This window comes from Marinobacter nitratireducens (genome assembly GCF_000708045.1).
Classification (GTDB): domain Bacteria; phylum Pseudomonadota; class Gammaproteobacteria; order Pseudomonadales; family Oleiphilaceae; genus Marinobacter; species Marinobacter nitratireducens.
Genome location: NZ_ANIE01000009.1, coordinates 461,371 through 518,496, shown reverse-complemented (window position 1 = coordinate 518,496; position 57,126 = coordinate 461,371). Strand labels below are relative to the sequence as shown.

Sequence of the window (57,126 nt, the reverse complement as noted above, 5' to 3'; positions counted from 1 at the left end):
CCGGGAGGGATTGGCATGTTATACTCACCGACTTTTCACATCACCAGAAACCGAAGCCCAGGCTTCGGACACTCATCACAGAAAGCAGGAATCATTATGCGACCCAGCGGCAGAACGCCTGAACAACCAAGAGACGTTCGAATCACCCGGAATTACACCCGCCACGCCGAAGGCTCCGTCCTCGTGGAGTTCGGCGACACCAAAGTGATCTGCACCGCCTCCGTCGAAAACAAAGTCCCGCCGTTCCTGCGCGGTGAAGGGCGCGGCTGGATCACCGCCGAATACGGCATGCTCCCCCGCTCCACCGGCAGCCGCATGGGCCGCGAAGCCGCTCGCGGAAAACAAGGCGGACGCACCGTTGAGATTCAGCGACTGATTGGCCGCTCACTGCGCGCAGCCGTTGATCTGGAAGCTCTGGGCGAACACACCATCACCATCGACTGCGACGTCATCCAGGCCGACGGCGGTACCCGCACTGCAGCTATCACCGGCGGCTGCGTTGCCCTGGTGGACGCACTGAATTACCTGGTGGCCGAAAAACGGATCAAGAAGAGCCCGTTGAAGCAAATGGTCGCCGCCCTCTCGGTTGGCGTTTACAAAGGCACGCCAGTGGCTGATCTGGACTACCCGGAAGACTCCGAAGCCGAAACCGACATGAACGTCATCATGACTGACCAGGGCGGCTTTATCGAAATCCAGGGCACCGCTGAAGGCGCACCGTTCGAAAAGACCGAACTGGACAGCATGCTGGATCTGGCCAAGCAGGGAATTGAGAAGCTGTTTGAAATTCAGAAAGAAGCTTTAGCAGGATAAATCAGGGCTTGGGGAGCCGTTGCGGCACCAATCCCCCAGAATGTTGAAGGCCATGGATGGCCGGAAACAAGCGTACACGGATGTACTTGCAGCGGTTCTGGGGGATTGGTGCCGCAATGGCGACCTCCCCCAAATCCCAAATCCTTAAAAACCAATCTCGATGTCGTAGTCCATGATCACCGGCGCATGGTCCGAAAACCGCACCGAATCATCGATCCAGCCATCCTCAATGGTTTTGCGAATCCCCGGCGTCAACAGCTGGTAGTCCACGCGAATACCCGCATTCCGGCGAGCACCACCCGCCTGCTCAGGCCACCAGGTAAACTGATTGCTCTGCTTGTTGATCTCGCGGAAGGCATCAATACAGCCCATCTCATCAAACAGACGATCCAGCCAGGCCCGCTCGTGAGGAAGGAAACCCGAGAAATCGGACTTGTGATACAGCGGACTCGCATCCGTTACATGGTGCGCTGTCTGGAGGTTGGCGCAGAAAATAAACTGGCGACGCTTGCGCAGGGTTTTCTGCATATGCAACCCAAAGCCGTCCATGAACTCATCTTTGTGGTCCAGCACGGTGAGATCATCCTCACCTGTCACCTCTTCCTCGCGCCCAAGGGCGCAGGGGGCCAGAACGCAAGCGACCGACACCTTGTCAAAATCGGCCTGAATGAAACGCCCTTCGCGATCAGCCTGCTCGTTGGCAAAACCGTACATGATCGCCTTGGGGAAATGACGGGTATAGATACCGACCCCGCCGTCTTCATTGTGCTCACCATCAATGAAGTAGGCTTCATAGCCTTCGGGAATCAGGTTGTAATCCTCGATCTCATAGGCGCGCATGCGGTGGTCCTGGACACAGACAACGTCGGCATCCTGGTCGGCCAGCCAGTCAAAAAACCCTTTGTCGACGGCCTGTGCCAGACCATTGACGCTGATTGTTACTACCCGCATACGTGTTCCCTGATTCGGTTTGTGTGTATGATACCGGTTTTAAGCGTTAATTAAAGATCCACACCCGCCAGAAGCCTTGTCATGCACGACTATCAGCAGAATTTCATCGAATTTGCCATCCGCCGGAACGTACTTCGCTTTGGCGAATTCACTTTGAAGTCGGGCCGAACCAGCCCCTACTTTTTCAATGCCGGGCTATTCAATACTGGAGAAGACCTGCTCCAGCTAAGCAAAGCCTATGCCGCAGCCATTGAACGCAGTGGCCTGAATTATGACATCATTTTCGGACCTGCCTATAAGGGCATTCCGCTGGCAACCGTCACCGCCATGGCCCTGGCTACAGACGGTAACAGCAAACCATTTGCCTTTAACCGCAAGGAAAAGAAAGATCATGGAGAGGGCGGCAACATTGTTGGCGCACCATTAAAAGGCAAAATCCTGATTATTGACGATGTCATCACAGCCGGAACTGCTATTCGCGAATCCATCGACCTGATCCGCGCAGCCGGCGCAGAACCTGCGGGGGTTCTTATCGCCCTCGACAGGCAGGAGAAAGGCAACGGAGAGCTGTCCGCAATCCAGGAAGTCGAGCAGGAATTTGGCATCCCCGTGGTCAGCATCATCCGCCTGGAACAGGTGCTGGATTACCTGAAGGCCAACCCGGACTTTTCGGGCCATGCGACGAGTGTGGCCGCTTATCGGGATCGTTACGGAGTCTGAATAATGACCGACCGTTCAACTACACGCACCATCGTTTCAGCCATGACCCTGGTTCTTGGCATTGTGGCTACGGCCGATGCGGGTATGTATCGTTATAAGGACGAAAACGGTCGCCTGGTTATTAGCAACACCATCCCCCAGGAAGCCACCAAGCGTGGATATGAGATCCTGGGCCCCAACGGCCGCGTGGTCGACACAATCGCCCCGGCACCCACCAAGGAAGAAATCGCCGCAAGAGAAGCAGAAAAGCAGCGCCAGAAAGAGCTGGAAACCCAACGGGAGAACGATCGCCTGCTACTGAAGCGTTTCAGCCATCCCGATGAGGCCGTCCAGGCCATGCATCGAAAAATCGGCGAGCTCGAGAGCCTGATCCAGCTCAAACGCGGCAACATATCGGTCATTTCCAGCCAACTGGATAATGAGCAAAGCCGAGCTGCCGATATGGAGCGGGCCGGCCGCAAGATCCCGGAAGCCAGCCTCAATAAAATACGGCGACTGGAATCACAAATTCGCGACATAGAAGAAGAAATCCGTGCCCAGAGTCAGGATATCGAGGCACTGAAAGAGGGCTTCGTCCACGATATCAAACGCCTGGAAGAGATAACCGGAGAGAGCCGGACACTCCCTCTGAACCCCCAGACAGCAGAAGCGCCAGGCGACTAGGGCTGCCGCAAACAGATAGACACAAACACAAAAAAAGGAGGCCAGCTGGCCTCCTTTTTTTGACTAAGCGAGCGCCTTAGTCGGTGCCCGCTCACCCGACTCAGGCTGATGCCGTTGTCTTCTTCGCCGCAGCTGTGCTCTTACGGGCAGGCGCCTTGCGAGCAGCCGGCTTCTTCGCAGCAACAGACTTCTTGGCAGTCTGAGCGGCTTCAGAAACTTCTTCAGCAGCTTCCGATACGGCGTCCGCGCCTTCAGCAGCTTCCTTCTCCAGCTTTGCTACCAGCTCGGCAGCAAAGTTGCCAAAACGGCTGTTCAGGCTGCGCAGCTGCTCGAAAAGGTTATCGCTGTATCCGTTGTAACGGTCGCGCAGAGTCTTGACGCTGTATTCACGCACTTCGCTCTCCAGCTTTTCTGCGTACTCGAAAGGCTTGGCAGACAGCTTCTTCTGCTGCTCTTCTGCAGCGTTGATACCCTTCTCGACGATGTCCTGAATCTGTTCCTGATAGCTCTTGAGTTTACCCATGTCACATCTCCTTGATTGCTGAAAGTTCTCAGGCCTTGGGCTGATTGAGCCTCACTCGGGCCTTTCTTCAAATTTCAACTACAAAGTTACGGACAAAAATTAGAATGTTCATACTAAAACCGGACAAGCTGCCCATAGGTAGTTTTACAGATTCTTCACTTGATCCTGAGAGAACCTCCGGCATAATGCTCAACGGTTTTATTTGAAGCCGGTCTCCCCGTTTTATTCAGGCTCCATACGATCCTTTGTAAAAAGAAAAGAAGGGCGCAACGTAAGTTCGTGAATGCGCCCACGTGCGAGTGAGCCATGACTATTTTCACATCAGGACGCTGGAAGCAGCGCAGCCAGGCCTGTTTATTGTCCGCGATTATCCTCTCGCTGGCCGGCCTGTTCAGCGGCTGCCAGGAGGATGACAGAGCATCCCACACCTCAACATCCCAGGCATCTGAACTGGCACAGAATCGTCTGGATGATGCGACCGGCGGTTTGATGGATGCACTTGGTCAAACCGATGGAGATCCGGATCAGACCCAAGCGCAGGAAACAGACCAACCAAAGACCTTGTCCTGGACCCCACCATTAACACGGGAAGACGGCAGCGCACTGACTCACAGCCAGATCGCAGGCTTTCGAATCTATTTCCGGCTGAGACACCAGCAGAGTTTCGACACCATCCTGATTGAAGACCCCTCAACAACCAGCTATGTCTTGGACAACTTCCCGGCCGGCGCGTACGAGTTTGCCATCACAACCGTGGATTTGAATGGTCTGGAGAGCCAGCGCTCAGACCCGGTCCTGGCGGACCTGATCTGACGCTGGGACAGAAGGGAAATTACCAGCGGAACAGGACCCAACTGGGAACCAGCATGTCGGAATCGGTCTCCCGGATCCAACCTCCGCCATCGGCAGGGACCAGGTAATACTCAGGACCGGCCTCAGGCACAACTTTTATTTCCATCAGCTGTCCGTTCACCCGATATTCATAAAACACCTCGTTGTCGCCTGGCCGGATGACAATCTGCGGCCCCTCAGAGTTGCTCTGGTAATCCGAGATCACGACCGGCTCATCGGGGGTTTCAACAATCGTCTCGTCCAGAGCGCCCTCATCCTGAGCCAGCGCGGAAGCAGACACCAACGCGAGGACCGGGACCATGCGGGTGATTCGTTTCATTTTCGTGGTACCCTTTCGTGCATCCAAAGTTGACTACAGAGTTGCACAAGCCAACCCACGCTTCAATCAGAATCCGGACCTGTTTTGACATGACTGAGCAAAAGACCCCACCCGTGGTTCTTGTGGACGGATCGTCCTATCTTTTCCGTGCCTACCATGCACTTCCACCCCTGACCACCAGCAAGAATCACCCGACCGGTGCAATAAAAGGCGTGATCAGCATGCTCCGACGCCTGGAACAGGATTTCCCTGGATCCAAAGTGGTTGTGGTGTTCGACGCCAAGGGCAAGACGTTTCGCCACGAGATGTATGAGGAGTACAAGGCAAATCGCCCTCCGATGCCGGAAGATCTCGCCATGCAGATTGAGCCGATTCACGAGATCGTCCGCGCCATGGGGCTGCCCCTGCTGATTGTTCCCGAGGTCGAGGCGGATGACGTGATCGGCACCCTCGCTCATGAAGCCACCAGCAAGGGCATCGACGTGGTGATTTCCACCGGCGACAAGGACATGGCTCAGCTGGTCAGTGACCACGTCATCCTGAACAACACCATGACCGACACCACCATGGACCGCGACGGAGTGATCGAAAAGTTCGGCGTGACGCCGGAACAGATTATCGACTACCTCGCACTCGTTGGCGACAAGGTGGACAACATTCCCGGCGTGAACAAATGCGGCCCCAAAACCGCCGTGAAGTGGCTAAACAGCTATAAAAATCTGGACAACGTGATTGATCACTCCAGCGAGATTAAGGGCAAGATTGGCGAATACCTGCGGGAAGCCACTGACATCCTGCCGCTGAGTCGGGAGCTGGCGACCATAAGAACGGACGTGGATCTGGAATTCGGCCTGGAAGACCTCGGTTACCCGACACAGGATGACACTGCTCTGCTGGCGCTGTTTAAGGAATACGAGTTCAAAAGCTGGGTCGCCGAACTGGAGAGGGGCGAAGACAAAACCAAAGAAAAATCCGCATCGAACGACACCCCCAAACCCGTTGAGAAGACCTACACCATCGTCACAGACCAGGCAACACTGGATAGCTGGATAAAACGTCTGGCTGACGCCGACCTGTTTGCTTTTGATACCGAAACGACCAGCCTTCGTTACATGGACGCCGAGGTGGTCGGCGTTTCCTTCGCCATTACTCCCGGAGAAGCGGCCTACGTCCCCCTTGCCCACGATTACATGGGAGCGCCGGAACAGCTGGACCGGGACCAGGTACTGGCGCAGCTCAAGCCTCTGCTGGAAAACCCCAAGCAGGCCAAGGTTGGTCAGAACCTGAAGTACGACAAAAATGTACTGGCCAACCACGACATCAATCTTGAGGGTATCGCGGAAGACACGATGCTTGAGTCCTATGTGCTGAACTCAGTCCTCACAAGGCACGACATGGACAGCCTGGCGCAACAGTATCTCGGAGAGAAGACCATTTCCTTTGAGTCCATCGCCGGCAAAGGCGCCAAGCAGCTCACCTTTAACCAGATCGAACTGGAACAAGCCGGCCCCTATGCCGCAGAAGATGCCGATATCACCTTGCGGCTGCACCAGACCCTGAGCCCCATGCTGGCGGAAACCGGCAAGCTTGCAGCCGTGTACCGGGACATCGACCTCCCCCTGGTGCCGGTACTCTCCCGAATGGAACAGCGGGGCACCCTGATCAACGCCAGCACTCTCAAACAACACAGTCAGGAACTGGCCGAGCGAATGGCCGAGCTGGAAAAAGAAGCCCACGACGTCGCCGGAGAAGCCTTCAACCTGGGCTCACCCAAGCAGCTGCAGGTGATCTTTTACGAGAAAATGGGGCTCCCGGTCATCAAGAAAACACCGAAGGGCGCGCCATCCACCGCGGAGCCGGTACTTCAGGAACTGGCCCACGAACACGAACTGCCGCGTCTGATCCTGGAACACCGGAGCCTGAGCAAACTCAAGTCCACCTACACGGACACCTTGCCGGAACTGATCAACCATCGCACCGGCCGTATCCACACGTCGTACCATCAGGCGGTTACCGCAACCGGGAGGCTGTCCTCATCGGAGCCCAATCTGCAGAACATTCCGATTCGCACCGAACAGGGACGCCGGATTCGTCAGGCGTTTATCGCGCCGGAGGGCTACAAGCTCATCGCAGCCGACTACTCGCAAATCGAGCTGCGCATAATGGCGCATCTGTCCGGAGACAAAGGCCTGCTGACCGCCTTTGAGCACGGTGAAGATATTCACAGAGCGACTGCTGCCGAAGTGTTCGGAGTGCCGGTTGGCGACGTCTCGGGAGAGCAGCGTCGCAGCGCCAAGGCGATCAACTTCGGGCTGATCTACGGAATGTCCGCCTTCGGGCTGTCCCGCCAACTGGATGTGGAGCGCAAGGTTGCCCAGGAATACATCGATCGCTATTTCGAGCGCTATCCCGGGGTGCTGAAATACATGGACAACATCCGCAAACAGGCTCACGAAGACGGCTTTGTCGAGACCCACTTCGGCCGCCGGCTTTATTTGCCGGAGATCAATGCCCGCAACAAACAACTGCAACAGGCCGCGGAGCGCACAGCCATCAATGCGCCGATGCAGGGTACCGCTGCCGACATCATCAAGCGGGCCATGATCGACGTGGAAAACTGGCTCCTGAGCGAACACCCTGCCGATGCCAGGATGACCATGCAGGTCCACGACGAACTGATTCTTGAGGTCAGAGAATCGGCCGTGGACACGATTCAGAAGGGGCTGATCAAACGCATGTCTGCCGCAGCCGATCTGGATGTCCCTCTGATCGTTGAAGCTGGCGTCGGCGATAACTGGGACCAGGCCCACTAGCAGGCCAGGCGACGTTGGGCCGGAGCCCGAACTCCGGCCCAAGCCACCCCAAAATCGGGCAAGGCATTCAATAGCGCACTGAAATATGGCAACTTTTCGGGAGCAAAAGTAGCCATCACACCCCTCAACCCCTGCCATAGCGCCGCCGGCCAGCAGACGACGCAACCGGCACGAATCTCGCTTGTAACAGATGTCGGCTATATGCCTCCGAACCCGTCGGCAGGCTGCGCCATGTTGTGACACATCACTCCGAGGTTAAAACATGACTTCTCTGGCGTCTGAACGAAGCTGGCTTCTGGATCCCGGCCTGCTCAAGCTGGTGCACCAGTGCCGCCGCCTGATTCACACCGAGTTCGGCGTAAAGCTCCATCTCACCGAAGAGCATCTGGAAAAACAGTTGGCAAGCTATGCGAGCAAGACCCGCTCAAGCCATCTGGTTCGTACCTGGGAGTCCCTCAAAGAGCAGGTCCCACAGCTGAAGTTGGAAGAAGAGACGACCGAAGGCGAAGTGGAAGACACCCCAAAGCGGATGTATCGGGGACAGGTTATTGCGGAGAGCGAGCCGGAAACGAAAGCCGCTGCCCCGACCCCGGAAGAGCTGGCGCGGAAGAAAAAGGTCATCTACCGCGGCCAGGTGATTGGCTGATCAGAGTGCTCTGATCAGCCAAATCCCGCAAGGTCCTCAGAACGCCTTGCTGACCTGGAAGGATGCGCTCCAGGCGCTCAGCTCATAGGTCCCTTTGTAGTTCGAAGCACCTGAGGCCGGATCAACCGTATCGGGTGCGTCATGCAGGTAGGAGTATTCATCCACCTTCGCATCATCCGCAAATATCAAAGTGCCGATGGCTGCATCGACGGTCCAGCCAGACTGCGCGTCCTGCCATTGTGTGCCGAGCGTCAGCCAATGGCGATCTTCTGACGGGATACGGGCGGTCACATATTGGTCCACCGGCGACTCATCCCAGGCATAGCCTGCCTTGAATGCCCATTCAGGCGTCGCCTGCCAGATGCCACCCGCATTGAATTGCCAGGTATTCTTCCACTGTTCAGTGATATGGGTAATGGGAGTGTCACCCGTACGCCCGATCACCGTTGAAACTTCACCGCCAGCACCTTCAGTGCTGTTGATGTCCAGTTCCTCAAAGCGGCTCCAACGCGAGTAGGTGGCGCCCGCCAGCAACGTCACCTTATCCGTTAGCTGGTGGCGGATACCGAATGTCGCGCTTTCGGGAATCGCGAGCGGTACCCTGACCTGTTCGGTCAGCGTGGTCGGCGACAGACCAATCGGTGAGTTGGCATCCGCAACCGGATACCCGCTGATCTTGATGTCGCCATCGAGATTAAACTCGGTTCCGGTTTGGGCCGTCAGCCCCAACTGCGTCTTGTCAGACAGCTCGTACAGGAAGCCTACCCGGAAATTGACAGCGACATCGTCGCCCTCAATATCCGCATAGGGGGCACCAAAGGTCGCCTCATAGGCATCCCCCAGCTGCGATGCCTGCTGGGCTGTGGCCGCCCCCGCAGGCGCGCCGCCAAGAACAAGATTTTGGTAGATTCCACCACGGACATCCTGGAGCTTGGAGAGACGTCCCTCCGCGTACATGATGTTCATGGTCACGCCCATGGAAAGGCCTTCGCCATTATTCACAGACACCGAGGGAGAAAACGAAATCGCCGTCAACTCGGTCTTGTCGGCAAAATATCGGCCAGTAAAATCATTTTCGTAATCAGCGGCCAAGCCATAGGGAGCGTGAATCCCAAAACCAACATCGATGGCCTCACTGACCTCATGGGTCAAATAGACATTTGGCAGAACCGCAGGGTCGGCAATGTCGCCACCGGTACTACCGTTTACGGTCCCACCCAGCTGATTGGTCGCTGACGTCGTACCGTCCTTCGCCTCTGCGTCAATATCAAGGACTGCGGCACCAAAAGAAATATTGGTACCGGACAACTGGCTCATGCCCGCCGGGTTGAATAGCACGGTGGTTGCATTTTCAGGGTTGGCGGCGGCACCGGCATTTGCGGTGCCCATGGCGCTGGCGCTCTGCTCGTTCAGGGAGAAGCCACCTGCGGCCACCGTTGCAGGTGTGACGATGGCGGCCAACGAAGCCAGGCGAACAGCGCGTGTAAGATTGTTGAGTCGGTTGTGCATGGTATCTCCTATTTTTCTCGGCGCGGAGTATACGCAGCACAGGCCAAAGGCCTCAAATGCCAAAACTACTGGTTTGAAAGCCTACTGATTTACGACGTTGGTCTAATCATCCTGAATGGACAGTTTATCGACCGTTGAAGACAACTGGTCCGCTCCCTGGGCATCCGCACCGAGCTTGATCATCAGGCGCAGATCGTTGGCGGAATCCGCATGAGCCAATGCGTCCTCGTAGGTAATTGAGCCCTCGGCATAAAGCCTGTACAGGGCCTGATCGAAGGTCTGCATACCGGATTCGTTGGACTTCGCCATCAACTCTTTGAGCTTGTGCACTTCCGCCTTACGAATCAGGTCCGCCACCAGCGGGGTATTGATCAGCACTTCGATAACCGCCTTCCGGCCTTTGCCATCCGGCGTCGGCACCAGTTGCTGTGCCACGATGGCCTTGAGGTTCAGCGACAGATCCATCCAGACCTGGTTGTGCTGCTCGGGCGGGAAGAACTGGATAATCCGGTCCAATGCCTGGTTGGCGTTGTTGGCATGCAACGTTGCCAAACACAAATGACCGGTCTCGGCAAACTGCACAGAGTATTCCATGGTCTGGCGGGTCCGGACCTCACCGATGAGAATCACGTCCGGAGCCTGACGCAGGGTATTCTTCAGTGCCACTTCGAAACTTTCGGTGTCGATTCCCACCTCACGCTGGGTCACGATACAACCCTGGTGCTGGTGCACGAATTCGATCGGATCCTCAATGGAAATAATGTGGCCACGACTATTGCGGTTCCGATGCCCCAGCATGGCGGCCAGGGACGTAGACTTACCGGTACCGGTTGCGCCCACGAACATGATCAGCCCGCGCTTGGTCATTGCCAGGTCCTTGATGATCTCAGGCAGGGCCAGATCATCAATCTGCGGAATCTTGACCTCAATGCGACGCAGCACCATACCGCACAGGTTGCGCTGGAAGAAGGCACTGACCCGGAATCGGCCGACACCGCGGGCGCTGATCGCAAAGTTACACTCGTGACTTTCCTCGAACTCGGCGCGCTGCTTATCATTCATCGCACCGTAAACCAGTTCCCGCGTCTGTTCCGGTGTCAGGGCATTCTTGGTGACCGGAAGCACCTTGCCGTTCACTTTCATGCTCGGGGGAACGCCTGCCGTGATAAACAGGTCAGAACCACCCTTCTCCACCATCAGCCGAAGCAGCTTTTCGAATTCCATTGTTGTTACCTATCCTGTTTATCCAGCCCGATCAGAAGTTATCCGGCATCTTGGCCTTGGCCTTGGCCGCTTCCCGGGAAATCAGACCTTTCTGAAGCAGGCGTTCCAGACACTGATCGAGCGTTTGCATACCGATGGAACCGCCGGTCTGTATCGCCGAGTACATCTGCGCGATCTTGTCTTCACGGATCAGGTTCCGGATCGCTGAGGTGCCAATCATGATCTCGTGAGCCGCAATCCGGCCGCCGCCCATCTTCTTCATCAGGGTCTGGGAAATAACCGCCTGCAGGGATTCCGACAGCATGGAGCGAACCATGGATTTCTCTTCGGCCGGGAACACATCGACCACACGGTCAATGGTCTTGGCCGCGGAGGTGGTGTGCAGTGTGCCGAAAACCAGGTGACCGGTTTCTGCTGCCGTCAGTGCCAGACGAATGGTTTCCAAGTCCCGGAGCTCGCCCACCAGGATAATATCGGGGTCTTCCCGCAATGCCGATCGCAGCGCTTCATTGAAGCCAAGGGTATCGCGGTGGACTTCCCGCTGGTTGACCAGGCATTTCTTGGAGTCGTGCACGAATTCGATGGGATCCTCAATGGTGAGGATATGCTCGTAGCGGGAATCGTTAATGTAATCCATCATCGCCGCCAGGGTGGTGGATTTACCAGAACCTGTCGGCCCCGTGACCAGCACCAGCCCCCGGGGAACCGAGGAGATATCCTTGAAAACCTGGCCCATGCCCAGATCTTCCATAGTAAGAACCTTGGATGGGATGGTCCGGAACACTGCGCCCGCGCCACGGTTCTGGTTAAACGCGTTGACACGGAAACGGGCAACACCGGGAACTTCGAAGGAAAAGTCAGTCTCCAGGAACTCTTCAAAGTCCTTGCGCTGCTTGTCATTCATGATGTCGTAGATCAGCCCGTGAACCTCTTTATGTTCCATCGGCGGCAAATTGATCCGGCGAACATCACCATCAACACGAATCATTGGTGGCAGGCCAGCAGACAGGTGCAGGTCAGACGCACCCTGTTTGGCCGAGAAGGCAAGCAGTTCAGTAATATCCATAGGGGTCCTCGGAAGGCGTTCTTCTTTTATCCTGGCGCTTCAGCCCGGTGCTACTCCACTGTAGTTCACTTGGCATTTCAGTGACCTGCGGGTAACGTGTCACCGTACAAGTGACAGGACCGGACGTGGCAATCTCACACTATGAGCAGCATAGCAGACAACATCGGGAGCGTAACCCGACGCATACAAAAAGCAACATTGCAGGCCGGGCGCAAACCGGATTCTGTGCAGCTGTTGGCAGTGAGCAAGACCCGCAGCGCGGACGAACTCCGTGAGGCCGTGTTGGCAGGACAACGAGCCTTCGGAGAGAACTACCTGCAGGAAGCCCTGGACAAGATCGAAGCGCTGAACGACATTCTGGATATCGAATGGCATTTCATCGGCCCGATACAATCGAACAAGACCCGCCAAATCGCCAACAGTTTTGCCTGGGTCCATAGTGTCGATCGCCTGAAAATTGCCCGCCGGCTCAGCGAACAGCGAGATCCATCGCTTCCTCCGCTGAACATCTGTTTACAGGTCAACGTTAACGAAGAAGAGAGCAAATCCGGCTGCCGCCTGGACGAGCTGCCACAATTGATTGCCGACATCTCGGAGCTTCCGGGAATCAGACTCAGGGGTCTGATGACGATCCCCGACCCCAGCCAGAGCGAAACAGATCTGCGGAACAGCTTCCATATACTGGCGACGACACTGGCATCCCTGAAAGCTGGCCATCCCGATGCCGGCCCGCTGGACACTCTGTCCATGGGTATGTCCGGGGATCTTGAGCTTGCCATTGCCGAGGGCGCGACCTGGGTACGGGTAGGAACGGCCCTTTTTGGTGCGCGACCTGTGAAGAGCTGAATACCACGGTTCCTGCTATGATCAGGGCCGGACGTTTAACCGATCAACCGTTGGAGTGAACCTTGAGCACATCTCCCACTATTTCATTTATTGGCGCCGGCAACATGGCCAGCGCCATCATCGGCGGAATGCTGGAAAGCGGTCATCAGGCGGACGCCATTTGGGTGAGCGCACCGGATGACGGCCACCTCCAGAACCTCCGCAACAAGTTCGGTGTAAGCGTGACCACCGACAACCGCTACTGCGCACAGCAGGCTGATATGGTTGTGTTGGCGGTCAAACCGCAGGTCATGGCGGATGTCTGCCGGGATATTGCGCCGGTTGTGCAAAATACACGACCGCTGATGGTTTCCATCGCTGCCGGCCTGACGGCGCAAACCCTCGATGACTGGCTGGGAGGCGGCCTGCCACTCGTACGAGTCATGCCAAACACCCCGTCGCTGGTCGGCAAGGGTGCTGCCGGCCTGTTTGCCAACGAGCATGTAAAAGACGAGCAGAAGACGTTGGCAGAGTCCGTCTTCAAAAGCATCGGGTCCGCACTCTGGGTGGACGACGAAAATCTGCTGCACGGCGTAACCGCCCTCTCCGGCAGCGGCCCCGCCTACTTCTTCCTGATGCTGGAAGCGCTGGAAGCTGCGGCTACAGAGGCTGGCATCGCCGCGGACACTGCCCGCCAACTGGCAATACAGACCATGGCCGGCGCTGCGGAAATGGCTGCCCGCAGCGAGCACGACCCGGCGCAGCTCAAGCGCAACGTCATGTCACCGGGCGGCACAACCGAACAGGCCATCAATACGTTCGAAGAGGGCGGCATGCGCGAACTGGTCAGCAAAGCCTATAATGCGGCTTTCCGGCGTTCCGAAGAAATGGCCAAAGAACTCGCAGGCAAACAGTAACCGATAACGGAGACACGGCTTCATGCTGGCAGACATCCTGATTACCATCCTGCTGATCGCATCCACCTTTTACATGACGATTGTCCTGCTGCGTTTTCTGTTGCAGCTTGCCCGGGCCGACTTCTACAACCCGATCTCCCAGTTCGTAGTCAAGGCCACCAACCCGCTGCTTCGCCCCCTGCGCCGGTTCATCCCGGGTTGGGGCGGTATCGACGGTGCTTCGCTGGTGCTGGCCATCATCATCCAGGCGATCACCTTCTTTCTGATCCTGATTGCACTCAATGGTGGGATGCCTGCGATCAATCCCATCACGCTCCTGGTATGGGCCGTGCTGAACGTACTGGACCTGATCGTCAAGATCTATTTCTGGTCCGTTATCGCCGTCGTGGTCGTGAGCTGGATTGCTCCGGCAAGTGGCCACCCGGCGATCCAGCTGGTGGCGCAGATCACCGAGCCGGTCATGCGCCCCGTTAGAAACATCATGCCAGCCATGGGCGGTTTGGATTTGTCACCCATCATTGTGTTTCTGATCCTGAACGTGCTTTCTGTCGTGATTGAACACATGAAGCTGGCTGCAGGCCTGGGCGCCATCGGCCTGGGAATGTAAACCGGTTCTCACTGAAACACTTCGTAACACATTGCCACGAAAACAAATCTTGCACGCCTGGCAGATCAACCATTTGATTTGTCAGGCTTTTTAAAAAGCCTCACCCTCCCCAACCGCTCCATTTAACGCCCGGCCGCTAGCGCAAAGCTCCCAACAACAGGATAGTATTACTACTAATTAATCCGTCGCCCTTGCCAGATTCAGGATTACGGGCAGCCCGGAAGTCGCGCAGAAGGAAAATCCTATGAACCCGCAGGGAACTCTGTCGCAGCAGGTAGAGGCCTACCACAACTGGAAAAAAGAGCTGATCCGCCAGATCGGCCGCTACCGCTTGTGGTTGCAGGACAACAACCTGTTCTCGGAAGACGTCAGCACCAGAATTCGGCACGGGCTGGAATTACTGATTGAAGATGAGCTCACCATTGCCTTCGTGGGTGAGTACTCACGTGGCAAGACCGAACTGATTAACGCCCTGTTTTTCTCGGAGTATGGTCAACGCATGCTGCCGTCCCAGGCAGGCCGCACAACCATGTGCCCCACCGAACTGTTCTTCGATCGCACCGCCAACGAAAATTACCTGTTGTTGTTGCCCATAGAGACGCGAATCGGCGACCTGTCGCTCCAGCAACTGCGAAAAGAACCCGAGCGCTGGGTTAAGCACGAGCTGGACGAGCGCAACCCGGAGGTCATGCGTGACGTCCTGGCAGAAGTGGCCCGGGTCAAGAGCGTGCCCCCCGATGAAGCACGCAAACTCGGTTTTGACGAGTCCATGCTTGAGGCCGATCGCAACAATCCAGGCCACGTTCTGGTTCCAGCCTGGCGGAATGCCCAGATCAGCATCCGGCACCCACTGTTCGAACGCGGCCTGCGCATTCTGGACACTCCGGGCCTGAATGCACTTGGCTCCGAGCCTGAGCTCACCATCAGCATGCTGCCCCGCGCTCACGCCGTGATTTTTGTGCTCAGCGCAGACACCGGCGTAACCGCCAGCGACATGACCATCTGGAAAGAGCACATCGATACCGAACACGCGGATCATCGCGCAGGCCGGTTTGCCGTGCTCAACAAGATCGACATCCTATGGGACGATCTCCAGGGCGAAAGCCACACTCAGGAAGCCATTGAACGCGTCCGCAACTACACCGCGGACCACCTTGGCATGCACCAGAAAGATGTTATTCCTCTCTCAGCCAAGCAGGGACTGATTTCCAGGGTTCGGAAGGACGAGACTCTGTTTGATCGCTCCAACATCGGGCACCTGGAAGAGCTGATCATTCAACGCATCCTGATGCACAAGGAACAATTGATTACGCAAAGCCTGATCAATGACCTCCTTGGTATGCTACAGAACAGTCAGGCCGCCATGCAGACACGGCTTGAATCCCTGGAGGAGGAACTGCAGGCCTGTTCAGGCGCAACGCTGGACAAGGCCGCCCTCAAGCGACTGGCCGACCGGGCACAGCAGGACTATGACTTTTACTACAAGAAGCTCATCACCCTGCGATCCAGCCGTCGCCTGATGGACTCTCAGGGTGACCTTCTGAAGCAGCTGGTCAGCCAGGACCGGTTCGAAGGTCACGCCGAACGAATCCGCAAGAACATGTCCAAGAGCTGGACCACAGCCGGCATGAACCGCGCCATGGATCAGTTCTTCGAGCTACTGGAAAGCGATCTGACCAACCTCCTCAGCGAAGGGCATCTGGCCGAGAAAATGGTGGGCGCGATTTATCGCCGCTATAACGAAGACACTCGAGCCCGGCACCTGGAGCCTATCCCCCTCAGGGCCGGGCGACATGTCATTGCCATCCGCGAGCTGCGCAAGAAGGCCCGTCGGTTCCGGATCAGCCCGAAAAACCTGTTGACCGAGCAGTCCGTGCTGGTTCGCCGCTTTTTCAACGTGATGGTCGGCGAGGCCCGGACATTGCACGCCCGGGTACGCAGAGACGTCGAGCGCTGGCCCAACGAAGCCTTGCTGCCGATCATGCAATATTCCATGGAGCAAAAGCAGCTACTGGAACACCAGATTCGGCGCCTGCGGGACATGGTCCGCAATGACCGGGATGGGCGCGCCGAACGGGAGCGTCTCAACAACACCATCAGCGACCTCCGCCGTCAGCTGGAGCTGGCCGACACCATGCAACGCCAGATTCGCAAACCGGCCCCGACCATGATCCAGCAGAAAGTGGTGAATATCTCTGGGGTTCTGTGAGCCCCTGTCCGTGTGAGGCAGGCAGTTGCAGGCTTGGCAGCCCGGCTTTAAACTGCTGGGCTGGCAATGAGGATCTCGTTGCCGCATGACACCTATGGACCGGATCAGGAACCTGTCGCGCCAATGCCCGATTCCCTGCCTGCGGATTCTGTCGGGATCGTTACCCCGCAGACCTATCATTTCGATGAACCGATCGATCTCGCCTGCGGCCAGACGCTGCCAAGTTATGACCTGGTGGTCGAGACCTATGGTCAACTCAACGCCGATGCCAGCAACGCGGTACTGATCTGCCACGCCCTGAGCGGCCACCATCACGCCGCTGGCTACCACTCAAAGGAAGACCGGAAGCCTGGCTGGTGGGACAGCTGCATTGGCCCGGGCAAACCCATCGATACCAACCGTTTTTTCGTGGTCGCACTGAACAACCTGGGCGGCTGTCACGGCAGCACCGGTCCCAACAGCCTTAATCCCGCTACTGGGAAGCAGTATGGCCCGGACTTTCCTGTCGTCACGGTAAGTGACTGGGTCAAGAGTCAGGCCTTGCTGGCCGATCGCCTCGGCATCGACACCTGGGCGGCCGTAGTCGGCGGCTCACTCGGTGGCATGCAGGCATTGCAGTGGAGTCTCGACTACCCGGATCGGCTGAAGCACGCCGTAGTGATTGCCTCAACGCCTCGGCTAACCGCCCAGAACATCGCCTTCAACGAAGTGGCCCGGCAGTCCATCACCACGGACCGGGAGTTCCATGGTGGCCGCTACTACGACCACAACGTGGTTCCCCGTCGTGGCCTGATGCTGGCCCGGATGGTCGGCCACATCACCTACCTGTCGGACGCCTCCATGGGGGAGAAGTTTGGCCGGGAGCTCAGGAACCAGGCCTACACCTTTGGCTACGACGCCGAGTTCCAGGTTGAAAGTTACCTGCGCTATCAGGGTGAACGATTCTCCGAGACCTTTGACGCCAACACCTATTTGCTGATGACCCGGGCGCTGGACTACTTCGACCCGGCATACGATCACGGCGGCGATCTTTCCAAGGCGCTGGCGGAAGCCAGTTGCGAATTCCTCGTAGTGTCGTTCAGTACGGACTGGCGATTCGCCCCGGAACGTTCTGAAGAGCTGGTTAATGCTATGATCGGCGCTCGCCGCAAGGTCAGTTACGCGGAGATTGATGCGCCCTGGGGCCACGACGCGTTCCTGATCCCGACACCGAGGTATACCGACGTGTTTCATGCCTATATGGATCGTATTGCACGGGAGGTGGGCGCGTGAGACCGGACCTCGACATCATCCAACAGTGGATCCGTCCCGGCTACCATGTCCTCGACCTGGGCTGCGGCGATGGCACCCTGCTGGACTACCTGCAGCGTGAGAGGGGCGCCAGCGGCTTCGGCCTGGAAATCAATCCCGATCACATCACTACCTGTATGGGGCGCGGCGTTGCCGTCATCGAGCAAAACCTGGACACCCAGGGGCTGGGCAATTTCGATGATGGAAGTTTCGACGTGGTGCTGATGACCCAGGCGCTGCAAGCTGTCCGACGCCCGGACAAAGTGCTCGACGAAATGCTGCGGGTAGGCCGGGAGGGCATCGTCACCTTCCCCAACTTTGCTCACTGGCGACTGCGCTGGGGGCTGGCGTTAAGTGGTCGAATGCCCGAATCCGACGCGCTACCGTATAAATGGTATAACACCCCGAACATCCGGCTCTGCACGTTCAAGGATTTCGAAGCATTGTGCCGGCAAAAGGGTATCCGGATCACCAGTCGCCGGGTTGTCGACGGCCAGCACCAGAACAGCTGGCTGGCTCGTCTGTGGCCCAACTTGCTGGGTGAAATTGCCATCTACCGTATTACGAGGGAGAACGAACAATGACCAAGCTCATACCCATGACTCTCGTTCAATTGGCGCTGGCCGCTTTGCTGCTGGCTACGAGTCTGCAAACCCAGGCGGCGGGCAGCAAAGATTTCGGCGAGTATCAGGTTCACTGGAGCGTGTTGCCCAGCACCTTTCTCGCTCCGGAGGTCGCTCGCGCCAACAACCTGCAGCGCAGCAAAGGCATTGGCATCATCAACATCTCGATTATGGAAGAAGGTGACAACGGCCAGCTGGTGCCTGTCAGCGGGCAGGTAGAAGGAAAGGTCGCCAATGACATCCAGCAGGTCAAGTTCCTGGCGTTTCGGAGAATCCAGGAAGGCGACGCCGTATACTTCATCGCCGAATATCAGTATCTCTCCGGCGAGCTGATGACATTCAATGTGACTGCACGACCGACAGGACATCAGCAGGACCTGCCCGTGCGGTTTGCCCACACGCTGTTCAGCGACTGAGCCCGACATGACCCAACAACTGGTTATTGCCAGCAATAACAAAGGCAAAATTGCTGAATTGACGGATCTTCTGGCCCCCATGGGCATAAAACCGGTAGCTCAGGGCGAGCTAGGCGTTGGCGAAGCCGAGGAGCCGGCGGTCACTTTTGTCGAGAACGCGATCCTCAAGGCCCGGCACGCGGCCCTCGCAACCGGGCTGCCAGCCCTCGCTGATGACAGCGGACTGGCCGTCGATGCCCTGGGCGGGCGACCTGGCGTGCGCTCGGCGCGCTTCGCCGGCGCCGAGGCCAGCGACCAGGACAACGTTAACCACTTGCTTGCTGAAATGTCCGGCATCCCCGAACCGGAACGTACGGCTCAATTCCACTGTGTGCTGGTCTACCTGCGCCATGCCGATGACCCGACACCCGTGATCTGCCATGGGCGCTGGCCAGGATCGATCCTGGAACAACCCAGCGGCGAAGGCGGCTTTGGCTATGATCCGGTCTTTCTCGTTCCCGAGCACGGCTGCAGCGCGGCTGAACTCAGCCGCTCAGAGAAGAGCCGCATCAGCCATCGGGGCCGAGCCCTGAAAATGCTGATTGAGCAGCTCAGGGCCGGAGCCTGAGGCAGTGAACACATCCCCCGCAGCGGCGGTTCGCCCGCCGCTGAGTCTCTACATCCACGTGCCCTGGTGTGTTCGCAAGTGTCCCTACTGCGACTTCAACTCACACGCCCTCAAAAAACAGGACATCCCGGAAGATCGTTATCTCCAGGCCTTGCTTGAGGATCTGGATCAGGATCTGGCGCTGACGGCCGGGCGCTCCGTCAAGACTGTGTTTATCGGGGGCGGCACACCGTCGCTGATGTCCGGGCCATTCTACCAACGCCTGTTCAGCGAGCTTCGCGCCCGCCTCGAACTGGATCCCAATGCCGAGATCACCCTCGAAGCCAACCCTGGCACACTCGAACAGGGACGTTTTGAAAGCTTCCGCGAGGCCGGCATCAACCGGCTCTCAATTGGGGTTCAGAGCTTCAACCCCGAGCACCTGGTAGCGCTGGGGCGGATCCATGACCGGGACGCGGCACATCGTGCCATCGAGACGGCGCGAGAGGCCGGGTTCGATAACTTCAACATCGATCTGATGCACGGACTCCCGGGGCAAACCCCCGACGATGCCTTGGCTGACCTCGCCGCCGCTCTGGACCACCAGCCTCCCCACCTGTCGTGGTATCAGTTGACCCTGGAGCCCAACACTGAGTTTTATAGCCGCCCGCCGAGCCTGCCCGATGACGACCGCCTCTGGGAGATTTATCGACAGGGTTCAGATTTCCTCAGAAGCCACGGTTTTGGCGATTATGAAGTATCGGCCTGGTGCCGCCCGGGGCGGGAATCCCGACACAACCTGAATTACTGGACCTTCGGGGACTACCTCGCCCTCGGCGCCGGAGCCCATGGCAAGATCAGTTTACCGGACGGTAATGTGTCGCGTTACTGGAAAACCCGGCAGCCGGAGGCCTATCTGAACCGGATCGGTAGCCGCACCGCAGGTACTGAAATCATTGAGCTGGACGAACGGCCCCTTGAGTTCCTGATGAATGTTCTGAGGCTTTCCGGGGGCGTTGATGAAGCACTTTTCAGAGAGCGCACGGGTTTACCCCTGTCCACCATTGCGGTAAAACTTGAACAGTTGCGTAAGGAACAGCTTCTGGATAAGCACCGGATCCAGGCCACCGACCTGGGACACCGGTATCTCAACAGCCTGTTGGAGCGCTTTCTGTGATGGAACCGGAACATGGGCCAGCAGCATTGGCAACCAGCCTGAAAACCTGCCTGATCACAACCGGGGCGTTGCTCGGCCTGCTCTTGCTCATCAATCAACCCCTGACAACCAGTGCCGCGCCGCAGGGCATTATCAGCTTTCAACTGGCCGGCAGTTCCGACCAGGCTTTCGCGATCATTGAGGACTGGGGGGCAGACGGCAGCTTCTGGGCCAGAGTTTCGCTCTGGGTGGATTTCCTGTTCATCCCGGCTTATGTGCTGAGCATGATCCTGCTGACGCGCCATCTGACCAGGGACAGGCCCGGTGTCCGCGAGCGAATGGTTGCCCGCTGGATACGCGCCCTGTTTGTTGCTGCCGGGCTCGGCGACATGGCGGAAAACATTCTACTACTGAACAACTTTGATCCACCCACCGACTTGGTCAGCCTCAGTGCCACCATCTGCGCCCTGGCGAAATTCACCGGCCTCACCCTCGGCGCGGGTGGCCTGGTAATCATTCGGGCCGCTCGTCGGCACCCGCTGGCTCACGGCTAACAAGCGATGGCCAGGCCTGCAGCCTGGCCGTTACAGCATCTTAGTTCAGTTGGTACGGTTAAACAGCAGATCCCATACCCCATGACCGAGGCGCTCACCACGTTTTTCGAACTTGGTGATCGGACGGTCCTCCGGACGCGGCGAATAGCCTCCGTCGGATTGGGTATTGGCAAATCCCTCGGATTCGTTCATCACTTCCATCATATGCTCGGCGTAATTTTCCCAGTCAGTCGCCAGATGAAGAACGCCACCGACACGCAGTTTGTGACGGATACGCTGAACAAACTCATGCTGAATCAGGCGTCGCTTGTGATGCTTTTTCTTGTGCCACGGATCCGGGAAGAACACCATTACCCGATCGAGACAGGCATCCGGCAAACACAAATCAATCACGTCATTGCCGTCAATGTTGTAGACCCGGACGTTTTCCAGGCCACGATCCTCAACTTCCTTGAGTAATGAACCAACACCGGGCAGGTGTACCTCCACGCCGATGAAATCCTGCTCTGGCGCAGCTTCCGCCATGTCCGCCAGCGATTTCCCCATACCAAAACCGATTTCCAGGTTCAGCATGGCGTCCCGGCCAAAGACTTCCCGGGGATCAATCATCCCCTGCTCACGGGTCAGGCCGTACTTTGGCCAGCTTCTCTCATACGCCTTCTTCTGGCCTTCCGTCATGCGCCCCTGGCGCAACACAAAACTTCGAATGCCTCTGCGGGTGGTTACCGGCGAGCTCTCGGAGCGCTCTTTGGTATCTTGCGGTCCGTTCTGATCAGTCATCTGGGGTCCTCATCCGCAGCCTGCGGGAAGTGGTTAACGTCATTGCGCGACAGTTTACCAGAGACGGCCGTTTCAGGAGGATACCATCGGACTGTGGCCCTGCTTCCGATCCATCTGGCGATAACCCAGGGCCTCGACGAGATGCCGGGAATTCACCCGGTCACTCTGCCCCAGATCCGCCAACGTCCTCGCCACCCGCAGAACCCTGTGCAGAGCCCGTGCCGACAGCCCGAGCTTGTCCATTGATCCTGCCAACAGGCGCTCGCCCTCCGAGTCGACCTGACAGGCCGCGTACAGGTCCTTGCCGGCCAGCATCGCATTCAGCTGCCCACGGCTACGCTGGCGAGCCCGGGCTTCAGCAACACGCTCCCTGACCACGCCACTGGGCTCGCCGTCACCGTCGTTGTGCATTAATACGTCTCCGGTCTGCACAGGGACTTCAACATGCAGATCGAAGCGATCCAACAACGGCCCGGACACTCTTGACCGATAACGCATGACCTGTTGCGGGGTGCACTGGCACTCAATACTCGGATGACCACTGTATCCGCAGGGGCATGGGTTCATCGCACCAACGACCTGAAACCGCGCGGGAAAGCTCACCTGTCGGGCCGCTCGGCTGATGGCAATCTCCCCGGTTTCCATGGGTTCCCGGAGAACCTCCAGCACTCTTCGCTCAAACTCTGGTAGCTCGTCGAGAAACAGTACGCCGCAATGCGCCAGGGAGATTTCTCCCGGCCGTGGGCTGCTGCCGCCGCCGACCATGGCAACCGCCGATGCGGTGTGATGGGGGGAGCGGAAAGGGGGCTGACGCCACTGTCCGTCACGGATGTCCAGACCGGCGACCGAATGCACACTGGCCACTTCCATGGCGGCGGCATCCTCCAGCTCGGGCAGGATTCCGGGGAGCCGGCTGGCCAGCATGCTCTTCCCCGTTCCCGGCGGCCCAAAAAACAGCAGGTTATGATTTCCAGCCGCAGCCACTTCCAGCGCTCTCCGGGGTACCTGCTGCCCGCGAACATCTGACAAGTCCGGCCCGGAATCACGTTGAACGCCTTGGAATTCTGGCGATGAAGGCTCAATGGGAACCAACTTGCCCTGACCACCCAGGTGCTCACACACGGTCAGAAGGTGGCTGGCGGAAAAGACATCATCCCGACTGGCCAACGCGGCTTCCCGCGCATTGGCCTGGGGCACCAGCAGTTTACGCCCCTCGGATCGGGCGGCCAGAACTGCCGGGAGAATGCCGCGCAACGGGCGCAGTGCACCATCGAGGGACAATTCTCCGACAAATTCGCACTGGCTCAGACTTTCCGCCGGAATCTGGCCAGACGCGGCCAGGATTCCCAACGCAATAGGCAAATCAAAGCGCCCGCCTTCCTTGGGCAAATCCGCGGGGGCAAGATTGATGGTGATGCGTCGGGCGGGGAACTCGAAACCACTGTTCAGCAGCGCGCTGCGAACCCGCTCCCGGCTCTCGCGAACGCCGGTTTCCGGTAATCCGACAATGGACAGCGCGGGCAGACCGCCGGAGAGATGCACCTCCACGGTCACTGATGGTGCAGACACGCCAATACTGGCGCGGGAATGGACAATGGCAAGCATGACAACCTTCCATGGTTTTCAGACAATTATGGCCGGTCAAGCCACGGCATCCTGCCGGCTTGGCTATCATTCGGGATTAGCCCTGGAGTTTCTGCTCCAGCGCACGAACCCGCTGTTCAAGGGCTTCCACTTTTTCCCGGGTTTTCATCAGTACCGCCTGCTGGGCATCGAATTCTTCTCGGGTAACCAACTCCAGTTTGGACAGCACTGTCATCACGGTAGCACGGGCCTGGGTTTCAAAATCTTCCCGGGCGGCACGGGCCATATCCGGAACGAACTGGCCAAACTGGCCCTGCAACTGGGCAAAAATATCCTGCGGACCTTTCACGCATCACCTCACTGGCTCAAAAATTGGCCGGTTTAGACCAAAGACAGGGCCTGTCACCGGTTTGCGGGAGTGTATCACACCCAAGGCCCTGCCATACTGTAGGCGGTCGACAGTATAATGGTTGGCGCGTCCACCCAGTGTACCTGCTCCGGTTTGGATCACTATTGGACACACTGCCCCTTTTTGGTGCGCTTATTTGCGCCAATCTGGGACACAAAACAAATAACATATTGTTTTTGTTTTATTTTTTTGCGTTGGCACACCCGATGCTAAAGCCTACGTACGCAATCCGCACAATTGGTGTGCGAGGTAGCAGCATCCCGAACTCAACAACCGGCCGACGGGCCCTCACTGTTGGGACGGTTTTACCAAGGAGAAAGCAATGAAACTTGTGACAGCGATCATCAAGCCTTTCAAATTGGATGATGTCCGTGAGGCACTATCCGAGATTGGCGTCCAAGGCGTCACCGTCACTGAAGTCAAAGGCTTCGGTCGGCAGAAAGGCCATACAGAACTCTACCGTGGCGCAGAATATGTCGTGGACTTCCTGCCCAAGGTCAAGGTGGAAGTTGCCATCGGCGACAACCTGCTTGATCAGGTGATTGAGTCCATCACCAAAGCAGCCAACACCGGCAAGATCGGTGACGGCAAGATCTTCGTGACCGAGCTGGAACAGGCCATCCGTATCCGGACTGGCGAGACTGGCGAAGAAGCGGTTTGATCCGACACTGATTTACAACCAGCCAACGCAAAAAACTTTATAACCTGAAAAGCCTCGTGCGGAGGGCTTCAAATGGAAAGCAACATTTTTCACCTGCAGTATGCTATAGACACCTTTTATTTCCTGGTGTGTGGCGCATTAGTGATGTGGATGGCAGCGGGCTTCGCCATGCTGGAATCCGGCCTTGTGCGTGCCAAGAACACCACTGAAATCCTGACCAAGAACGTGGCGCTGTTCGCCATTTCCTGCATCATGTACCTGGTGTGCGGTTACGCCATCATGTACGGCGGAAACGTGTTCCTCTCCGGCATTGCTGACGTAGACGTTGCCAGCACGCTGGGTGACTTCGCCGGCCGTGAAGACGGCTTCGAGGGTGGTTCCATCTACTCCGGCGCATCTGACTTCTTCTTCCAGGTTGTCTTCGTTGCCACTGCGATGTCCATCGTTTCCGGTGCCGTCGCTGAGCGCATGAAGCTCTGGGCCTTCCTGATCTTCGCTGTGGCCATGACTGGCTTCATCTACCCAATGGAAGGCGCATGGACCTGGGGCGGTGCTTCCGTGTTCGGCATGTACACTCTTGGCGACCTCGGCTTCAGCGACTTTGCCGGCTCTGGCATCGTTCACATGGCGGGTGCCGCTGCGGCTCTGGCTGGTGTTCTTCTGCTGGGTGCACGTAAAGGCAAGTATGGCCCGAACGGTGAAATCCGTGCCTTCCCGGGCGCCAACCTGCCGCTGGCCACACTGGGTACCTTCATCCTGTGGATGGGCTGGTTCGGCTTCAACGGCGGTTCTGTCCTGAAACTGGGCGATATCGCCAGTGCCAACTCCGTAGCCATGGTCTTCCTGAACACCAACACCGCCGCGGCGGGTGGCGCAGTTGCCGCTCTGATCACCGCTCGCCTGATGTTCGGCAAGGCCGATCTGACCATGCTTCTCAACGGCGCACTGGCAGGCCTGGTCGTCATCACTGCTGAGCCGTCCACTCCGAGCGCTCTGACCTCCACCATTTTCGGTGCCTTCGGCGGTATCCTGGTCGTACTGAGCATCGTAACCATGGACAAGCTGCGCATCGACGATCCGGTCGGCGCCATCTCTGTTCACGGTGTCTGCGGTCTGCTGGGCCTCCTGCTGGTACCGGTTACCAACGACGGCGTCAGCTTCTCTGGCCAGATCATCGGCGCAATCACCATCTTCGTCTGGGTATTCGTTGCCAGCCTCATCGTCTGGGGCATCCTCAAGGCTGTTATGGGCCTGCGGGTCAGCGAAGAAGAAGAGTACGAAGGCGTGGATCTGTCCGAGTGTGGTATGGAAGCCTACCCGGAGTTTGTCAGCGGCAAGCAGTAATCGCCAGCTGATAGCACTGACAAAAAGGGCGCCGAATGGCGCCCTTTTTGTCTTTGCCTGATCAACTCACCTTGCCGAACAGGTGGTCTTCAACGTGACGGAGATACAAAAGCAATTCCATTTCCGCTTCGTGAATGCTATCAAACGGCCCTTCCATTGAACCCTCACGGGTCTGGAAGAACCACTGACCATTCACCACGGAAAAGCGATCACTGCGGAACCAGCTTTGGTCGGCCTCACCTTTGCGTACACCCATATCCCTATACCTCACAAAAAGCGAACTGCGGCTTGTTCATTTATTGAACACAACTTTTAGTGTAGTGCAGGATTACAGGTTGTCGAACTGACCGCCCAATCGGTCTTTTCTGACGACTCAGGCTTCGCCGGGAACCACAGGATCCTCCAGCGCATCCAGCATGAACTGCGGCATCGCCAGGGCACCATGGTGAATTCCAGTATTGTAGTAACGGGTAATGAACGGCCGGTTATTCACGTCGTCCTCACGGAAATAGCGGACCGGGTTTTCCTTGCTCGCCATGGTGCAACTCCACCACCCCGTCGGGTAAACCGGCTGCGGAAATGGCAGTGTCTGGACGTGCTCAAACCCTGCCTTCTTCATATCAACATGGATATCCCGGATGATGGTGTTGGTGTGCAGCAGTGGAGACTCGCTCTGTTGCACGATGATGCCCCCCTCCCGGAGCGCCAGCATGGCATCCCGGTAGAAATCCAGCGCAAACAGTCCCTCGGCGGGTCCGACCGGATCGGTGCTGTCGATGATGATAATATCGACACTTCCCGGCTCGATATCACGCATCCACTGGATACCATCACCAAAGAAAAAGTTGGCACGAGGATCGTTGTTGGATTCGCACAGTTCCGGAAAGTACTTTTCCGACATGCGAGTCACCCGCTCATCAATCTCCACCTGCCAGGCCTCTTCAACGCCCGGGTGCTTGAGTACCTCTTTGAGCGTACCGCAATCACCACCACCCACTATGACCACCTTCCGGGGATCCCGGTGGGTAAACAGGGCCGGATGAGTCATCATCTCGTGATACAGGAAGTTGTCGCGGGTTGTCAGCATGACACAGCCGTCGAGCACCATGAGGTTGCCGAAGGTTTCGGTCTCATATATTTCCAGCTTCTGAAACGGTGTCTGTTCTTCGTGCAGCTTCTGTTTCACCTGCAGAGAAAACGCCGTGCCCTGGTCCTGGAAGACCTCGGTAAACCACCCGTCGTTCAACGCTGTCATGTTTTGTCTCTCCGTATGCGCCATGGGCTATGTTAGAAAGGGCGTATTGTAGGACCCGGCGGCGATCAGAAGAAGCCTTTATCCCTGTGCGGATACAGGTATTTTCCGCATCCGGTTCTTTCCGCCAGCCAAGGTTGCACCTACAATGGCGCCCATGTTTCCGGCACCCGTCCGGCCCGGTTTCCTGACAGGATAGCAAGTATGAGTGAAGCCAGCGGAACCCCCGCTCACAAGGTCTACAACATTTCGCACTGGAGCGATGGCTACATCGGTGTCAACGACGCCGGTGAAGTACTGATTCGCCCGGACCGGGGCCACTCTCCTGCCCGGATTAATCTTCCTGACCTGTGCCGTTCCATTGCGGACTCCGGTATTCAGCTCCCCGTGCTGATCCGCTTTACCGATATCCTCCATGACCGGGTTAACACTCTGTGCAACGCCTTCAACAGGGTCGCTGACGATCAGGGCTACAAGGGGCGGTACACCGCCGTTTATCCCATCAAAGTCAACCAGCAACGCCGGGTCGTTGAGGAGCTACTGGCCACCGACCCCGCAGCCAGCAATGGCCAGGTAGGTCTCGAGGCCGGCAGCAAGCCGGAACTGATGGCCGTGCTTGCCATGTCCCGGCGCCCGGGTTCGGTCATTGTCTGCAATGGTTACAAAGACCGGGAATACATTCGCCTGGCGCTCATTGGCCAGAAGCTGGGACACCGCGTTTTTATCGTGGTGGAGAAGCAATCCGAGTTGCCGTTGATTCTGGAAGAGGCACAACGCCTGGACGTTGAGCCGCTGATCGGCATTCGCGCCCGCCTGGCAACGATAGGCAAAGGTAACTGGCAGAATACGGGGGGTGAGAAATCCAAATTTGGCCTTTCCGCCAGCCAGGTGCTGGATGTGGTCAATACCCTGCGTGAGTCAGATGCGTTATCGACACTGCAACTGCTCCACTTCCACCTGGGCTCCCAGATCGCCAATATCCGGGATATCCAGACAGGGCTGCGTGAGTGTGCCCGCTTCTATGGCGAACTCCGCCACCTCGGCGCTCCCATCGACACGGTGGATATCGGGGGCGGTCTGGGCGTGGACTACGAGGGCACCCGCTCCCGAAGCAGTTGTTCCATGAATTACAGTGTGGATGAATATGCCTATAACGTTGTTCACATACTTCAGTCCGAGTGCGACCAGCATGGCATTGCACACCCCAACCTGATCAGCGAGTCAGGACGTGCGCTCACCGCACATCATTCGGTACTGGTCACCAATGTTATCGACCGTGAAGCCCCGGCGAACACATACCCGCAAACTCCGGATGACAATGCATCTGCGCCACTCCAGGACCTCTGGCGCGATTTGAACAGCCTGGAGGATGCCGACACGCCAAGATCCCTGGCCGAGATCTATCATGACGTCATGCACGCCATGGCCGATGTCCACGCCCAGTTTGCCCATGGGCTGATCTCGCTCCCGGAACGCGCCAACGCCGAAACCATCTATACCCGCTGCTGTCGGCTGTTGCAGAACCAACTGGATGCGGCCAATCGTGCCCACCGGGAAATCCTTGATGAGCTGAATGAAAAGCTGGCCGAGAAACTGTTCGTGAACTTTTCCCTGTTCCAGTCCCTTCCTGACGTCTGGGGGATCGATCAGATTTTCCCGGTGATGCCCATCAATGGCCTGAACCGTCCATTGAACCGCCGCGTTGTGATTCAGGACATCACCTGCGATTCGGATGGTCGTATCGACCATTATGTGGATGGGCAAGGCACCGAGACGACGCTGCCCATGCCGGAAGATAAAGCCGGCGAACCGCTTCTGATGGGTTTCTTCATGACCGGCGCCTACCAGGAAATTCTGGGGGACATGCACAACCTGTTTGGTGACACCCACTCGGTGGATGTACGCCTGAGCAATGACGGAGATGTTTCCATCAGCCCCCCCATCACCGGTGACACCGTGGCAAAAGTTCTGCGCTACGTTAACTTTGAGCCTGAAGCCCTGCTGGATGCCTATTGCCGGAAGTTCGAACAAAGTGGCTTGCCCGGCCCGCTGCAGTCGGAGCTACTGGCGGAACTGTCGGCCGGGCTTGAGGGTTACACCTACCTTGAGGAGTGATCTTTCCGGGTGTGTTCGATACGCCAGTTGCTGGGCGCCATCCCCTCCCATTTCCGGAAGGCACGACCGAAGTTGGATGGATCGCTGTAGCCCAGCTGATCGGCGATCACATCGATCGGCAGATCCGGGCGCTGTAACAATTCCAGGGCACGCCGATGGCGGATCTGATCTTGTAACGCCTGGAACCGGACGCCCTCGGCGGACAGCTGTCGGCGCAGCGTTCGGGCCGACATTCTCAATTGGCCTGCAATTTCCTCCAACCCCGGCAACCGCCCGTCACGAACTGACTCCAGCAGCCGGGTCACCCGACCGGAAACCGAAGCCGCAGCCTCAATAGAACGCATCTCCTCCTCACACTGGGCTTCTGCCACCCTCCGGGTGACCGGGTTAGAGAGCGAAATGGGAAGATCCAGAGATGCCTTGGCAAACCGCAGCTGATTGACCCCGCTGTTGAATTCTACACGCTCACCGAACAACGCCTTGTAGCCAGAGAGCTTCTTCGGGGGCTCATAGTCCAGGCGCAGACGCCCCCCACGAATCAGCCGATCACCGAACAGCAGTACGTTCACATCCATCAGCGAGGCCATGACCACCTCGATATTGAAACGATAGAGGTCATCCAGACCGTGGTTCAGGTCCAACTGCAAGACGGCCTCATCACCCTCAATGAAGAACGACAGCTCCATATAGACAAACCGGATGCGAAAATACTTGATCAGCACCGACAGGGCTTCTTCCAGGTTATCGCAGCTGATCGCGGCCTGGGAGAGCGAACCATGGGTCGTAAATTTCAGGCGCCGGCCAAATTCCAGACCAAGGGTTTCTTCGCCACACCGCTCCAGCGCCTCACGGCACAGCCGGGTGAACTGATCCACGGTAATGAAGTTATCGGGATGTCCAAGCATGGATGGTCGGATACCGGCCGCAGCCATCAGGGCTGATCTCGGTACATCCATGTCCTCGCACAGCTCGCAGAGTATGTCTGCGTAGTGAGCCCTGATAACGGGTAGGCTGCCGTTAAAACCTGGGGCATTCATCGGTTTTTACTGCTCCGGATTCCATTCAATCTCAAGACTAGACCGCGCCGGCGATGACGGCAATCACTGACGAGACGCATACGCACCGGCATTCCTGTCACCAGCCAGCAATGACGAATAAATCTGCTTTAAACTGATCCACCGGCCCGGCCTCGTCGTAGAAAGTCAAACTGACAAACCCACGACGAGTGCATAGAATGATGTCTGTAATCCGCTCAAATCACGTGAATGTCAAGGAGCGTCCGGTGGCCACACTGGATAAGAAGCAAGCAAACTCCGAGGGTCCCAAGGATCCCTGGAGCCGTTTGCTCGAAAAAGTCGGCAAACACCAGGATCGCGAGGCGTTCCATGCTCTCTTTGAGCACTTTGGTCCGCAGATCAAATATTTTGCCATGGCCAACGGGCTTTCCAGCCACGCCGAAGAGCTGGTTCAGGAGGTATTCGTTTCCATCTGGAGACGGTCCTGCCTCTACGACTGGCGCAAAGCTGCTGCTTCCACCTGGATATTCACCATTGCCCGGAACCAGCGCATAGACATGCTCCGAAAGATGCAACGTACCAGCGCCGAGATGAACGTGGAGACTGAGGACCTGTGGCAGGTCCCAGGTGACAACGAGGATGAACCGGTCACCTCTCTGCATCGGCTGATGTCCGAGCGCAGAATCCGCGAATCCCTGGGACAGCTCTCCGAGGAACAGACCACCGTGATTGCAAAGGTGTACATGGAGAATAAGTCCCACCAGCGAGTTGCAGACGAGTTGAATATCCCTTTGGGGACGGTCAAGAGTCGGGTGCGCCTGGCTCTGAATAAACTGAAAGTGATTTTGCAGGATCAGAACGCATGACACGGCACCACCCGGACAACTTAAGCTTGCTTGAGTACAGCGCGGGCAACCTGAGCGAACCTCACGCGCTCTGCATCCGGCTACACCTCGACAAGTGTTCTCACTGTCGGAGCCGGGTGGATTCGCTCGAGGCACTCGGGGCCGTGATCATGGACCATCAGCCGAAGGTCAGCCTGTCCGAGGACATGTTCGACAGCATCCTGGCTAAGATCGATGAAGGCGTCGAGCCTGCGCCTCAACCGTCTCGAGAGAGCGTGCTCCATAAATTGCTTGGAGCCGACATTAATGATCTGCCCTGGAAGCGGCAGCTTGGGGATGTGAGCGTTCTTGATATTACCGACAAGTTTCCCGGCCAGTCCGAGCAGGTGGTGTTACAGAAGCTTGCAGCGGGTGGCAAGGCCCCGGCTCACACCCATCGCGGCGAGGAGACGACTATTGTCCTGCAAGGAGCTTTCGCCGACCAGAAAGGCGTCTTCAATCAATGGGACTTTGTGGTGTTGAACGATCAGGATGACCACAAGCCGGTTGCTGTTGGTTGCGAGGACTGTATTACCCTGTCGATTTTGAGTGCGCCCGTAAAACTAACCGGTCGCTTCACCCGACTACTCAACCCGTTTATCCGTTAGTTCGGCTCTTCATTGCAACTCGGGCCCTGTTAAGGGGCCCTTGGGCCTTCGACCTCACCAAGGCAGTTCAGCGCCATCCCAACTCAGAAATTTGCCATTATCCTGCTCCGACAGCGATGAGATCACCTTAACCAGATTAGTCGCCGTTTCCCTGGGCGAATGCACCGTCAGTTGCGCCAGGGACCGCTGAAAGGGTTCGCTAAGCGGTGTGGCTGTGGTTCCGGGATGCAAGGCAATACAGGCAACTGACCGGTTACGACGGCGAAGCTCGATCGACAGGTTACGTACAAACATGTTCAAGGCCGCCTTCGCGCCCCTGTAGGCATACCATCCGCCCATACCGTTGTCCGAGATCGAACCCACTTTCGCTGAGATTGCGACCACGCGCTTGAACTCACGATGAGTCAACCAGGGCACCAGCGCCTGGACAAGCCCCAGGAATCCGAAAGCATTTACCCTGAACGACCGCTCAATGTTCTGGCGCCCCACATCCTCCAGACGCTTTTCCGGCTGCATGGACTCCGAATGCAGCAAGCCGGCAGTGTAGATCACGGTGTCCAGCCCCTCTTTCGGAGAAAAAATGTCCTGCAGGCGGCGGACAACCTGGTCCAATGACGTTTCATCCCAGGCGTCCCAGGAAATCAGGTGCAAACGTTGAGTGTGCGCAACTTCCTCTCGCACCTCTTCCGGAACCCGGCAAAGGCCAACAATCGAACAATCGGGGTATTGATCCAGCAAGTGCTCAGTCAGGGCCCTCCCAATCGCGCCCGATACACCGGCAATAAGTATTCGTTTCATCATAATTCCCTGACCCGCAGTGTTACACCCTCTCAGCGCGAGGGACCGACACGTTCCCAAAGTCATACGATGATTCTCTGGATTTGATTCTCTGCCCAGTGAACCACGAAATTAAAACAACCGTATGAAATCGGTGATTGCACCAACCCAAGGGTTCGGGTGACTCCCGACCGATACTGAAGCACACTGAGGAGAGTACTCCATGCAATACCAGGCTCCAGCGAACGATTTACGATTCCTGTTGTTTGATGTTTTGGGGGCAGACCGACTCCATGAACTGGAGCAGTATGCCGATGCCACACCCGACCTGATGTCGGCTGTTATTGATGAAGCGGGCAAACTGGCTGCGGAAGTGATTCAACCCACGAACCAGGCGGGAGATCGCGAAGGCTGTCAGTACGACCCTGACACCCGCTCGGTTACCACCCCCACCGGCTTCAAGGAAGCCTACAAGAAGTTCGTGGAAGGCGGATGGACGGCCCTGGATGCGCCTCTTGAATACGGTGGCCAGGGGCTGCCCCACACCCTGAAGTTTGTGGTCGATGAAATGGTGTGTTCAACCAACCTGTCATTGGGCATGTACCCTGGACTGACCCACGGTGCGATCAGCGCCCTCCATGCCCATGGTTCAGATCAACTCAAGCAGACTTATCTGGAAAAGCTCATCTCCGGTGAGTGGACAGGCACCATGTGTCTCACAGAACCTCAGTGCGGTACCGATCTGGGCCTGATCCGGACCCGGGCGACGCCCAATGATGACGGCAGCTACGCCATCGAGGGGACCAAGATCTGGATCACGGGTGGCGAACACGACCTTGTGGACAACATCGTGCACCTGGTGCTGGCCAAACTCCCCGGAGCACCAGACACCACCAAAGGCATCTCGCTGTTCATCGTGCCCAAGTTCCTGCCCGACACCGGTGAGCGTAACCCGGCATTCTGCGGCGGCCTGGAACACAAGATGGGCATCAAGGGCTCAGCGACCTGTGTCATGAACTTCGAGGGAGCCAAAGGCTGGCTTGTCGGAGAAGCCAATGACGGAATGCGTGCCATGTTTACCATGATGAACGAAGCCCGCCTTATGGTCGGCATGCAGGGGCTTGGTTTGGCAGAGATGGCCTATCAGGAAAGCCTTGGCTTTGCCCGTGAGCGCTTGCAAAGCCGGTCTCTGAGCGGCCCCAAAAACCCGGATGGGCCGGCCGACCCGATCATTGTGCACCCGGACGTACGCCGCATGCTGATGCGTCAAAAGGTGTTGAATGAAGGTATGCGAGCCCTGGCCCTGTTTACGGGGCACCAACTGGATCTCTCAGTCGCCCACACGGACGAAACGGTCCGGGCGTCGGCGGATGATCTGGTGCAATTGCTAACCCCCGTGGTCAAGGCCTTCCTGACCGACGAGGGCTTCAATAACGCCAACACAGGCCTGCAGGTGCTGGGCGGCTCCGGCTTCACAACTGACTGGCCGCTGGAGCAGCTGGTCCGTGATGGCCGAATTGCCAGAATCTACGAGGGCACCAATGGCATCCAGGCCATGGATCTGGTGGGTCGGAAGCTTAGTCTGAAAGGAGGACAACTGGTGAGAACCCTCTTCGCCACACTGACCGGTTACCTGAAAGATAACCCCGAGGCGCCCTACCGAGATGAGTTGAAAGGTGCCGTCAAGGCGCTGGAGGAGGCAACCCTGTGGCTCGCCAGTAACGCGCCGAAGGATCCGGAACAGGCAGGAGCCGCAGCCAGCCCTTACTTGCGACTGATGGCGCTGACCACCATTGGTTATCTCTGGTCACGGATGGCCGGAGTCGCGTCGGCCAAACTCGACGCCGGCGACGGCAACACGCCTCTGCTGGAGGCCAAACAGGTTTCCGCTCGCTTTTACTTCGAAAAGCTATTGCCGGAGATCCACTGGCTGCTGGACGACATTAAAACCGGGAAGGAGAGCCTGATGGCCTTCGCCGATGACCATTGGGCGGCCTGATTGGCCAAAACGGTCACAGACTTGTCCAAGCTGACCGAAAATGACCGATCTTTGGCATCTTGTGACCTTCTTGAAGACACAAGACGGAGAGACAATAGGCACGTTGATTAGTGTCTCTGAACTAGTCCAGCCCAGCTCCCTGACAGGACTGGGTGCTTCCTTAAGGCCACGCTCTGCGTGGCTTTTTTTATGCCCGCTTTTTGTGACCCCAAAACACTGGGTTACAATGTCGCCCTTTGACTCCAGCGCCCCCCGCTGGCCGGCAATGACGGAGCCCGCAATGAACACCGATGACTACGCCTTCCGCTTTGGTGGTATCGAGCGCCTGTATGGTCGCAGAGCCCTTGGTGCGTTTCGCGACGCCCATATCGCCATTGTCGGGCTTGGTGGCGTTGGATCCTGGGCCGCCGAATCCCTGGCACGGAGTGGCATCGGCACCCTCACCCTGATCGATATGGACGATATCTGCGTCTCCAACACCAACCGCCAGCTTCATGCTCTCGAAGGCCAGTATGGACGGACCAAAACCGATGCCATGGCCGAACGCTTGCGAGCGATCAATCCCCAGGCGGACATTCGCGTCCATTTCGGGTTCCTGACACCCAAGAACGTCGCCGAGCTTATTTCTGACGAGATCTCCGGCGTCATCGATGCCATCGACAGCGTCAAGGCCAAGGCTGCCCTGATTGCCCATTGCCAGCGCCATAAAACGCCCATCGTGTGCGCCGGCGGTGCGGGAGGCCAGATGGATCCAACCCAGATCCAGGTGGCTGACCTGAGCAAGACCACCCAGGACCCCTTGCTGGCCAAAGTCCGAAACATGCTTAGGCGTGAGTATGGCTTCTCACGCAATCCAAAGCGCCGTTTCGGAATTGAAGCCGTATACTCCCTCGAACAGCTGACGTATCCTGCCGGTGATGGCGAAGTCTGCCTCCAGAAGCCGACAACAGACGGCCCTGTTCGCCTGGACTGCGCGTCGGGCTTCGGCGCCGCCAGTCCGGTCACCGCCAGCTTTGGTTTTTTTGCCGCATCCCGGCTACTGAACCGGATCGCCCGTCGAGCCAACCAGTAACTCAAAGGAACTGAAATTCCTATGCCTGTCAGTACCGTCATGCTCCTCGCCAGCATTGGTGTCCTTTCCCTGTTCTGCCAGTGGCTCGCCTGGCGGGTCCGGATGCCGGCCATTCTCTTTCTGCTGGCGGGCGGTATCGCCGCCGGACCGGTGTTGGGGTTTCTTGCTCCGGAAGCGGTGTTCGGCGATCTGCTGTTCCCGGTGATTTCCCTGGCGGTCGCAATCATCCTGTTCGAGGGCAGTCTGACTCTCCGGTATGACGAGATCCGCGGCCACGGCAAGATGGTCCGCAACCTGGTTCCGGTGGGCTCCATCGTCACCTGCATCATCGGCACACTCTCTGCCAAATGGGTGCTCGATGTTTCCTGGCCTGTTGCCCTTCTATTCGGCGCCATTTCCATCGTCACGGGACCGACCGTCATTGCACCGCTGCTCCGATCGGTCCGCCCCGACGCCAAGCTCGCCAACATCCTGCGTTGGGAGGGCATCATCATCGATCCCGTCGGCGCACTACTGGCCGTACTGGTCTTCGAGGGAATTGTCTCCTGGGGTCAGGGTAATGTCTTCGAACACTCCCTCTACATCTTCGGCAAAACCCTACTGGTCGGGTTCCTGATCGGGGCCGTGGCCGGCTATCTCAACGGCCTGGTACTCCGCAAACACCTTATTCCCCAGTATCTCCACAACGCCGGTACATTGACCTTCATGCTCGGCGTCTACGCCATTTCAAACGAAATGGCACACGAGTCCGGACTGCTCACCGTCACCATCATGGGCATCTGGATGGCCAACATGAAACAGGTCCCCATTGAGAGCATCCTCGAGTTCAAGGAATCCCTGAGCGTCCTGCTGATCTCGGCGCTGTTTATCATTCTCGCGGCCCGGGTGGAATTCAGTGCGATTGCGGATCTGGGCTGGGGCCTGGTCGTGGTGCTGGCAATTCTGATGCTGGTCGCCCGTCCATTGAGCATTTTCCTGTCCGCCATTGGAACAACGCTCAACTGGCGGGAAAAGCTCTTCCTGAGCTGGATCGCCCCTCGCGGTATCGTTGCTGCCGCCGTTTCCGCGCTTTTTGCCTTCCAGCTGCAAAAGTTAGGCTACGAAGGCGCGACAACGCTGGTGCCACTGATTTTCATGCTGATCATTGCCACGGTGACCCTGCAGAGTCTGACCGCCCGACCTCTGGCCCGCGTACTTCGTGTTGCTGAACCCGCCGAATTCGGCTTTCTGATTCTGGGCGCCAACCCGGTGGCCCGGATGATCGCCCAGGCGCTGAACAAGCATGAGGTACCAGTGATGCTCGCGGATACCAACTGGGAGAACGTGCGCCAAGCCCGAATGGATAATCTGCCCACCTACTTCGGCAACCCGGTCTCCGAGCATGCCTCAACCCATCTCGATCTGACCGGCATCGGCAACCTGCTGGTCATATCCCCCTACAAGCACATGAATTCCCTGGCTACCTATCATTTCCTGGACTGGTTCGGAACGACCTCCGTATTTACCCTCGCGGACGGTGACCAGGATCAGAAAGCGCGGCACCAGACGGCAGAAAAAATCCAGATGACCCGCGGACTGTTCGACGGAGTCAGCTACGCCAAACTGGCAAGCCTGGCGAGCCAGGGGTATTCAGTTAAGTCGACACAGCTCAGCGAAGAGTTCAGCTTTGAGCATTTCCGGGAGAAATACCAGAATCAGGCCCTGGTGCTGTTTGTATTCGACGACAAGGACCGGATCTCACCGGTGCGGGATATGGATGCGCTGAAGCCGGAAAAAGGCTGGAGTCTGATCAGCCTGGTTCCACCTCAGCCACCGAAAGAACGGAAAGAGAAAGAAAAGGAAGCTGACGAGACCGCCGAAAAGGAATAAGGAGCCGAGGCTCCTTACCGGCAATCCAGCACCAGTTTCCCGCGCACGTGGCCGCCCTCGAGCTTTTCGTGGGCATCAGCCACGGCTGCCAGCGGAAACGTCTGGTCGATATGAACCTTGACGTCACCGTCCTCGATCAGCTCGGCGATCTCGTCCAAATGGAAAGCGTCAGGCCGCACCGTCATACCGTGCGCTTTCAGACCCATAGACTCCGCCTGACTGATAATGTCGTCCGCCGTCACCGTAGGAATGGTCACCAGTACACCGTGCTCCCCGAGGGTATGCAGGGAACGCTTCCCGGCCTCCCCACCGATCAGGTCGAGCACAACATCCAGCCCGTAACACTCCTCACCCACATCCGTGGTGTGATAATCGATAACCTCATGCACACCCAGCCCCGCCAGGAAGTCGCGATTGCTCGCGGAGGCAGTGGCAATGACATGAGCTCCCCGCTCCAGAGCGAACTGGACGGCGAAGTGACCAACGCCGCCGGCCCCGGCATGAATCAGAATCTTCTGGCCCGATTCGAGCTTGGCTACCTCGAACAAAGCCTGCCACGCCGTCAGCGCCGCCAACGGCACGGCACCGGCAACCAGCAGGTCCAGCTCTTCGGGGACGATCGCCAATTCATCCACGCCGGCCACCGCGTACTGAGCATAAGCTCCGCCTGAGGCCGGAAACCCGATCATTCCCATAACCCGGTCACCGGGCTCGAGCGTGGTCACGTCCGCGCCCACCGCCACGACTTCGCCGGCCATATCGTACCCCGGTGTCCAGGGCAGCGAATTCTCGATCTGGCGGGCTGCAAAACCAAGCCCCTTGCGGGTCTTCCAGTCAATGGGATTCAACCCGGCACCATGGACCCGGACCAGCACCTGGCCCGCCTCAATTGCCGGCGGCGCCGACCGGATAACTTTCAGGACATCACGGTCACCAAACTGGTCATAGACCACGTGGTTCATGGTTTCAATTCTCGGCTCGGTCTGTTCCATGGTGCTCTCCAGACGGCAGTGTTAACGGGATACAGGATTTTGTTCAGACTAGCAGAAGTTACGGAAGACAGCGCTCAATTGAACCCAACGTCCCTACCACCTGACACGACGGCGCCACCAAGAATATCGGCAAACGCCTTTGGTGCCCGGGACGGACGCTGGCTTTTCAGATCCACACAAGCGTGGGTAGACACGGCCCGAACCAGCGTCTTGCCGTCCGCTGGGCGTACCAGCTGGAACTGTCGAGACGACCGGAACTTGCCATCGTAGCCTGTAAGCCAGGTGCCCAGAACCAGGCGATCCCCCTCGTTAGCAGGCATCAGGTAGTCGATCTCGGTGCGGGTAATCGCCATCGCCTTACCGGTCTGCTCGTGCAGATCCCAGTTCATGCCCAGGCTATCAATATGTGCCCAGCTGACCTCTTCCAGCCAACGCACATAGACCACGTTGTTGGCATGGCCCAGGCGATCGGTATCTTCCGCGCGCACAACGAGGTCGATGGTAAATGGATCTGGAAGATCCCACTGGATTGGCTTTACGGTTGTCATCACTCGTCTCCAAGCCCCGGAATGGCCCGTAACGGTAACCGCCCGATCCGGTCATTGTGAAGTGAACCAAAGTATAGGTAGCTACCATTTGGATTGACGGACGTGATCTCCTTCAGGTGCGTGCCCGAGGTATCGTGAAGACTGGTGAGGACCTGGCCATCACGATCGAACGCAACAGCCAGACCGTATTCCTGGGGAACCGGCTGCATGCTTTCCGGCAGCTTGGCCACCAGGTTCTTGAGCCACGGCCGTTTGTGAAGTGCATCCACCTGCGGATTCCTGAGTGTCGGGAATGCCACCCAGAAGCGCCCCTCACTGTCCACCGCCAGGTTGTCCGGGAAACCTGGCAGATTATCCGCGAAGATTTCCGTCTGCCCGGCTCTCGGCCCTTTGAGCCAATGCCTGAGGATGCGGTACTTCCAGGTTTCATTCACCAGCACGAATTCGCCATCCGGTGATACCGCAACCCCATTGGCAAAGTACAGATCCCGCAGAATCACTTCGGTTTTTCCGTTCCCTGGCGAGTAACGAAGTAGACGGCCGTGAGGGCGCATTTCCAGCAGATCCAGCCGGTAATCCGGCTGGTGGAAACGGGAACTGGCATCGGAGAAATAAATCCGGCCATCGGGCGCGATATCAACATCGTCCGTGAAACGGAACAGGGTACCCTCCGCCTCTCGGGTCAATATTGACACAGTCCGGTCCGGGGCAACCGAGATCAGGCCTTTCCAGGCATCGGCGACGATCAGGTTGCCATTACGGTCAAACACCATACCCAGAGGCCGGGTGCCGAGGTCCAACCAGGACTCAACCTGACCATCAGGCCGTACCCGGATGATTTTTCCATCCTGTGTCCCGGCATAGATTACCCCATTCTGACTGACCGTCGTGTCTTCAGGTCCGTAGACCTCACCCAGAGCCAGCAGGTCCGCCTGCTGGAGTATTTCGTTGGGAGCCAGCGGTCCCGACAGGCTCCGGGGTTTTGGAGCTTGCCAGGCCTCACTGTCGATTGGAGAAGGGCTCAGCAGAAAACCGCCACCCAGAACAAACAATACCAACGCCGCCGCCATCAACCACTTCATGATTCATATCCGATTGTTATTGATTGGTTGGATGTATCGAGTTGGGTTTACCTTAGCAGAAGGGCAAAGCACCGTGTACAGAGCTTTCCGGGTTGACCTGTTTAGCCTTCACCCCGGAGAAAGCGACGGCAAAGTGCGGTAAACGTGTCCGTCTTATCAACATGCAGCCAGTGGCCGGTATCACGAATAATGCGAAGCTCAGCCTTGGGGAACAGACGCTGAATCTCGTCCCGATGTTTCTCCTGGATATAGGCCGAATCCGCGCCCTTGATAAACAATACGGGGCCATTGAAGGGGCCTTCGCCCTCGGGAGCCTTGGCCAGATTCCCATAGAGATCGTTGATGACCGCCAGGTTCATCCGCCACCGAAACACCGGACCATCCGGAGTTTGTTCCTCTTTCGGAACACGGACGAGATTTTTGAGCAGGAACTGACGGATCGAGGGTGTGTCGACATACTCCGCCAGGTGGTGGTCGGCGTCGGCCCGTGATTTTACGGTTGCAAGGTCGGTCGAGGTCAGTCCTTCCAGGATGGCATCGTGCCGGGGTTTGTAGGTCACCGGGGCAATGTCCGCCACAATGATTTTCTCCACCCGCTCGGGAGCGATCAGCGCCACCTGCATGGCAACCTTGCCGCCCATGGAGTGGCCCAGAAGGCTCGCCTTGTCGATGCCCTGCTTGTCCATGTAGGCGATAACATCACCGGCCATGGCCGGATAATCCATGGTGTCGCAGTGGGGCGAGCTGCCGTGATTACGCTCATCCAGGGCATGTACCTGCCACTCATCCTGCAGCTTGCGGGCAATACCACCCAGGTTTTCCAGCGAGCCAAACAGCCCGTGCAACAGGATCAACGGGGCACCTTCCCCGGTAATTCGATGGTTCAGTTCGACACTCATGAACAGTGGATCTCCGAATGGACGTTAACGTTGTCAGGCGGAATACATTACCACTGCCTGTAGTGGATCAGGCAAGACCGACGCCACCGACGCATGGTTTCTAAGCACAAAAAAAGCCGGGGAATCCCCGGCCTCAAGGTCATAGACTTTACGCCTGACTGATCAGCAATAGAAGATGCTGTTCAGATACTCTGCTAATGCGACAACGTTCTCCCGCTCATAAGTACTGTGCGGTACGAAAATTTCCTGTTCCATAAGTCACCTCCTGAAAAGGTTTCCACTTCACTCCAACCTGGTGACTTCCATGCTATCGTTACTACCATGACAACCCGTTGACAGACCGACTCATCTACTTGACATTTTGTATCACTGTCGATGACAACCTGTTCACATTGGAAACGGACACTGTGATTCCGGCCGAGCTTGATCCACCCGAAAACCCGCGCGTTGCCGCCTCCAGCACCCTTGCCCTCGTTCATTATCTGGAACGCCAGGGGGTTCTGGACACTGAACGCGTGGAACAGCTCACCGGGCTCGACATCCAGATGCTCTCCGATCCCGACCTGCGGGTGCCCGCCAACGCACACTATCAACTCTGGGAACATGCAGAAGCCGTCACGGGTGATCCGGGGGTTGGCCTCCATGCCGGCCAGGTGGTTGACCCGGAACGAATGGGGCTGGTTGGGCACGTATTCTTTAACTGCGATACCCTCGGCGAAGCCGTCACCCAATACGTGCGACTGCACCGCCTGATCAATGAATCGGTGATCCTCAGTTTCGAACAGACTGGCGACCTGGCGATTCTGAGCTGGCAACCGGACGCCCCGGCACACTACAGCCGGCAGGATATGGACCGAACACTGGCAGCGGCCATGAGCCGGACCCGGCATTTTATCGAGCCCGACCTGCGCGCCGAATGGGTAGAAATCGCTCACCCCCGGCCAGAATACGGCGATGAATATGAAAAGCTGCTGGGAGGCCCGGTCAGGTTCGATACCGGGATCACCCGCCTGGCCTTCCATTGTCGCTATCTGGCCAAGCCAATCCCCCGGCGTAATCCGTATGTGTACTCCGCTGTCCTGAAACAGGTCAACACTGTGCTGGCGCGGTTACAGTCCCGGCGCTCGTTTAGCCGCAAGGTTCGCCGGCTGATATCACGCCAGATGGCCACTGACCGGATTGATGCCGACAGCCTGGCCCGGCAGTGTTTCATGAGCCGGCAGACCCTGTACCGCAAGCTGAAAAAAGAGGGTCTGAGTTTTCACGAGCTGGTAGAACAGGTACGCAAGGACAAGGCACTGCGGTATGTGGCGGAGGAACACTATGCGCTTGGCGAAATCGCCTTTTTGCTGGGTTTTTCAGAACTCAGCGCCTTCAGCCGGGCGTTCAAACGTTGGACCGGAACCGCACCGGCTCAGTACCGGGCGAACCATCGGAAACTGGCGACAGAAGAATATCCTGATCGCTCCGAAGCCCAGACCAGGGAGTCGTGATGGCTGATTTCTCCCTTGTCGCCGTCGCGGTCGGGCTGATCTACCTGGCGGCATTTGGCTGCATCTATCGCATCCTGCTGAGTTACCGGACGGCCCAGGGAGCCATCGCCTGGATCATCGCACTGGTCGGCTTGCCCTATCTGACGGTCCCGCTATTTCTGTTTTTCGGTCGTTACCGGTTTGGAGGCTACGTCAAGGCGCGCCGCATGGGGGACGAACGCCTGACCGAGTTGCTGAACCGATTCGAGCAACAGACCACGTCCATCCCGGAGCCGGCCACCGGGCATTTTCAGGATGAACTTCAGGTACTCTGCAAGCTCGGACGGCAACCATTCACCGATGGCAACCACTGTTCTCTGCTTCGGGATGGCAAAGCTACGTTTGAAGCTCTATTCGAAGCAATGGAAGATGCCGAACACTACATCCTTCTGGAATTTTACATTATCCGCTCTGATCGCGTCGGTCAGCGCATCAAGTCGATCCTGGAGCGAAAACTGGCACAGGGTGTGGAAGTCTGGTTTCTCTATGACGACATTGGCAGTGTCTGGCTTCCGCAAACCTATCTGGACCAACTATCGGCAGCAGGAGCAAAGGTTGCCTCGTTTGGTAATGGCAATATTCGCCGACGTCGATTCCAGATCAATTTCCGCAATCATCGAAAACTCCTGGTCTGCGATGGCAAGGTCGGTTTTATTGGCGGCATCAATCTCGGGGACGAATACCTTGGCACCTACATCGATCAGGAGCCCTGGCGGGATACCCACTGTCGCATCGAAGGTCCGGCGGTCACCGGCCTGCAACTGGCCTGGATGGAGGACTGGAACTGGGCCAGCGACCAGGCTCCCCAACTGGACTGGGCACCCCAAAGCCCCCCGCCCGGCAGCGATGAAGTTCTGGTACTGCCCACCGGGCCAGCTGATGACTGGGAAACCTGCACGCTGTTCTTTCTGAACTGCATCAACAACGCGCGCTCGCGCCTGTGGATTGCATCGCCGTACTTCGTACCAGACCTACAGATACTCAACGCCCTCCAGCTGGCGGCACTCAGAGGTGTCGACGTGCGCATACTGATCCCCGAGAAAACCGATAATCGCCTGATCCGGCTGGCCGCGTACTCCTACCTCGTTCAGGCCTGCAGGACGGGCATACAGATTTACCAGTACCAGCCGGGATTCATGCACCAGAAAGTCATTCTGGTCGATGACCGCTATTGTGCGGTGGGCACCGCCAATTTCGATAACCGATCCATGCGGCTGAATTTTGAGATCACAGCAGTCACAACTGCACGGCACTTTCTCGGTAGTGTTGAATCCATGCTTGAGGAAGACCTGGCCAGCAGCCGCCTGATGGTCAAGGAAGACTACCAGCGCCGATCCGTCTTTTTCCGCCTCAGCTGCCGGGCTGTCCGCCTCCTTGCCCCACTGCTCTAAGTGAGCGCAGGCACTGGTCTATAATGACATTTCTGTGCGAATATGCCTGACCAAACACCGCCGTCTGCAGTAGCGATTGATGACCATGAATGCGTTCAAGCCCAAAGAGACCCTGACCGAACAGGTCGCCCGCCATATTGAAAACCTGATTGTTTTTGGCCAACTGGGCTCCGGCGAACGCATCTTTGAAGCGTCCATGGCGAAGCAGATGGACGTCAGTCACGGCTCGGTCCGCGAGGCGCTGCTGCTACTGGAAAAGCGGCACCTGGTGCGCAACGTGCCCCGCAAAGGCGCATTCGTCACCCCGCTGGACGAGTTTTTTGTTCGCAGCCTGCACGAAACCCTGGAGCTCTACCTGACCCATACCGGGCGCAAGCTGGCGAGGCTCTGGCAGCCGGCGGATATGGCGCGGCTGGAATCGCTGTATCAGAAAATGAACGATTCCTTTCAGAACAACGATCTGATGACTTTTCTGGAGCTGGGCGTCGAGTATACCCAGGCCTCTCTGGCCTATGCCGACAACTACTTCATCGTGTCCGCCATCGATGATCTCTGGCCGTCCGCGAGGCGTTGCGCGTTCGTGGCTTTCCAGCACGGGGGCAAGCAGATCCTCGAAGACAACCTGGCGCACATGCAGGAGTCCATTGAGGCCATCAAATCCCGGGATGAAGATCGGCTGACAGATATATTGCACCGATTTGCCCTGCAACAGTGTCAGCAGGTTCTGGACGCGATCCCCGCCGATCAGTCATAGAACAGCTGGGTGAACGAGAAACCGATATTGAGGTAAGCCGCCCAGTCATCCTTGTTACTGTAGGCCGCAGCGAGCTGAACAGGCCCCAGGAAGGTGTCAGCGCCAGCGAAAGCACTCCAGGACCGAACGGTGCGCCCCCAGCTTGCCTGTTCAAGCGATTCCCAGGCGTTTCCCACCTCGAACCCGGCGCCCGCAAACCAGGATATCAGGGGCCCACCAAAGGTCTGCCTGGCATACACCGCCCCCATCAACGCATTGTCGCCGGTTATCTCCCCAGGAGCGTACGCAGACAGCCGACGAAAACCACCGAGCCTGACAGCGTTCTCAATACCCGGCTCTCCACTGGTCACAGCGTGGCCATAGAGCAACCCCGTCAGGTTGAAGCCTCGCCAGCTATCGGTTCCCAGCGCCATCGCGGTTACAGAATCGAAATGCCGATCAGAGCCCAGATCCGCTCTTTCGATTTTTCCACGCACTCCGACAAAACCGCCATGTCTGGGGTAAAACGCATCGTCCAGGGAATCATGGAGCAATTGAAGGGTGAACCCTCCCTGGTGGATAGAGTCATCTGACACCACCGGCAGGCCCACCTGATCGTCAATGGTGGCGTACCCCCTCGCGTATCGAAGCCGGATCTCGGCATTACTGCCCAATTCCATGCCCAGAGCAAGATCGGCATGGCGAAAGGTCACCTCAACTTCGGCAATACGAAGGCCTTCCGGATCATAGAGACTGAAGCTCTCTCGGCTGAAGTCTGCACCCGCCGCCAGGAACCGCTGATAGCCATAATCGAGCGGTTGGTACCATTCGGTTCTCACCCAGGGTTCGGTACCCAGCTGGACGCCAGTCTGCCACTCGGCCCCTAACGCGTTGAGTTCCGTCATGCGGAGGGCCGAAGCAAGGTTGAAACGGGTTTCACCGTCAAAGTTATCCTCGTAATTGAGGCCGAAGGATAGATAATTTGGGCCCCAGCTCTTCTCCCGAACACGAACCGTTAACACCGTTCCCTCCGGTGACGGAGACAATGCGTAAGACACAGTCTCGTAGTAGCCGAGTCCGTATATCCGTTTGAGATCGGCCTCCAGGGCGACGACATCCAGAGGCTCACCGGTTCTCTGACTGATCCTCTCGCGCAGGAACGCCCGGGCCAGGCTGCCTTTCTGATCAATCTCGATACGGGCAATCGGACCAACACCCAACGCCCCAGAGGCCCGCCTTGCCTTGTAAAACGTCCAGTCACTCCGGGACACAGACAGCCGGCTGAGTTCCACTGCGTGTGCACGGGCACCGGTCGCGCCGAGTTCGTAAAGCACCGGGGCATCGTAGAAGTCGGCCGACGTGTAGCCTTCCAGGTCAGGATGAATGAGCACATCCTGATCATCGAGCAGGGAAAGTTGCTCATCGGTGTTACGGCGGGTCATGATCGTGGTGAGCTGCCCAACGACCGAGAACGCCTCCCGAAGTTCGTCGGTTTCCATCAACGGATCCGTAATGTCCACCGCGATGACCACATCTGCGCCCAACTGACGAGCCACGCTGACCGGCAGATTATTGGCAACGCCACCATCAACCAGCAGTCGTCCATTTCTTTCTACCGGGGCATAGACTCCGGGAATACTCATACTGGCGCGGACGGCCTCGGAGAGATTGCCGTCTCCGATCACAACCTGCTCACCGGTTTCCAGATCGGTGGCCACTGCCCGAAACGCAATCGGCAGGCGATCAAAGTCCTCAACAAGCGAGGCATTCCAGGTCAACTCATTCAGGATAAAGCCAAGGTTCTGGCCAGCAATGATACCGCCGCCAACATGCAAACCATCGGCTCGAACGCCAATACCTGGGGTTAACGGAAAGTAGGATTCTTCCAGTTTGCGCCGCACCGGTTTGTACACTCGCCCCGGATCATCTCTGAAGCTGGACAGCCAATCCAGTTCAATAAAGCGCCGTTCGATATCCGCCACCGGCATACCCGAGGCGTACAACGCCCCGACCGCGGAGCCGGCGCTGGTGCCAACAACCACATCCACCGGGATGCGCATCTCCTCCAGCACACGCAGCACACCCACGTGAGCCAGTCCCTTGGCCCCACCACCACTGAGCACAAGGCCCACCCGCGGGCGTTCGGTAGCTTCTGCCGGTCCAATCATCAGGGACACGAACAGAAGCGGAAGCAGAAATAGTTTTTTCAAAGGGCAACATTCCTTCTGCCAGCGACAACAGCCAGAGACCACGTCAGTCTTTGTCAGCGTCTTTCTCGTCCGCCAGTGAAAGATGGGACACGTCGGGTACGACCGGTGGCGGCAGATCCCGTTTGACACCAAGGTCACTGCCTGAGGGAGCCAGACTCCACTCATCAAGATGTTGAAACATGGGGGCTTCCACCTCTTCTGTCTCCGCAAGCGTGACACCGACCGGATCCAGTCCGAGCCCGGTGCCCGAGAGGATGTCGTCCACTTTTTCGCCGGCGACTGGCAGACGATCACCCGGCTCAACTTCCGGAAGCGCTTTCGCCTCACTGCCCCTTGGGGCCGGCTCCGGACTGGCCGCTTCAGCAGAGGCCGGCGCAGACGCAACCGGTGTCGGTTTAGCCGGCCCGGGCGAAGGGGCCGCACCGGGCATGGGTTGAACATAGGCGACCATGCCATGCTTCTTCAGCACAGCCTGGTATTTCGCAGCCTGTGCTTCCTCCAGCCTGTTCCGGATCACGACTGGCTGCCCACTGAACATACGATCGACCTGCTCAACACTGGCCTTGAACAATGCCCTTGCGTTGTTACGAGCTGTCGCAATGTCCGTGCCCGGTTCACACTCACCCTTGAAAACCAGCTGAAACATGACCTTTCCCCTTTTCCGTATTTTTCTCAGATAATAGTTGATCAGACGCTTGCCAGGCAGTCCGTGCGCAGGCCGAAATTCGCATGCAAACTGCAAACAATTGAAAAATTCCCGCCGTGATATCGCGCAAAGCACGACAGACTCTGCAATAATCTACCGTAACCAATCGTTACACTTGGTTACACGGAATCCGACTCGTCTCACGGGAGCAACCGCCATGGCACACAGGAACCTCTTAGCTTCATTGCTCGCCACCATTGTGTTGTCGGCCACTAATGCCCACGCCGAGAACATCGATATTCTGATGAGTTCCGTGTTTCCCCCGGACGAGGCTACCTATATCGGCTTCGAGAGCGTCGAGCGGGAGGATATTCCCGTATCGGCAGCGGTTGAGCGCAAGTACCTGATCGTGGATTTCCGCCTCCAATCCGGTCAACTCCAGAGCGAACAGTTGCAGGCCAGCGTACACAAGGTCTGTATGACGCTGCTGAAGGATCGTGATCTGATCCGGCACCTGTCCGATTCAGGCTACGATATGGTTTCGGTAGCCTTTGACCGCCGCTCCCAATTCGACTGCCTGTAACGCCAACCATACAGCACCGATCCCGGCCTACCGCCCCAACAATTTGGGAAAGGCTTCCAGCGCGCTGTTGACCGCATCCAGGTTGAACGCCTCCACGTCCGCGAGCAGCTTTTCACCGTATCGCGTGACCGATCGTGACCGGTATCGCTGCCCCCACTCGATGATCCGGCAGGCGAAGTCTCTCATCTTCTCCGGATCACCACTCTCCCGCACGCTTTCCCACTCGTTCCCGAAGTCCGACGCCAACTGCTTACAAAGCCAGCCCCGCTCCTGGATGCTGAGAGTCTGGGCCAATAAACGCTCTTCTTCTTTGGGTTCGCCCTCGTCCCCGGCCTGCTCAACAGTCGCCTCGACTTGCGGCAACGTCACGGTAAAGACCGAGCCGGCACCCAGCTCACTTTCCACGTCCAGCGTCCCGCCCATCATCTGAGCCAGTTTCCGGCTGATGGCCAGGCCCAGGCCCGTGCCACCATATCGACGGGTATTCTGTCCTTCCTGCTGTTCAAAGGCATCAAAGATGCGCTCCAGCTGATCCTTGGCGATTCCAATACCCGTGTCTTTGACCGTGACAACCAACTGGTAATACTGATGCTCCGCACTCACGCTGTTCTCATCAGCTTCCGGCGTCATCAGGGTAGCGATTGCCCGAACATTAACCACCCCATCGTGGGTAAACTTGATGGCATTGCCCACCAGGTTGAACAGCACCTGACGCAGACGGGTTTCATCCAGCATCATTGCCGCGGGCATTTTGGAATCAACGCTCACTTCCAGGGAGATTCCCTGCTCACGGGCACGGAGATCAAAGATATGCCGGACATCGTCCAACAGGCGTCGAACCGATACCGCCGAATAATCGAGGCGCATCTTTCCGGCCTCAATCCGTGACAGATCGAGTATGTCGTTGATCAGCATCAGCAGACTGCGGCTGCCGGCCCGGATGGCATCGAGATAATTCCGCTGCTGGGGGTCGGTCACCGTGTTGCTTAACAGATCGCTGTAGCCGATCACCGCGTTCATGGGGGTCCGGATTTCGTGAGACATATTGGCAAGGAACTCACTCTTGGCACGGCTCGCTGCCTCGGCTTCCCGCGCCAGCCTCTCAGCCTCCAGCTTGGCCGCCCGAAGCTCATCCTCGCTTCTGCGCAAGGCGTTCTCGGAGCGGATACGTTCATCCACCTCCCGTGACAGCTTCCGGTTCCAGTAAAGGAAAATCAGAACCACCACAATAGCGATCAGGACCACCCGCCGGACAACGGTGTAATCCGGCTCCTGTTCGATATCCAGATGAATCCAGCGATTGTAGATCGCCTCGGTTTCATCGGCATTGAGACTGCTGAGCGCCTTATTCAGGATCCGGTGCAGCTCCGGCTGATCTTTCCTGACGGCCAGCCGGAAATCATACTGATAGGGTGTGATACTGGTGATTCTAAGGTTGGACAACCCAAGCCGGGCAACGGTGTAACTGACCGCCGGGATGTGGGTCACCATAACGTCCAGGTCGCCATTGGAGAGTGCCAACAATCCCTCCTCGACCGTCTCTACCGGGTACAGATCCAGATTGGGGTGATTGATCAACAGGTAATCGTGGGCAGCATGCCGATTCACCACGCCAACACGCTCTGCTCGCAGCTCCCGGAGATCACCGATAAATCGGCCATCATCCCGTATCGCCAGCGCGATAGGCACCGTCAGGTAGGTCCGGGTAAACAGATAGTCGTTTTCCGTACGAGGTGTTTTGGACAGCCCCGGCAGGATATCCACCTCACGATCTTGAAGCAGCCGCTCCGCTTCAAGGCGATCCGCAACCTGAGTGCGGGTAAAACGAATGTTGAGCTGGCTCTCCAGCCGAGTGACCAGATCCGGCACAAGCCCGGTGGGGCGGCCATCCTGGCTGTACTCGAACGGCGGCCAGTCAGCGCGAAAAGCAACATTGAGATTGGGGTGTCGCTTGAGCCATTCCACATCAGTAGCTGACAACTCCAGACCGCTGCGCTCCAACGCAGGAACGTCCGTCTGCAGCCAGGACTGACGGATGACACGGTGTTCATTGTGACTGATCGCAGAGACTGCCTGATCCAGAACTTCAAAAATACGGTCGCTGTCGACGTCGACCTGAAGAACCACGTCAACCGTCTGCTGATCGAGCAGCGCGGACAGTCCGATGCCATTGACCATGGCCGACTGCAGGTAATCCGAAACCACCGGAATAGGCCCCAGGAAAGCATCAGCCTGTCCGGATAGAACCTGGCTCACTGCCTCGCTAATACTCTCTGCAGTAATTGGTGTAAAACTTTCAACCGGGTCGAGCATGGGGTATTGATTGGCGTCACCGTCAATGACCGCAACACGTCGACCCTCGAGATCCTCCATGCCGCGAATAGACGCATCCCCGGCACCGACAAACAGCCCGTAGGTAAGAGACATCAAGGGTTGGGTGTAGCGTTTCCCGGGGGTTACCGGGGCATTCGGTAGCCGTGTTGTGAGCACAGCATCCAACTCTCCGCCCCGCCCTGAGCGACCTTCGATGACGACCGGCTCAAGAGGTAGCCCCAACTTGTCCGATAAACGAGCAAGGTAATCGATGTAGGTGCCCGCAAGCGATCCATCACCGGTATCAAAAATCAGCGGTACCTGGCCAATCTGCACACCGATCCGGAAGCGCTCTTGCTGGGCCAGCCAGAGAAGTTCATCGTTGCCAAGGACAGGCGCGGGAGAGGGTTGCGGCGGTTCAGCACGCAGCGGCGCATGGACCAGTATCAGCAGACAGCAAAGTAAAACAGGTAGAGCAACCTTCACTGGATATCCTCAAGGGTTCCGCTACATTTCAGGGAACAATACCTGCAATTGCAGCCGATTTCATTCGGGCAACCACAAATAAGGAGTCCTTCGACCATGGATACCAGCAAACACTCTCTTGCCACCCTGTTTGAGCAGCTCGGATTGGCCTCCGACGATGCAGGCATCGAGGATTTCATTACCCGGTACTCCCCGCTCCCCAGGGAAGTTGCTCTGCAGGATGCCCCGTTCTGGTCTGAAAGCCAGTCCCATTTTCTCGAGGAAGGATTGGAGGAAGACAGCGACTGGGCCGAAGTCATCGACGAACTGGACGCCAGGATGCGCCACTAAACCCGCGACTCTGATTCAAGGCACACACAGTTCCGGCCGGCGTCCTTGGCTTGGTACAGGGCCCGGTCGGCGCGGTCAAATACACTCTCCCCGGAATCCCCTTTGGCAAAGCTGGCGAGCCCCGCTGAAAACGTTATCGTGACTGGTTCTCCGCTGAAGTGGAAAGGCAGCTTGCCAACATGTGATCTGAGTTGATCCAGCACCGCTCTTGCATCTTCCGGGCTCGTCTCAGGAAACAGGAGAACAAACTCCTCACCGCCGTAGCGGGCAATGAAATCGGTGTTGCGAAGACGCTCTTTCAACTCCCTCGCCACCAATTGCAGTACCCGATCCCCGGCCTTATGACCGTATGAGTCATTGACCCTTTTGAACAGGTCGATATCCAGAACACCGACCGTAAGCGGATGCTGATAACGTTGCCAACGGTTGTACTCAAAAGACAGCCTTTCCTGCCAGGCTTCCCGGTTCGGCAGCTGGGTCAGCAGATCCGTCATCGCCTTCTGCCGCTCCCGACGAATCTGATCCTGCATCTGCTCAGAGTGGGCCTCCATCGCAGCCATTTTTTCCTGCATGGCCGAAAGCTGGTCCGCCAGCTCCCTTTCCCGCTCGGTTTCCTGAGCACGAAATTGGTCGAGTGCGACACCAATGGACTCCAGATGGGCACTGACCGAGGTTTTCAGCTCCCCCAGATCGTTGCTCGCCCGGACATCCTCACCCGCCCGCTCAATGCCATGACGTATTTGCTGATCCAGTAGTTCAGTGGCGCGAACACGCGCTTCCTGGGCAAAAGACTGGCTGGCAAAGTGTTCCTGAAAAGCTTGCAGGCGTTCATCGAGGCGCTGCAGAAAGGCCTCAAATTCGCGTTGGCTCCGCGTTATGGCCGATATAACGAGATCCGCTACCTGATTAAGGCCCTCTCGAAGATCGTCCCAATTGTTCGAGGAAAGCAGTGACTGCTGAAGCGTCCGGGCTTGTGCCTCAGCGCCAGACTCCAGGGACACCTGGCTGAGCAACTGACCAAGCAACTGACCAACACGCCGTGCAATACGCAAACGCTGGACGTTGTCCGCCAGGTCGATGCTATCGCCACGGCTGACGACGCCGGACAGTTCCGCCTGATTGTCGGCCATTACTGGATCGGGTTCAGGATCCGGCTCAGACTTTTTCTTCCAGCTGAACAGACTTTTTCGGGCGGGCTGCTGATCGTCAAGCAGCGTTACCTGCCGATCAATCTGCTCCTGCAACTCACGCCATGCCTCAACGTCCACCTTCTTCTTCCGGAGATCCTTCCGAACCCGGGCGAGGAGTTTATCCAGTTCCGGAGCTTGTCCCTCCGACGCGAGGCAGGTTCGGACCAGCATCCGCTCAAGGGTATTGCGCTCCGCCTTCCACTGCTCCTCCCTTTGATCTGCCGACTCTAGTTCCTGAAGGTACTTCTCCTTCCAGGACTGATCCGATGTCATTTAACGCTCCCGTCTTTCTTTTGCTTTCCTTGTGAGAACAAGTTGCCCTGCCGATCAGTCGCCATGCGGATCATCCAGAAGATTCTGCTTTCGTTTGTGGCGACGCGCCCTGGGATGACTCTGGTCATAAACCCGGGCCAAATGTTGATAATCAAGATGAGTATAGACCTGTGTCGTGGCAATGTCCGCATGCCCCAGCAGTTCCTGGACGGCACGCAGATCCCCGCTGGATTCAAGCATGTGGCTGGCGAAACTGTGCCTGAGCATATGTGGATGCAGCGACTGATCAGCACTGTTCGCTACGCCCCACCGAGCAAGACGAGCCTGCACACTGCGGGCACTGAGCCGGTCACCGCGTCGGCTGACAAACAGCGCAGACTCTGTTTCATTTGCCAACCCGGCCCTTATTTGGAGCCAGGCTTCCAGTGCCTCAAGTGCCTTGCGACCAACCGGCAGAATCCGCTCTTTACCGCCCTTACCCACGACCCGGAGCTCACGCCCGCGATCATCGACGGAGCCTACATCCAGCGCAACCAACTCTGACAGGCGCAGCCCGGAAGAATACATCAGTTCGAACATACAGAGATCCCGAACTTCGAGGGGATCGTCCGTTTCCGAGTCCAACAATTGATTGATTTGATCCACATCAACCGCACGGGGCAACCGTTTGGCCCCTTTAGGGGCGCGAAGATCCAGCGCAGGATTGTCTTTGGCCTCGCCTTCTCGCAGAAGGTACTGATAGAACCGGCGGATCGACGAAAGATGGCGAGCAATGCTTCGACCGCCAAGCCCTTCCCTGCTGAGGCTGGCCACATAACGACGCAAATCGTGGCTATCCAGATCCTGCCAATGCGGACTCTCGCTCTGCACGAGCCACGTGCTCAATCTCAGAAGGTCACGACGATAATTGTCACAGGTTCGGGGAGAATGGCGCTTTTCGGAAGCGAGGTGTTCGATGAAGTCCGCCAGCGGTACAGATAGACACGCCGGCAGAGGAGGGACAGTATCGGGCTCTGACACCCTAGCGGGACTCCGAGGCAATGTCGGTTACCGGTGCAGCCGAGGTGTGCCGACCAATCATCGGAGGCAATAGCCGACTCAGGGTATCGCTGATATAGCTCAGAAACAGGGAGCCCATGCTCTGGTCGAAGTAACCGGGCTCACAGCTTCCGATGGCGAAAACACCAACAAGTTCCTCGTTCCGTAAGGGAACCAGGGCAACTGAGGCAATAGGCTCCTCTCGATCAGGGAACAGAAACTCCCGGTCGCTTTCACGGAACTGGCCACACACCGCTCGTTCACCTTCGAGGAAATTCCCCAGACGCTCGTGAGCCTCCTTCGGATTCACCACGTGCAGCGCCCCCTGCGCGGCATCGGGCAGCTCTGTCTCACTGAACAGCAGTATAGAAGCGGCATCAAGACCAAAATCGCCGCGGACACTGTCGTCAATGGCTGCCGCCATGTCGTTCAGGGAGCGAGCCTCGATCACCTGCATCAGCAGGCGCTTGCTCTTTTCAAACAGCCGATCATTGTGACGGGCAATGGAGACCAGCTCCACCAGCTCGCGGCGCAGTGTATCGCGCTGTTCCCGGAACAGATGCACCTGACGTTCAACGAGGGATATGGCACGGCCGCTGTCATGGGGCAGGGTCAAACTGCGAAGCAGCTCGTCCTGTTCCACGAAGAAATCGGGGTGGGCGCGAAGGTAGTCTGCGACCTGTTCCCGGGTAGGCTCTCCGACCTTCTCGCGGGCCGTTTGTTCTGTCATTACGCTCTCCTGGCTATCAGGACCGACTCTTAGTTGATCGGCCACTGCTCTTGCGGCGGCGACCGGTGTTCTCTGCGGGCAACCTCAGCTGCCCCTCGAACACGCTGGTCGCAGGGCCTTCCATCATAACAGGGGCACCCTCCCCCTTCCATTCGATGACCAGGCGCCCGCCACGCAACTCCAACTCCACCCGTTGATCGAGCAGACCCCGCAGACGGCCAGCAACCATGGCAGCGCAGGCGCCACTGCCGCACGCCAGGGTTTCGCCAGACCCACGCTCGAACACTCTCAGACGCGCGCGCCCACGATCGATGATCTGCAGGAAGCCGATATTGGCCCGGGCCGGGAAGCGGGGATGGTTTTCCAGCCGTGGTCCCAGAGTCGCAACCGGCGCAGAGTCGACATCATCAACCAGAAGCACACCGTGGGGATTGCCCATAGAGACTGCACTGAGCTCGATGGTTTCACCGTCTACCTCAACGGTGTAGACATCTTTCCGTTGATCCGCCGCAAACGGGATGGCGGGTGGATTCAGCTCGGGCACGCCCATGTTTACCAGGACCGACCCATTCTTGCCGACCCGGAGCTCGATCACCCCCTTGGCAGTCTGGACCCGGATGACTCGCTTGTTGGTCAGGCGCTGATCACGGACAAACCGGGCAAAGCACCGCGCACCGTTTCCGCACTGTTCGACCTCGGAGCCATCCGCATTGAAAATGCGGTACCGGAAATCCACATCCGGCAGCCCCGGCGGCTCAACCACCAGGAGTTGATCAAAACCGATACCGAAATTCCGGTCTGCCAGTCCCCGGATCATGTCGGGGCGCAGCCGGAACGGCTGACTGATGGCATCCACCACCATAAAGTCGTTACCCAGGCCATGCATCTTGGTAAAACGAAGGAGCGGCCCCTGATGACGACGCTGCTGGCTCATTTCCGGCTCTCCGCTCATTCCGGCAGGCAACTTTCTGGAGCGAGCTGGTCCTCCAGAGTTTCCCGGCGACGGATCACATGGACCTGATCACCATCCACCATCAGCTCAGGCGGGCGATTGCGCGTATTGTAGTTCGAGCTCATCACAAAACCGTAGGCACCGGCAGAACGCACCGCCAACAGATCACCCGCCTGCAGGCGCAAGGTGCGATCCTTGCCGAGGAAATCGCCGGTTTCGCAGATCGGTCCCACGAGGTCCCAGGTTTTCTCCTCGCCTTGCTGATGGGGTTTGACCGGGATAATCGATTGCCAGGCACTGTAAAGCGCCGGCCGAATCAGGTCATTCATGGCCGCATCGATGATGGCGAAGTTGCGATGCTCCGTGCACTTGAGGAACTCAACCCGGGTCAGCATGATGCCGGCATTGGCGGCAATAGATCGACCCGGCTCCATGATCAGCTCCAGCTCGCGGTCGCCCAACCGTTCAGCCAGCGCGCGCACATAATCAGAAGGCTGTGGCGGCTGTTCCTGATTATAGGTAACACCGAGCCCGCCCCCCATATCGAGGTGTTGGATCTTGATGCCCCGGTCGGCCAGCGTATCGATCAGCGCTAACACACGGTCCAGTGCGTCCAGGAATGGCGAAACCGAGGTCAGCTGGGAACCGATGTGGCAGTCGACACCCTGAATGTCCAGGTTCGGCAGGCTGGCTGCTCGGGCATAGACCTCAGGTGCATCCGCGATATCGATTCCAAACTTGTTTTCTTTCAGACCAGTGGAGATATAGGGATGGGTGCCCGCATCCACGTCCGGGTTGACCCGCAGCGAAATTGGCGCCCTGACACCCAGATCACCCGCCACCTTATTAAGGCGATCAAGCTCGGTGTCGGATTCCACATTGAAACAGCGAACACCCACCTCCAGCGCCCGCTTCATCTCCCATTCCTGTTTCCCAACCCCGGAAAACACGACTTTCTCCGGATCGCCGCCGGCACGAAGAACCCGCTCGAGCTCACCGGCAGACACGATATCAAAGCCGGCGCCCAGCCGGGCCAGCACATTCAGAACGGCCAGGTTACTATTCGCTTTGACGGCATAACACACCAGATGAGGATGCCCGCTCAGGGCCTCATCATAGGCCCGATAATGGCGTTCCAGCGTGGCCCTTGAGTAGACGTATGCCGGTGTACCGAAGCGCTCGGCAATCTCGGAAACCGGTACGTCTTCGGCAAACAGCTCACCGTTGCGGTAATTAAAATGGTCCATGTTGTTCCTGAATCGTCGTGAAGGAGGCGGACGCGTTACTGTTCAGCATCGTCGTTGTTGCTGGCCGTTTCCCGGTCATTGGCACCATCAGTGATGTCTGAAGGCTGCCCGCCTGACATCGCGGCCTGGTGATCCCGGTACAGAGGGCCTTTCTGGCCGCAACCGGACAGGGACACCATCAGGATCAGGGCACTGACCATCATTCTTCCAGCACGCATCGTTGCCACCCCAAAAGTTTGCAATGGGCGAAGTATACCTGAGAGAGAACCTGCGCGGCGAGAACGCCAGCCCCCCCAAAC

The 57,126-nt window shown here is 57.6% G+C and carries 55 protein-coding genes; 30 read left to right on the top strand and 25 right to left on the bottom strand.

All coding sequences use genetic code 11. From position 1 onward, the window contains the following. Positions 1-96 precede the first annotated feature (96 nt). On the top strand, positions 97-813 hold the full coding sequence (gene rph / locus D777_RS16340) for a ribonuclease PH (protein ID WP_036134293.1): 717 nt from the start codon (positions 97-99) through the stop codon (positions 811-813). A gap of 144 nt (positions 814-957) precedes the next feature. Here the strand turns inward: rph and D777_RS16335 are convergent, their stop codons facing one another. Next, positions 958-1,764, bottom strand: coding sequence for an exodeoxyribonuclease III (locus D777_RS16335; RefSeq protein ID WP_036134291.1), 807 nt, complete (start codon positions 1,762-1,764; stop codon positions 958-960). Between the two features lie 81 nt (positions 1,765-1,845). On the opposite strand from D777_RS16335, the gene pyrE reads away from it, so the two are divergent. The 4 genes from pyrE to D777_RS16315 all read left to right on the top strand — a co-directional run bounded on the left by pyrE (position 1,846) and on the right by D777_RS16315 (position 4,483). Further along, a complete protein-coding gene (gene pyrE / locus D777_RS16330) occupies positions 1,846-2,484 on the top strand; it encodes an orotate phosphoribosyltransferase (RefSeq protein WP_036134289.1) in 639 nt (212 codons plus the stop codon). Positions 2,485-2,487: 3 nt separating this feature from the next. Continuing rightward, entirely contained in the window at positions 2,488-3,147 is a 660-nt protein-coding gene (locus tag D777_RS16325; RefSeq protein ID WP_036134287.1) for a DUF4124 domain-containing protein, read from the top strand. 108 nt (positions 3,148-3,255) lie between these two features. Then, positions 3,256-3,525: an anti sigma-E factor RseA C-terminal domain-containing protein gene (locus D777_RS18345; RefSeq protein ID WP_150112663.1), complete on the top strand. Its 270-nt coding sequence runs from the start codon at positions 3,256-3,258 to the stop codon at positions 3,523-3,525. Positions 3,526-3,976: 451 nt separating this feature from the next. Continuing rightward, positions 3,977-4,483: a fibronectin type III domain-containing protein gene (locus tag D777_RS16315; protein ID WP_051669159.1), complete on the top strand. Its 507-nt coding sequence runs from the start codon at positions 3,977-3,979 to the stop codon at positions 4,481-4,483. Positions 4,484-4,502: 19 nt separating this feature from the next. On the opposite strand, the gene D777_RS16310 is transcribed toward D777_RS16315, so the two are convergent. Next, entirely contained in the window at positions 4,503-4,841 is a 339-nt protein-coding gene (locus D777_RS16310; RefSeq protein WP_036134283.1) for a DUF2782 domain-containing protein, read from the bottom strand. Positions 4,842-4,930: 89 nt separating this feature from the next. Between D777_RS16310 and polA the strand changes: the two genes are divergently transcribed. Both polA and D777_RS16300 read left to right on the top strand, forming a co-directional pair. Beyond that, positions 4,931-7,654, top strand: coding sequence for a DNA polymerase I (polA, locus tag D777_RS16305; RefSeq protein ID WP_036134281.1), 2,724 nt, complete (start codon positions 4,931-4,933; stop codon positions 7,652-7,654). 262 nt (positions 7,655-7,916) lie between these two features. Then, positions 7,917-8,300 (top strand): hypothetical protein, encoded by a 384-nt coding sequence (locus D777_RS16300; RefSeq protein WP_036134279.1) that lies wholly within the window; start codon positions 7,917-7,919, stop codon positions 8,298-8,300. 36 nt (positions 8,301-8,336) lie between these two features. Here the strand turns inward: D777_RS16300 and D777_RS16295 are convergent, their stop codons facing one another. The 3 genes from D777_RS16295 to D777_RS16285 form a co-directional block, all read right to left on the bottom strand. Then, the gene (locus D777_RS16295; RefSeq protein WP_081849585.1) at positions 8,337-9,809 is read right to left on the bottom strand and encodes an OmpP1/FadL family transporter; all 1,473 of its coding nucleotides are present in this window, start codon (positions 9,807-9,809) and stop codon (positions 8,337-8,339) included. A 102-nt stretch (positions 9,810-9,911) separates the two neighbouring features. Continuing rightward, positions 9,912-11,033: a PilT/PilU family type 4a pilus ATPase gene (locus tag D777_RS16290; protein ID WP_036134277.1), complete on the bottom strand. Its 1,122-nt coding sequence runs from the start codon at positions 11,031-11,033 to the stop codon at positions 9,912-9,914. A gap of 31 nt (positions 11,034-11,064) precedes the next feature. Further along, positions 11,065-12,099, bottom strand: a complete 1,035-nt coding sequence (locus D777_RS16285; RefSeq protein ID WP_036134275.1) for a type IV pilus twitching motility protein PilT — start codon at positions 12,097-12,099, stop codon at positions 11,065-11,067. 141 nt (positions 12,100-12,240) lie between these two features. On the opposite strand from D777_RS16285, the gene D777_RS16280 reads away from it, so the two are divergent. From D777_RS16280 to D777_RS16235, 10 genes are all read left to right on the top strand, one after another. Next, positions 12,241-12,945 carry a YggS family pyridoxal phosphate-dependent enzyme gene (locus tag D777_RS16280; RefSeq protein WP_036134273.1) on the top strand — a complete coding sequence of 235 codons (705 nt, stop codon included), beginning with the start codon at positions 12,241-12,243 and terminating at the stop codon, positions 12,943-12,945. A 62-nt stretch (positions 12,946-13,007) separates the two neighbouring features. Further along, positions 13,008-13,841 carry a pyrroline-5-carboxylate reductase gene (gene proC, locus D777_RS16275; protein ID WP_036134271.1) on the top strand — a complete coding sequence of 278 codons (834 nt, stop codon included), beginning with the start codon at positions 13,008-13,010 and terminating at the stop codon, positions 13,839-13,841. Between the two features lie 22 nt (positions 13,842-13,863). After that, positions 13,864-14,448, top strand: coding sequence for a YggT family protein (locus D777_RS16270; protein WP_036134269.1), 585 nt, complete (start codon positions 13,864-13,866; stop codon positions 14,446-14,448). 244 nt (positions 14,449-14,692) lie between these two features. Beyond that, on the top strand, positions 14,693-16,657 hold the full coding sequence (locus D777_RS16265) for a dynamin family protein (protein WP_036134267.1): 1,965 nt from the start codon (positions 14,693-14,695) through the stop codon (positions 16,655-16,657). A 123-nt stretch (positions 16,658-16,780) separates the two neighbouring features. Continuing rightward, entirely contained in the window at positions 16,781-17,929 is a 1,149-nt protein-coding gene (gene metX / locus D777_RS16260; RefSeq protein ID WP_036134265.1) for a homoserine O-succinyltransferase MetX, read from the top strand. Next, positions 17,926-18,531 carry a methionine biosynthesis protein MetW gene (metW, locus tag D777_RS16255; protein ID WP_036134263.1) on the top strand — a complete coding sequence of 202 codons (606 nt, stop codon included), beginning with the start codon at positions 17,926-17,928 and terminating at the stop codon, positions 18,529-18,531. The genes metX and metW overlap by 4 nt, the downstream gene beginning before the upstream one ends. A 14-nt stretch (positions 18,532-18,545) precedes the next feature. Beyond that, on the top strand, positions 18,546-18,986 hold the full coding sequence (locus D777_RS16250) for a DUF4426 domain-containing protein (protein WP_264673457.1): 441 nt from the start codon (positions 18,546-18,548) through the stop codon (positions 18,984-18,986). Positions 18,987-18,993: 7 nt separating this feature from the next. Then, positions 18,994-19,593 carry an RdgB/HAM1 family non-canonical purine NTP pyrophosphatase gene (rdgB, locus tag D777_RS16245; RefSeq protein ID WP_036134259.1) on the top strand — a complete coding sequence of 200 codons (600 nt, stop codon included), beginning with the start codon at positions 18,994-18,996 and terminating at the stop codon, positions 19,591-19,593. Positions 19,594-19,597: 4 nt separating this feature from the next. After that, on the top strand, positions 19,598-20,749 hold the full coding sequence (gene hemW, locus D777_RS16240; protein ID WP_036134257.1) for a radical SAM family heme chaperone HemW: 1,152 nt from the start codon (positions 19,598-19,600) through the stop codon (positions 20,747-20,749). Next, positions 20,749-21,282 (top strand): hypothetical protein, encoded by a 534-nt coding sequence (locus tag D777_RS16235; RefSeq protein ID WP_036134255.1) that lies wholly within the window; start codon positions 20,749-20,751, stop codon positions 21,280-21,282. The genes hemW and D777_RS16235 overlap by 1 nt, the downstream gene beginning before the upstream one ends. A gap of 45 nt (positions 21,283-21,327) precedes the next feature. On the opposite strand, the gene trmB is transcribed toward D777_RS16235, so the two are convergent. The 3 genes from trmB to D777_RS16220 form a co-directional block, all read right to left on the bottom strand. Further along, positions 21,328-22,062 (bottom strand): tRNA (guanosine(46)-N7)-methyltransferase TrmB, encoded by a 735-nt coding sequence (gene trmB / locus D777_RS16230; protein WP_036134253.1) that lies wholly within the window; start codon positions 22,060-22,062, stop codon positions 21,328-21,330. Between the two features lie 72 nt (positions 22,063-22,134). Then, the gene (locus D777_RS16225; RefSeq protein WP_036134251.1) at positions 22,135-23,667 is read right to left on the bottom strand and encodes a YifB family Mg chelatase-like AAA ATPase; all 1,533 of its coding nucleotides are present in this window, start codon (positions 23,665-23,667) and stop codon (positions 22,135-22,137) included. Between the two features lie 76 nt (positions 23,668-23,743). Continuing rightward, entirely contained in the window at positions 23,744-23,995 is a 252-nt protein-coding gene (locus tag D777_RS16220) for an accessory factor UbiK family protein (protein WP_036134249.1), read from the bottom strand. Between the two features lie 382 nt (positions 23,996-24,377). Here D777_RS16220 and glnK point away from each other — a divergent pair, with 382 nt between their 5' ends. Beyond that, entirely contained in the window at positions 24,378-24,716 is a 339-nt protein-coding gene (gene glnK, locus D777_RS16215) for a P-II family nitrogen regulator (protein ID WP_004578958.1), read from the top strand. Positions 24,717-24,788: 72 nt separating this feature from the next. Continuing rightward, positions 24,789-26,060, top strand: a complete 1,272-nt coding sequence (locus tag D777_RS16210) for an ammonium transporter (protein WP_036134246.1) — start codon at positions 24,789-24,791, stop codon at positions 26,058-26,060. A gap of 61 nt (positions 26,061-26,121) precedes the next feature. On the opposite strand, the gene D777_RS16205 is transcribed toward D777_RS16210, so the two are convergent. Both D777_RS16205 and speE read right to left on the bottom strand, forming a co-directional pair. Then, a complete protein-coding gene (locus D777_RS16205; protein WP_036134244.1) occupies positions 26,122-26,316 on the bottom strand; it encodes a DUF6316 family protein in 195 nt (64 codons plus the stop codon). Positions 26,317-26,433: 117 nt separating this feature from the next. After that, entirely contained in the window at positions 26,434-27,315 is an 882-nt protein-coding gene (gene speE / locus D777_RS16200) for a polyamine aminopropyltransferase (protein WP_036134242.1), read from the bottom strand. Between the two features lie 201 nt (positions 27,316-27,516). On the opposite strand from speE, the gene speA reads away from it, so the two are divergent. After that, positions 27,517-29,427, top strand: a complete 1,911-nt coding sequence (gene speA, locus D777_RS16195; protein WP_036134240.1) for a biosynthetic arginine decarboxylase — start codon at positions 27,517-27,519, stop codon at positions 29,425-29,427. On the opposite strand, the gene D777_RS16190 is transcribed toward speA, so the two are convergent. Beyond that, positions 29,412-30,464 (bottom strand): AraC family transcriptional regulator, encoded by a 1,053-nt coding sequence (locus D777_RS16190; RefSeq protein WP_036134238.1) that lies wholly within the window; start codon positions 30,462-30,464, stop codon positions 29,412-29,414. The genes speA and D777_RS16190 overlap by 16 nt on opposite strands. A 197-nt stretch (positions 30,465-30,661) precedes the next feature. On the opposite strand from D777_RS16190, the gene D777_RS16185 reads away from it, so the two are divergent. Together D777_RS16185 and D777_RS16180 are read left to right on the top strand one after the other, a co-directional pair. Continuing rightward, on the top strand, positions 30,662-31,309 hold the full coding sequence (locus D777_RS16185; protein WP_227501805.1) for a sigma-70 family RNA polymerase sigma factor: 648 nt from the start codon (positions 30,662-30,664) through the stop codon (positions 31,307-31,309). Beyond that, positions 31,306-31,935 (top strand): ChrR family anti-sigma-E factor, encoded by a 630-nt coding sequence (locus tag D777_RS16180; RefSeq protein WP_036134235.1) that lies wholly within the window; start codon positions 31,306-31,308, stop codon positions 31,933-31,935. Before D777_RS16185 ends, D777_RS16180 begins: the two co-directional genes overlap by 4 nt. Before the next feature lie 54 nt (positions 31,936-31,989). On the opposite strand, the gene D777_RS16175 is transcribed toward D777_RS16180, so the two are convergent. After that, positions 31,990-32,733 carry an SDR family oxidoreductase gene (locus D777_RS16175; protein ID WP_036134233.1) on the bottom strand — a complete coding sequence of 248 codons (744 nt, stop codon included), beginning with the start codon at positions 32,731-32,733 and terminating at the stop codon, positions 31,990-31,992. 202 nt (positions 32,734-32,935) lie between these two features. On the opposite strand from D777_RS16175, the gene D777_RS16170 reads away from it, so the two are divergent. The 3 genes from D777_RS16170 (at position 32,936) to D777_RS16160 (ending at position 37,652) form a co-directional block, all read left to right on the top strand. Continuing rightward, positions 32,936-34,711, top strand: coding sequence for an acyl-CoA dehydrogenase C-terminal domain-containing protein (locus D777_RS16170; RefSeq protein WP_036134231.1), 1,776 nt, complete (start codon positions 32,936-32,938; stop codon positions 34,709-34,711). Positions 34,712-34,991: 280 nt separating this feature from the next. Continuing rightward, positions 34,992-35,783, top strand: coding sequence for a tRNA cyclic N6-threonylcarbamoyladenosine(37) synthase TcdA (tcdA, locus tag D777_RS16165; protein ID WP_201443391.1), 792 nt, complete (start codon positions 34,992-34,994; stop codon positions 35,781-35,783). 21 nt (positions 35,784-35,804) lie between these two features. After that, positions 35,805-37,652, top strand: a complete 1,848-nt coding sequence (locus D777_RS16160; protein ID WP_036134230.1) for a cation:proton antiporter — start codon at positions 35,805-35,807, stop codon at positions 37,650-37,652. Between the two features lie 14 nt (positions 37,653-37,666). On the opposite strand, the gene D777_RS16155 is transcribed toward D777_RS16160, so the two are convergent. The 4 genes from D777_RS16155 to D777_RS16140 all read right to left on the bottom strand — a co-directional run bounded on the left by D777_RS16155 (position 37,667) and on the right by D777_RS16140 (position 41,173). After that, positions 37,667-38,644 (bottom strand): NADP-dependent oxidoreductase, encoded by a 978-nt coding sequence (locus D777_RS16155; RefSeq protein ID WP_036134228.1) that lies wholly within the window; start codon positions 38,642-38,644, stop codon positions 37,667-37,669. Positions 38,645-38,718: 74 nt separating this feature from the next. Beyond that, entirely contained in the window at positions 38,719-39,192 is a 474-nt protein-coding gene (locus D777_RS16150; protein WP_036134226.1) for an acyl-CoA thioesterase, read from the bottom strand. After that, entirely contained in the window at positions 39,192-40,274 is a 1,083-nt protein-coding gene (locus D777_RS16145; RefSeq protein ID WP_036134224.1) for an SMP-30/gluconolactonase/LRE family protein, read from the bottom strand. The genes D777_RS16150 and D777_RS16145 overlap by 1 nt, the downstream gene beginning before the upstream one ends. Before the next feature lie 101 nt (positions 40,275-40,375). Next, positions 40,376-41,173, bottom strand: a complete 798-nt coding sequence (locus D777_RS16140; protein WP_036134222.1) for an alpha/beta fold hydrolase — start codon at positions 41,171-41,173, stop codon at positions 40,376-40,378. A 410-nt stretch (positions 41,174-41,583) separates the two neighbouring features. Here D777_RS16140 and D777_RS16135 point away from each other — a divergent pair, with 410 nt between their 5' ends. The 3 genes from D777_RS16135 (at position 41,584) to D777_RS16125 (ending at position 44,850) form a co-directional block, all read left to right on the top strand. Then, positions 41,584-42,666, top strand: coding sequence for an AraC family transcriptional regulator (locus D777_RS16135; RefSeq protein ID WP_036134512.1), 1,083 nt, complete (start codon positions 41,584-41,586; stop codon positions 42,664-42,666). Then, on the top strand, positions 42,666-44,096 hold the full coding sequence (gene cls / locus D777_RS16130) for a cardiolipin synthase (protein ID WP_036134220.1): 1,431 nt from the start codon (positions 42,666-42,668) through the stop codon (positions 44,094-44,096). The genes D777_RS16135 and cls overlap by 1 nt, the downstream gene beginning before the upstream one ends. 79 nt (positions 44,097-44,175) lie before the next feature. Further along, on the top strand, positions 44,176-44,850 hold the full coding sequence (locus D777_RS16125; protein WP_227501803.1) for a GntR family transcriptional regulator: 675 nt from the start codon (positions 44,176-44,178) through the stop codon (positions 44,848-44,850). Here the strand turns inward: D777_RS16125 and D777_RS16120 are convergent. Both D777_RS16120 and D777_RS16115 read right to left on the bottom strand, forming a co-directional pair. Further along, positions 44,841-46,997 (bottom strand): patatin-like phospholipase family protein, encoded by a 2,157-nt coding sequence (locus D777_RS16120; RefSeq protein ID WP_051669167.1) that lies wholly within the window; start codon positions 46,995-46,997, stop codon positions 44,841-44,843. The two genes, D777_RS16125 and D777_RS16120, sit on opposite strands and share 10 nt — an antisense overlap. Positions 46,998-47,082: 85 nt before the next feature. Beyond that, positions 47,083-47,685 (bottom strand): hypothetical protein, encoded by a 603-nt coding sequence (locus tag D777_RS16115; protein WP_036134216.1) that lies wholly within the window; start codon positions 47,683-47,685, stop codon positions 47,083-47,085. A gap of 217 nt (positions 47,686-47,902) precedes the next feature. On the opposite strand from D777_RS16115, the gene D777_RS16110 reads away from it, so the two are divergent. Further along, complete coding sequence (locus D777_RS16110) at positions 47,903-48,268, top strand: hypothetical protein (protein ID WP_036134214.1); 366 nt, start codon at positions 47,903-47,905, stop codon at positions 48,266-48,268. Positions 48,269-48,295: 27 nt separating this feature from the next. On the opposite strand, the gene D777_RS16105 is transcribed toward D777_RS16110, so the two are convergent. Then, positions 48,296-51,067: an ATP-binding protein gene (locus tag D777_RS16105; protein WP_036134212.1), complete on the bottom strand. Its 2,772-nt coding sequence runs from the start codon at positions 51,065-51,067 to the stop codon at positions 48,296-48,298. A 96-nt stretch (positions 51,068-51,163) separates the two neighbouring features. Between D777_RS16105 and D777_RS16100 the strand changes: the two genes are divergently transcribed. Continuing rightward, positions 51,164-51,397: a DUF2789 domain-containing protein gene (locus D777_RS16100; protein WP_036134210.1), complete on the top strand. Its 234-nt coding sequence runs from the start codon at positions 51,164-51,166 to the stop codon at positions 51,395-51,397. Here D777_RS16100 and D777_RS16095 read toward each other — a convergent pair. Genes D777_RS16095 through lptM form a run of 6 tightly spaced genes read right to left on the bottom strand, consistent with a single transcriptional unit; the run spans position 51,394 to position 57,045 of the window. Continuing rightward, positions 51,394-52,860, bottom strand: coding sequence for a GGDEF domain-containing protein (locus D777_RS16095; protein WP_036134208.1), 1,467 nt, complete (start codon positions 52,858-52,860; stop codon positions 51,394-51,396). The two genes, D777_RS16100 and D777_RS16095, sit on opposite strands and share 4 nt — an antisense overlap. A gap of 54 nt (positions 52,861-52,914) precedes the next feature. Continuing rightward, complete coding sequence (xerC, locus tag D777_RS16090; protein WP_406564790.1) at positions 52,915-53,880, bottom strand: tyrosine recombinase XerC; 966 nt, start codon at positions 53,878-53,880, stop codon at positions 52,915-52,917. Between the two features lies 1 nt (position 53,881). Continuing rightward, the gene (locus tag D777_RS16085; RefSeq protein WP_036134206.1) at positions 53,882-54,628 is read right to left on the bottom strand and encodes a DUF484 family protein; all 747 of its coding nucleotides are present in this window, start codon (positions 54,626-54,628) and stop codon (positions 53,882-53,884) included. Positions 54,629-54,644: 16 nt separating this feature from the next. Then, complete coding sequence (gene dapF, locus D777_RS16080; RefSeq protein ID WP_036134508.1) at positions 54,645-55,562, bottom strand: diaminopimelate epimerase; 918 nt, start codon at positions 55,560-55,562, stop codon at positions 54,645-54,647. Positions 55,563-55,576: 14 nt separating this feature from the next. Next, complete coding sequence (lysA, locus tag D777_RS16075) at positions 55,577-56,827, bottom strand: diaminopimelate decarboxylase (RefSeq protein ID WP_036134205.1); 1,251 nt, start codon at positions 56,825-56,827, stop codon at positions 55,577-55,579. A gap of 35 nt (positions 56,828-56,862) precedes the next feature. Further along, on the bottom strand, positions 56,863-57,045 hold the full coding sequence (gene lptM, locus D777_RS17885) for an LPS translocon maturation chaperone LptM (protein ID WP_081849583.1): 183 nt from the start codon (positions 57,043-57,045) through the stop codon (positions 56,863-56,865). Between the last annotated feature and the right edge of the window lie 81 nt (positions 57,046-57,126).

What these genes read in the sequence shown, in the direction of transcription:
- rph (WP_036134293.1), top strand. Translation starts at nt 97, where the DNA reads ATGCGACCCAGCGGCAGAACGCCTGAACAACCAAGAGACGTTCGAATC.
- D777_RS16335 (WP_036134291.1), bottom strand. Translation starts at nt 1,764, where the DNA reads ATGCGGGTAGTAACAATCAGCGTCAATGGTCTGGCACAGGCCGTCGAC.
- pyrE (WP_036134289.1), top strand. Translation starts at nt 1,846, where the DNA reads ATGCACGACTATCAGCAGAATTTCATCGAATTTGCCATCCGCCGGAAC.
- D777_RS16325 (WP_036134287.1), top strand. Translation starts at nt 2,488, where the DNA reads ATGACCGACCGTTCAACTACACGCACCATCGTTTCAGCCATGACCCTG.
- D777_RS18345 (WP_150112663.1), top strand. Translation starts at nt 3,256, where the DNA reads ATGCCGTTGTCTTCTTCGCCGCAGCTGTGCTCTTACGGGCAGGCGCCT.
- D777_RS16315 (WP_051669159.1), top strand. Translation starts at nt 3,977, where the DNA reads ATGACTATTTTCACATCAGGACGCTGGAAGCAGCGCAGCCAGGCCTGT.
- D777_RS16310 (WP_036134283.1), bottom strand. Translation starts at nt 4,841, where the DNA reads ATGAAACGAATCACCCGCATGGTCCCGGTCCTCGCGTTGGTGTCTGCT.
- polA (WP_036134281.1), top strand. Translation starts at nt 4,931, where the DNA reads ATGACTGAGCAAAAGACCCCACCCGTGGTTCTTGTGGACGGATCGTCC.
- D777_RS16300 (WP_036134279.1), top strand. Translation starts at nt 7,917, where the DNA reads ATGACTTCTCTGGCGTCTGAACGAAGCTGGCTTCTGGATCCCGGCCTG.
- D777_RS16295 (WP_081849585.1), bottom strand. Translation starts at nt 9,809, where the DNA reads ATGCACAACCGACTCAACAATCTTACACGCGCTGTTCGCCTGGCTTCG.
- D777_RS16290 (WP_036134277.1), bottom strand. Translation starts at nt 11,033, where the DNA reads ATGGAATTCGAAAAGCTGCTTCGGCTGATGGTGGAGAAGGGTGGTTCT.
- D777_RS16285 (WP_036134275.1), bottom strand. Translation starts at nt 12,099, where the DNA reads ATGGATATTACTGAACTGCTTGCCTTCTCGGCCAAACAGGGTGCGTCT.
- D777_RS16280 (WP_036134273.1), top strand. Translation starts at nt 12,241, where the DNA reads ATGAGCAGCATAGCAGACAACATCGGGAGCGTAACCCGACGCATACAA.
- D777_RS16270 (WP_036134269.1), top strand. Translation starts at nt 13,864, where the DNA reads ATGCTGGCAGACATCCTGATTACCATCCTGCTGATCGCATCCACCTTT.
- D777_RS16265 (WP_036134267.1), top strand. Translation starts at nt 14,693, where the DNA reads ATGAACCCGCAGGGAACTCTGTCGCAGCAGGTAGAGGCCTACCACAAC.
- metX (WP_036134265.1), top strand. Translation starts at nt 16,781, where the DNA reads ATGCCCGATTCCCTGCCTGCGGATTCTGTCGGGATCGTTACCCCGCAG.
- D777_RS16250 (WP_264673457.1), top strand. Translation starts at nt 18,546, where the DNA reads ATGACTCTCGTTCAATTGGCGCTGGCCGCTTTGCTGCTGGCTACGAGT.
- rdgB (WP_036134259.1), top strand. Translation starts at nt 18,994, where the DNA reads ATGACCCAACAACTGGTTATTGCCAGCAATAACAAAGGCAAAATTGCT.
- D777_RS16235 (WP_036134255.1), top strand. Translation starts at nt 20,749, where the DNA reads ATGGAACCGGAACATGGGCCAGCAGCATTGGCAACCAGCCTGAAAACC.
- trmB (WP_036134253.1), bottom strand. Translation starts at nt 22,062, where the DNA reads ATGACTGATCAGAACGGACCGCAAGATACCAAAGAGCGCTCCGAGAGC.
- D777_RS16225 (WP_036134251.1), bottom strand. Translation starts at nt 23,667, where the DNA reads ATGCTTGCCATTGTCCATTCCCGCGCCAGTATTGGCGTGTCTGCACCA.
- glnK (WP_004578958.1), top strand. Translation starts at nt 24,378, where the DNA reads ATGAAACTTGTGACAGCGATCATCAAGCCTTTCAAATTGGATGATGTC.
- D777_RS16210 (WP_036134246.1), top strand. Translation starts at nt 24,789, where the DNA reads ATGGAAAGCAACATTTTTCACCTGCAGTATGCTATAGACACCTTTTAT.
- D777_RS16205 (WP_036134244.1), bottom strand. Translation starts at nt 26,316, where the DNA reads ATGGGTGTACGCAAAGGTGAGGCCGACCAAAGCTGGTTCCGCAGTGAT.
- speE (WP_036134242.1), bottom strand. Translation starts at nt 27,315, where the DNA reads ATGACAGCGTTGAACGACGGGTGGTTTACCGAGGTCTTCCAGGACCAG.
- speA (WP_036134240.1), top strand. Translation starts at nt 27,517, where the DNA reads ATGAGTGAAGCCAGCGGAACCCCCGCTCACAAGGTCTACAACATTTCG.
- D777_RS16190 (WP_036134238.1), bottom strand. Translation starts at nt 30,464, where the DNA reads ATGAATGCCCCAGGTTTTAACGGCAGCCTACCCGTTATCAGGGCTCAC.
- D777_RS16185 (WP_227501805.1), top strand. Translation starts at nt 30,662, where the DNA reads ATGATGTCTGTAATCCGCTCAAATCACGTGAATGTCAAGGAGCGTCCG.
- D777_RS16180 (WP_036134235.1), top strand. Translation starts at nt 31,306, where the DNA reads ATGACACGGCACCACCCGGACAACTTAAGCTTGCTTGAGTACAGCGCG.
- D777_RS16175 (WP_036134233.1), bottom strand. Translation starts at nt 32,733, where the DNA reads ATGAAACGAATACTTATTGCCGGTGTATCGGGCGCGATTGGGAGGGCC.
- D777_RS16170 (WP_036134231.1), top strand. Translation starts at nt 32,936, where the DNA reads ATGCAATACCAGGCTCCAGCGAACGATTTACGATTCCTGTTGTTTGAT.
- tcdA (WP_201443391.1), top strand. Translation starts at nt 34,992, where the DNA reads ATGAACACCGATGACTACGCCTTCCGCTTTGGTGGTATCGAGCGCCTG.
- D777_RS16160 (WP_036134230.1), top strand. Translation starts at nt 35,805, where the DNA reads ATGCCTGTCAGTACCGTCATGCTCCTCGCCAGCATTGGTGTCCTTTCC.
- D777_RS16155 (WP_036134228.1), bottom strand. Translation starts at nt 38,644, where the DNA reads ATGGAACAGACCGAGCCGAGAATTGAAACCATGAACCACGTGGTCTAT.
- D777_RS16150 (WP_036134226.1), bottom strand. Translation starts at nt 39,192, where the DNA reads ATGACAACCGTAAAGCCAATCCAGTGGGATCTTCCAGATCCATTTACC.
- D777_RS16145 (WP_036134224.1), bottom strand. Translation starts at nt 40,274, where the DNA reads ATGAAGTGGTTGATGGCGGCGGCGTTGGTATTGTTTGTTCTGGGTGGC.
- D777_RS16140 (WP_036134222.1), bottom strand. Translation starts at nt 41,173, where the DNA reads ATGAGTGTCGAACTGAACCATCGAATTACCGGGGAAGGTGCCCCGTTG.
- cls (WP_036134220.1), top strand. Translation starts at nt 42,666, where the DNA reads ATGGCTGATTTCTCCCTTGTCGCCGTCGCGGTCGGGCTGATCTACCTG.
- D777_RS16125 (WP_227501803.1), top strand. Translation starts at nt 44,176, where the DNA reads ATGACCATGAATGCGTTCAAGCCCAAAGAGACCCTGACCGAACAGGTC.
- D777_RS16120 (WP_051669167.1), bottom strand. Translation starts at nt 46,997, where the DNA reads ATGATTGGACCGGCAGAAGCTACCGAACGCCCGCGGGTGGGCCTTGTG.
- D777_RS16115 (WP_036134216.1), bottom strand. Translation starts at nt 47,685, where the DNA reads ATGTTTCAGCTGGTTTTCAAGGGTGAGTGTGAACCGGGCACGGACATT.
- D777_RS16110 (WP_036134214.1), top strand. Translation starts at nt 47,903, where the DNA reads ATGGCACACAGGAACCTCTTAGCTTCATTGCTCGCCACCATTGTGTTG.
- D777_RS16100 (WP_036134210.1), top strand. Translation starts at nt 51,164, where the DNA reads ATGGATACCAGCAAACACTCTCTTGCCACCCTGTTTGAGCAGCTCGGA.
- D777_RS16095 (WP_036134208.1), bottom strand. Translation starts at nt 52,860, where the DNA reads ATGACATCGGATCAGTCCTGGAAGGAGAAGTACCTTCAGGAACTAGAG.
- D777_RS16085 (WP_036134206.1), bottom strand. Translation starts at nt 54,628, where the DNA reads ATGACAGAACAAACGGCCCGCGAGAAGGTCGGAGAGCCTACCCGGGAA.
- dapF (WP_036134508.1), bottom strand. Translation starts at nt 55,562, where the DNA reads ATGAGCCAGCAGCGTCGTCATCAGGGGCCGCTCCTTCGTTTTACCAAG.
- lysA (WP_036134205.1), bottom strand. Translation starts at nt 56,827, where the DNA reads ATGGACCATTTTAATTACCGCAACGGTGAGCTGTTTGCCGAAGACGTA.
- lptM (WP_081849583.1), bottom strand. Translation starts at nt 57,045, where the DNA reads ATGCGTGCTGGAAGAATGATGGTCAGTGCCCTGATCCTGATGGTGTCC.